The following is a 57,034-nucleotide window of genomic DNA, read 5'->3' as shown; positions in this document are numbered from 1 at the left end:
ATCGAAATGCCGAAGTCGACGATTTCGGTGAAGGTTGCCGACGCCACCTACCGGGTACCGGGCCGTGCGATGCGCATGAAGCTCACCGTCACCAACAACGGCAACAAGCCGGTGCGGTTGGGTGAGTTCTACACCGCGTCGGTGCGTTTCCTGGACAGCGATGTCTACCGCGACACCACCGGTTATCCGGAAGACCTGTTGGCGGACGATGGGCTTGAAGTGAGCGACAACAGCCCGCTGCAGCCGGGTGAGACGCGGACGATTGACGTCACCGCCAGCGATGCGGCGTGGGAAGTCTATCGTTTGTCCGACATCATCTACGATCCGGACAGCCGCTTTGCCGGTCTGTTGTTCTTCTTTGACGATGCGGGCGGCCGTCAGGTCACCCAGATCGACGCTCCGCTGATCCCGTCCTTCATGTAAGACCAAGGGGGCGCCGGGTCCCGGCGCCCTCAAGGCTTTACGACCGACGGTCGGCACTGAAAAGCCCTCCTTCTCTGAAGGAGGGCTTTTTTCTTTGTTTAGATCGGAGATTAATTCGGATCTCGGTGCGCTGTGTGCGGCCTAGAGAGCTTATGACGCGGAAGGTGGCTTATTTGGGCCCAGCTGATTATCCCTCTATATTATTATGAGGGCAGGGTGTTCCCCTTAAGACTATAGGTTCCTATATCTCGGTGGGTCATAGGTTTCGCATCGCTTGTGCCGGTTACCGGCTAAATGCTTCCGAATGATGCCCACGCTAGCGCCGAAAATGTACCAGCCGGTAATTTACCTAAATTTTACTCACTACAGAGCCAGAATGAACTGAAGACAACCTTCAACTCCTTTCCGGCTTCTAGTGATATAATTTATGCCGTTTTATCCATATCCATTGCTGGCGTAGCTCAGTCGGTAGAGCAGCTGATTTGTAATCAGCCGGTCGGGGGTTCGAATCCTCTCGCCAGCTCCATTTCGCTATCCATTGCCTTGAATCCGGGTATCGCTCAGCGGCTCTCGCGACGGATATCTAAGCGGCGTACGAATTCGCCGATGATGATTTGATAGAGTCTGTCACCGAGGACGTGATCCTCGATGCCGGCATCGATGTTCGGGTTATCGTTAATTTCGATCACGTAGACACCGTTCTCGGTTTGTTTGAGATCGACTCCGTAAAGACCGTCCCCGATCAGTTTGGCGATGGCCAGCGCGGTATCGACGACAGCGCTAGGGGTCTCTTCGATTGGTAAAGTCCGAAAGTTTCCCTCTACGGCCTTCCCGGACGATCGGTGCCTGACGACTTGCCAATGCGCACGAGACATGTAGTACTGGCAGGCGAACAAGGGTTGTCCATTGAGTATGCCCACTCTCCAGTCGAACGACGTATAAACGAATTCTTGGGCGAGGATCAGATCGGATTCCTTGAACAGTTTTTGCGAAAGTGTTCTAAATTCACGCTCGTCATCGGCTTTGTATACGCCCCGAGAAAACGAGCCGTCCGGGATCTTAAGGACGACGGGGTAGCCGATGTTGCCATTCATCGATTCGACGTGCCCCTTTTGGAGAATTTTGCTTTTCGGTGTGGGAATGTGGTGCGCGTCCATTAGTTCGGCCAAATAGACCTTGTTGGCGCACTTCAGGATGGAATCGGGATCATCTATGACCACCATGCCTTCAATCTGCGCTTTTCTCGCGAAGCGATAGGTGTAGTGATCAATATTGGTGGTTTCGCGAATAAATAGAGCGTCGTATTCCGCCAAGCGCTCGTAATCTCTCTTCTCGATCAGTTCGACATCGACCCCTTGTTTTTTTCCGGCTTTGACGAGCTTTTGCAAAGCGCCGGCATTGGAAGGCGGCATGTTCTCGGCGGGATTACGCAGCACCGCCAGATCATAGCGCGACGTGCTCCTGGCGCGGGGCCTCCGCCATGGTTTCGCGAGGTAGCTGTTCAGTCCGTCGATGAAAAGTTGCCGGTTCGGTTCGCACATCGAGCTCGTGAGGTGCATCGGCTTTACGGTGTCTATATGCCACTTGCCTTGATAGCGGAACTCGACTTTAAGCAACGGACATTGAAATAGATCGAAGATCTGCCGGGAAAGGTCCTGCATATTCGGATCTTCGCAGCGACCGAAAAAAATCGGAAGCTCGAAGGTCTCATCGATTTTGCTCTCGCGCTTCTTGAAGCGTTTCTGGATTATGCCGTTGAGATCCTCGATGTTAAGGCTGTAAATGGATTTACTGCTGAGGCTGGTGAGGGTTCTCACGGTCGGAATGACCCGATGGCTGCGCGGCTCTGCCAGCAAAGAGCAAAAATACCCCATGCTTAAGTAACGATAACTGCGGCACAAATTGATGACGCGGACATCCTTCGTTTTCAGGTACTCGGCCTTCGATAAATAATCGCAGGCTGCAACCACGGGCACGCGCGGATAGTCCGGCTGCCAGTCCTTTAGACTCTCGACAACGACGATGTGGACGGACATATCAGTGGCGCCGGCGCGACTTTGATTTGCGAAGGATCAGTACAGACTTTTGTCCGGTTTTTCCGTAGCGGGCCATGCGTTGAAAATCGGTCTTGAGAATGGGCATGTTGATGCAGTCGGTGGCTGTCTTTCCGGCTGAATAATCGACATAGGGATCGTGCACGTAAAAATAATGTTCGTCGAAGCCTGTCACCACGATCCAGTGGGGAAACTTTTCCTGATAAAGACGATAGGAACTGATCAGCACAACCGGTATGCCGCCTTGCTCCATTTTTTCCTGCAACTCATTGCAGTTGAGGGCGGCATACACGATCTTGACCGGTAGTCTTTTCAGTTCATCCAAAAAATCCTCCTGTACGACCTGCATCACCACCCGTTTCTCTGGATCACGTACCGAGGTAATGAAAAGTGCGCCTTCATCATTGACATAAACCTCGACATCGAACCCGCGGTGAAACGCCGAAAGCGCGAGTCCATAAGGCCCGCACCCGCCGTGCCCGGAGGTCATGAAAACAGTGGTCGATTCGCGCCATAGCCGCAACTCGAGTTTTCGGTCCAGCTCTACATCGGATTGCAGGGTCTTCATGGCCATCATCAGGGATGCCGGACCGCAGGTGAAATCGAGAGTCTGCTGGTAATACGGCACCCGAGCCAGTTCCGGATTCAAATGAGGTGCCAGCATTTTCTCGAACCGCAAGGCCGAGGCGTGGTCTTCGTAGTAGTCGGGAACGCTTTCCAGATAACGATAGCCGAGATTTTCAAACAGTTTGATCGAAGGTCGATTATCGCGCCGAACTTCGAGCCGCAAGGTCACGCATTCGCGGTCCAGGGCCAATTCTTCGGAGGCTATTACCAGAGTCCGGCCTATGCCCTGGCTGCGATACGGCGGGTCGACCGCGTAGGAATACAGGCGCGCCAGCGAGGTGCCGGTATGGAATAGCACCATCGAATATCCGCGAATCACCCCTTCATGATCATCCACGAGGGTCGCCGCATTCGCCTTGGTAAGGAGATACCGGAAGTTGCGCCGGGAAATACGGTCCGTATCGAAACATCGGTCTTCGATCCGAACGAGGGCGTCCAGATCGTCCAAGTTGGCTGCGCGAATCATCAACGGTAGTGGGGGATAGGTGTCGGAAAAGATACTAGGCAGTTGTATGCCGACATCTTACCCGAAAATAGGTGGGCATTGTGCTCGCGGGGTCAAGCGCGGGAACAAGCCTGCGCTTGTCTGATGCCGATCAGCGGAGCTTGCTCTCGATATCAATGCGTTCCCAAGGCAGTTCGGTGAATGACGCGCCCATGTGGCCGTGTGCCGGTAGCATCCGGTAAAACATCCCTTTGTATTGCGCGGGCAAGTAGCGAAGTCCGAATTTCCGGATGATCGCTCCTAGCCGGAAATCGATGCATTCTTCGAGTCTGTTCTTGATCGTATTTTCGTCGACGCTGCCGGTACCGAATGCCGACACTTGAATGCTGACCGGCCTGGACTGCCCGATCGTGTAGCTCAGCTGGACTTCGCATTCGTCGGCGAGCCCGGCCGCTACAACGTTTTTGGCGGCGTAGCGTGCGGCATAGGCGCCGACGCGGTCGATACGGCAGGGGTCTTTGCCGGACAAGGCCGATCCGGAATGCCGCGCGTAACCGCCGTAGGTATCACTCGCTGTCTTTCGTCCGGTCATGCCCGAGTGTGCGGCGGGGCCGCTTTTCGGGAAAGTGCCGCGCGGATTGATGAAGATGTCTGTCTGATCGTCCGGCCGAATCGATTCGTTCGCAAAAGCGGGATTGATAACGTGGTCGAGAAGATCGGCGCGAAGCTGGGCTGCGTCGATTTGATCGCCCCCATGAGGCCCCGCGATCAGGGTAATGCTGTGAATCCTGTTCGGTCTGCCGCTTTCGAATTCCACGCCGACCTGCGTGGTACAGTCGGGCGATAAGTAGGAAACGGTTTTGTTCTCGCGCGCCACGGTCAGTTGCCGGGCCAAGCGGTTGGCCATGGTAATCGGAAACGGCATCAGCTCGGTCGTTTGATTGCAGGCGAAACCGAACTGAGTGATTTGATTGCGGACGGTGATTCGGTCGAGCTCCTTGTCGGTCAATTCCCGCTCGTCCCATTCATACCGTTGATCGAGAGGTTGCGCCATAAGGCTGGTGACCACGGTGCATTCGGCGGCGTTGAAATCTTCCTTGCGATAACCGACCGCGCCGACAACCTGCCGCGCCAGATCCGGAATGTCCACGGTCGCTTTCGAAGCAAAGCGGGCGGCGACGAACACGATTCCTTTCGACAAGGCGCATTCGGTCACGATATGAGAGTAAGGATCCTGCTGGAGAAACCGGTCAACAATCGCGTCGCTGATGGTGTCGCATAACCGATCGGGGTGCCCTTCGGCCACCGATTCCGAAGTGAACAAAAAGCTCTTTTTCATGATCGCCGCTCCTTTTGTTGCGAGTCGGTTTTTAACCGTTTAATCCCCTCATTGATTAAAAACGGCGTGGTTGCTCCGGCCCCGATCGCGACCCAATCGAGGGCGCCGATGGGCGAAAGTCGGAGCAAATTGCGCAACGGAGGCAAAAAGGCCGCGCCGATTTGAAGAGCGGCTGAACCGAACAAAGCCGCACTCAATAGCCGGTTGGTTGGCCGTTTCTCCCTATCGAACACGCCGGTGCGCTCGGACCGGCAACTGATGGCGTGGAGCAACTGACCGAGCGTGATAGTCATAAAGGCGCCGGTGCCCGCTTTTGGCCCCAAGCCATACCGGGCAACGCTATATCCGTAAACAGCCATGGCGCCGCCGGAGAGAAGCAGTGATTCACGCATCAATCTGGCGGCATCGGAGCGGCGGATGATTGGCTCGGTTGGGCTGCGGGGCGCCTGTTTCAGCACGTCCTGCTCGGGCGGCTCGAGCGCCAATCCGAGGCCGGGCAGGATGTCGGTCAATAGGTTGATCCACAGCAGTTGGATCGGGTTCAGCACTTCGCCGGCACCAAGCGCCGTGCCGATCAGCATGATCTCGACTTCGCTCAAGTTGCTGGAAAGCAGGAAATGCAGGCTCTTTCGGATGTTCAAGTAAATCGTTCGTCCCTGCTCAACGGCAGCGATCATGGTGTGCAGATTGTCGTCTTCCAGAACGATGTCGGCGACGGACCGCGCCACCTCGGCGCCCCCACCGCCAAGCGCCACGCCCACGTCGGCTGCCTTTAAAGCAGGGCCGTCGTTGACGCCGTCGCCGGTCATCGCTACGACGTGTCCGGCCTTTTGAAGCGCCTGGACGATGCGGAGCTTGTGCGCCGGGCTGACCCGCGCGAACACTGTCGTATCATTCACGATGCCCGCGAGCAGGTCGGGGTCGAGTTTGTCCAGGCTGGTGGAGTCGATGATTTCGAGAGCCTTAACGCCGTTCAGCCCCAAGCGTTTGCCGACGGAGAAGGCTGTGGCGCTCTGATCGCCAGTAATCATTACGGTACTGATTCCGGCTCCATGGAATTTGGCCATGAGTTCGGCCATCCCGGGGCGGACCGTGTCTTCCATCCCTATCAATCCTAGCCAGACCAGGTTTTGGCTTACGGATGCGGTGCCAATATCTTCGGAATATCCGAAGGCGACGCCCAGAACCCTCAACGCGCGGCCGGCCAAGCCTTCGTTCTGTGTCATGATCGCCGCACACTGCGTTTCGTCAAGCTCTACGTACTCGCCGTCGCGGAGCCCGTACGTGCACAGCCCGAGCACGTCGGTCGGACTGCCCTTGACCGCGACCAAGTGTTTTCCATCAGTGTTCTTGTGAACGGTGACCATATACGGACGATCCTCCGCCCGATGTACCGTCTTGACGAGCGGATGCCGCGCCCGCAATGCCTTGACGTCCTCGCCCGCGTCCAGTGCGATCTCCACCAAAGCCGACTCGGTCGGCGTTCCGTCGAGCTGGCGCCCGCTGCCGTTTTCGACCAGCTTGACTTCGCTGCACAGGCACACGATCTGAAGCAAGCGTTCGAGATCTCTCTGCTCGGCCAGATCGAACGATTCTCCGTTCATCAGCAACCTGCCGTTCGTGCGAGTGACGGAGATTGCAGGCATTTCGATCGTGACGGCCCGCATCCGGTTCTCGGTCAGCGTGCCGGTTTTATCGAGGCAAAGGGTCCTCACCGAACCGAGGCTTTCCACGGCGGGCAGCTGACGGACCAGCACGTGGTGGCGCTGCATTCGCCGTATGCCGAGGGCCAGGGTGGTGGTCGCCACCGCCGGCAAGCCTTCCGGAACGGCCGCGACGGCCAGAGATATCGAGGACTTCAACATTTGCAGCCAGGCGAACCCGCGCAGCAGGCCGAGGCCGAACATCGCCGCGCAGATACCGCCCGAAAACAGCGCGAGCTGGGTGCCCATACGGTCCAATTGGCGCTGCAACGGCGTCTCCGGCGGTTTGACCGATCCAACCAGGGATTGGATCACGCCGATTTCGGTGTGGCGGCCGGTCGACACCGCTACGGCCGTCCCGCTGCCGCCGGTGACGACGGTGCCGCGATGAACCATATTCTTGCGATCGGCCAGAGGGGCGTCCGCAGGAGCCAGATAGTTGTGGTGTTTGCCGACAGGAAGGCTTTCGCCGGTCAGCGCCGATTCGTCGACAGTCAACCGGTTGCTGGCGATCAGACGTGCGTCTGCCGCTACAAACGATCCCGGCTCGAGCACCAGAATGTCGCCGGGCACGACGTTTTCGACCGCTATTTCCGTCTTCTCCCCATCCCGAATGGCAAGCGCCCGGGTTGGTGTCAGCTTGGCCAGCGAACCGATGATTTTTTCCGCTTCACTTTCGGTGAAATAGCCGATGCCGGCATTGATCAACACGACGCTCAGGATGGCTAGAGCATCCGCGACGCCTCCGGTGGCGATGGAAATCACCGCCGACACGCCGAGCAACGCGACCGGCGGACTCATGAGTTGTCCCGCAAACATCGCTATGGCCGAGCGGGGTTTTTGCTGGCTCAAGGTATTCGGTCCGTGACGAAGAAGACGCGCCGCGGCAAGCTTTCCGGTCAAGCCGTCCGGTCCGGACCCCAGGGCCGTCAGCACCTCTTCGTCCTCGATTGCGTGCCAGACTCGCTTGCGGGAGGGGGCCTCTAAATCCGGATTCTCGACGATTTGGAGTGGCGGTTTTCCAAAAGCAGCCCGCCGGGCTTTCCAAAAGCCGATCTTGAGCGCATTGGAGTGCCTCGTGCCCTGGTGTCCGACTTTCGTCCGGGGTCCGCCGATCGCGGCATTGGTTTTCCAGTGTCTACGGGCACAAAGTTCGAGCTCGTCGATGATGAGGGCAATCGGCAGATCCAGTCTGAACCGGACCAAGGCGCTTCCGGTAAGCGGATTGGCGCTGACCGAGTCGAGCCACCGGCTCTTGGCCGGAAGTTCTTCAAGCGCCTTCTTCATGATTTCCGAGCGATAGAGTCCACGAACCTTGACCCGGATTCGCCCGGGAGCCCCGCGATGGGCAAGCGTGATCAAGATCGGTCCGACAGGGCTCGAATGGGAGGAATGATTTTGGCGGCGGGCGCATTGATCGAACGTATCTTTCATCGGAAAAGCCGTTCCGCGACGGGGAATGACGGGCACCTGTCGCGATGAAAAGTTACTATGCTTCTGCGTATCCGGTCTCGGACGTCAAAAATGAGCTTACCTTAGCGTGGTTACCAAAATGTGACCCTGCGGCTACGATCCGTTACGGGATGCAGCCATATGCCCATGAACGTAGGTCGACGCTATGTGCCGCTCATCCGCCAGTTGCAATAGGGAGAACAGCTGCTCTACGGCGTTTTCGCAGCGACTTAGTCGGGCAGCGAGGTATTGGTCCTCTTCGTAATCGAGCACAAAAAAATCGGCGCTCTTGCCCGGCTCGAAGTTTCCCGCTTCACTCTCAAGCCCGAGTGCCTTTGCCCCGCCCAGAGTCGCGAGATAGAGCAACTGATCGGCATTCAAGCAGAAGTCCTGCAACTGCTGCACTTTATAAGTTTCGGATAGTTCCCGCCACACGGAGAACTGCGTACCGGCACCGATATCCGTGCCTACGGCTACTCGAATGCCGCGCCGTAAATGTCGCCGTAATGGAAACAAGCCGCTCCCGAGATAGGAATTGCTGGTGGGGCAGTGGCACACGGTGCAGTCCGTCTCGGCCATCCGATCCATTTCCGGTTCCGTGGTGTAGATACTGTGCGCCAGCACCGTGCGTTCGGTGATGAGCCCGAAGCTATCGTAAACGTCCAGGTAGTCCCGCCTTTGGGGGAATGCGGTACGCACTGCGGCAATTTCTTCGCGCGTTTCGTTGATGTGGGTCTGGAGGTAGCTTTCCGGGTGGCTTCTCAGCAGCGAACCGCACAGCTCCAGCAACTCGGGTGAGCACGACAGCGCGAACCTGGGCGTAACGGCATAGTGGAGCCGTGGGGCGTGCCGGCACAATCCGATGAGCTTTTCGATCGAATCGACAGACTGTTCCGCCGTTTGCAGCAGCATCGGCGGTGCGTTCCGGTCCATCAAGGTCATGCCGGCAATCAGGCGAATGCCGGATCGTTCGGCCGCCTCGAATAGTGCGAGGTTTGCGTCGTAGAACTGAGAGCCGAACACCATGGCGGTGGTCGTTCCGCAGGTTAACAGGCGCTCGATGAATTGTTCCGCCGCCGCCCTGGCAAAGGATTCGTCGGCAAAGCGAGCCTCGGCCGGATAGACGGTGTTCTCCAGCCAGTCCAGCAAACCGTTTCCGAATCCGGCGGTCGCGTAGAACTGAGGGAAATGCAGATGTGCATCGATCAGGCCGGGGATGAGCCAAGCATCGCCATGGTCGACAAGCTCGCTCTCCGGAAAGGCGTCGAGCACGGCATCGCGTTCTCCGAGCAAGGCAACTCGGCCCGATGGGTTTATCGCCAACGCGCCTCGCTCGATAATTTCGAGAGTGTTTTCTCCGGCAAACGGATTGCCCCTCAAATGGGCGACCGTGCCGGCGTGTATCGTATCGGTCATCGCTGGCGTACCGACTCTTTGCCTCGTGATGTCTATTAGAGACCCAACAGCGCCGGCAATTCGTTGACGGAATCGATGATCTTGTCGGGCCGAATCGATGAGGCGTTCACATAACTTTCCCGATACTTGCCGGTTTTGACCAATATTCCGGTCATCCCGGCTTTTTGGCCACCGCCGATATCGAAATCGATATCGTCGCCTACGATGGCTGTTTCTTCGGCTCTCAGGCCCATATCCTGCAGCGCTATCCGGTAGAAATCCGGAGACGGTTTTCCCATTACCGTGGCTTCGACGCCGCTGCAATACTCGAGCGCCGCGACGAACCCGCCGATATCCATTCTAAGTCCCGTTTCGGTTTGCCAGAATCGATTCTTGTGGACGGCGACGAGCTTGGCACCCTGCATCAGTCGGTTAAATACTCGGTTGAGCAAGTTGTAAGACCAGTTTTCGCCGATATCGCCAAGGACGATATAGTCCGCCTGCTCGATGTCCGCTTCGGCGATATCGGCGAAGTCGCGTTTTACGTCTTCGGCCAGTAACAGAGTGCAAGGCCGGGAGCCACGTTGTTTCAGGTAGCGCAGAACCGCCTGCGGGGCACTCAGAATTTCATTGAATTCGATGTCGAACCCCAGTTTCACCAGTTTGTCGTGCAGCGAAGCCAGCGACCGAGTGCTGGTATTGGTGATGACACGAAGCGGATAACCCGCTGCGCGGATACGTCTTACGGTTTCCGGAGCGCCTTCGATGGTATGTGAGCCAACGTATAGCACGCCGTCGAGATCGAGCAGGATGCCTTTGATGTTGGAGAAAATGGCGGTTGACGAGCTGCGCTGGGAATTCATGGGATATCGGAGGAGTTGTCCACGCTCGCATTTATGGTCCGGTATTGCGCGTCATTCCGCAATTGCAGAACCGGCGATCGAATGCGCTATGACAAGCGAATTCGCGAAACTACGTATCTCCGTTAGGCTGTCAATGTATGACAGCGAAACTCGGCTTGATGATTTCGAAAACCTCGAAGGTCTGGATCCAGGCATCTTGAATGATGTTAGGGACCGTGTCCAAGGACAGTTCGAGCAGTTCCCAGGCGCCCTTGTCGACTCCCGTTTTTTCGGTGCTTAACACATCTTCCAGATTCACGCTGGGTTCGATATGGCTGGCCAGGGCGCTGGCCACGTGGATGAGCGCCGCATTTTTTCGATGATCCGCCGGAGCCTTGCTGGGCTCTAAATAATGTGCCACGGCCCTTTGCAGGCGTTCGGGAAGTCTCCAGTTTCTCAATAGTTCGGCGCCGAGCTCGGCATGAGTAAAGCCGAAAATTCGCTGTTCCGCCTCGTTGATGGCGTCTTCGCCGCGTTCGCTGAGTTCCAGAACGCTCCGGTATTGATCGGGACGGCAGGAGTAGAAGACCAGTCTGCCTACCTTGTGCAGCAGTCCGGCTATGAATAGGGGTTCATTTTCGAAGATCCGGCAGCGGAAGGCCAAGGAGCGCGCAATGACGCCGCAGGCGATGCTATTGAGCCAGAACCGTTCCATGTCCACCCAGTGCGGCGGAATTCCCCTGAACGTACTCGCCACGGACGTCGCCAGCACCAGATCCCGGACGGCATCTCTACCGAGTAATGAAATCGCCTGGGAAACCGTTTCGACCTTGTGCGGCACGCCGGCAAAAGCGCTGTTCGCCAATCTCAACAATCTTGCGGTCAAGGCCGGATCGTTGACGATCACTTCACCGATCGCGCCATTGGTCGAATCGGGAGACTCCATGAGCTGAGTCACTCTCAGAGTCACTTCGGGCAGGGATGCGAGCGTCTTTACTTCTTTGACGAGCGTTTGGGCAGTCATCGGTTTAACCTGATGTTCTTGGCGCTGGTGCGTCACTATTTTTTTACCGGAAATGCGGCGTTCGAGCGGACTCTCCGCTCGAATAGCGCAACCCCTAGGGCTAGAAAGATCTGATTTATCTTGTGGGGCGGCACTGTAGAAGTGTAGTCGTCCTGAGAAAACCGTCTTGCTCGTTGAGATAAGCGGAAGGGAAGGACTTATCGAGGCTGGAATGAACGCCAGCCGTGGAAAATCGACATCAAATCAGTCCCGGACGAATCGACATGTCCGAGGCTCTGGCGTCGGCCGGCAGAGGCGACCCTTAATAATGCCGATAAAGCTTTTTGGTCGAATCGCTTAGCGGTGCAGTCTCGCGCTTCAGATGATAACGGTTCTTGCCGGTCCGTTTGGCGTAATACATGGCCTCGTCGGCGGCTTTGACCAGGCTGTGGTTGTCGGTGCCGTGAATGGGGAAAATCGCGATGCCTATGCTGGAGCAGACGGCGATCTCCGAGCCATTCACCTCGATCGGACGAGCGACCGCGCTCAGAATTTTTTCCGCGACGATGCAGGCTTCCTCGGCTCCGGAAATTCCCGGAAGCAGCACGAGAAATTCATCTCCGCCGATGCGGGCGACCGTGTCGCTCTCACGGAGCGATTGCGAGATCCTAAGCGCGGCTTGCTGCAGTACGAGGTCTCCCACATTGTGTCCGTACGTATCGTTGATTTCCTTGAAACAGTCCAAATCGACGAATAGGACGGCAAACTGCTGCCCATATCGGCTGGCGAAGGACAGGGCATGGCTGATTCGGTCGTTGAACAGAATCCGGTTCGGGAGACTGGTAAGCGCGTCATAGTGCGCCAGGTAGTAAATCTGCTCCTCGGCGGTTTTGCGCGAGGTGATGTCGAGGCCTACACCCAGAAGGCAATCGCTCTGTCCCAGTTTGGCTTTTGTGCTGGTGAAGAAAAACGGGATTCGCTGCCGGTCCTTGGTCAGGAAATACGATTCGGCGAGGGACCGTCCCGAGGTGAACATTTCGATGATATTGTCCCCGACAAAAGCGTGTTTGTCGTCTTCGGGAACGAAATCCAGCGGGTGTGCACGTTTCAGTTCGCCCGCCGAATAACCGGACATCTCTTCAAAATTAGCGTTCCAGCGTAGAAATCGCCCATCCTTGTCCGCCAGATAGAAGATGCCGGGCAAACTTCTTATCAGATCGTCGGCGAATCGGACTTCATTCCGGAGTGTCTCCTCGGTGTTTTTCTGTTCCGTGATATCGGCGAAAGACCACACGAACTTTCCGTCGTCGATCGTCCGGACGCTGACATCGACCGTTAAGATGTTTCCGTTTTTGTGCCTCACTTTCAGCGTGCTTCGCGCGATATCGCCGGACGTCAGCGCGTCCAGGCGTAACAGTTGAGCGGAGCAGTCCTCTACAATCACGGCTTCGACATCGATTTCACTGTGCTCTCCGAACCGGTGGCCGAGTAAGTCGCAAGCGGCGCGATTGGCATAGACGCAACGTAGGCTGGTCTTTTCAGTCACGCAGATGGCGGCAGGTGACAATTCCAGAATCGTTTCGAGATCTTCCCGGGAAGGTGGGGGAATTTGTCTTGTTTTTGTGAAGCGTTTGCCAAGAATGGCAAGCAATGCGATGAGCGACAGCGGCCCGACGAAGCCCAAAAGCTGAAAATTTTCGAAAGCGCCTCCGTCAAGACGCAAAAATCCTTCGTTTCCGAGTATTGGAAGCGAAGGAGCAATAAGCACAAAAAGGCCCGCCATCCAAGGAAGCCAGCTTAGTACGGGAAATGATAGTCCTTTCATCCCTACGATCCAGTATCCGTAAAAGATTACGCGGAGCGAACCGCATTCGTCCCAGCGATATTCCGATTTCCGTAGTATGGGATGACGAGTACGAAACACCATAAGTATTTCTACTCATACAGAGGTATGAATCGCGGTCGAGATGGCGGCGGTTTCCGCCGGTTTGAGATGGCTGTGATTACCTACAGGAGTTCGGTATTTCGAGCAGTGTTGGGTTGGCCGGTGTCGATATCTACGTATTCACAGAACGATGGATGAGCTTTGATTCGAAATTTCGGTTGTTGGGCAGGGGTGGGTAAAAATTCCGTGCCGGGTCCAAGGCAGCGGACAAACCGTGTTGCTTGCGATGCCAGTCTGTTTGGCTGAAAGCACGGGAAATTCTCGTCGGCAGTGGAGTAGCAAAAAAGTAGGGGCTCGGGGCGGGAGCAGGCTCAGCCCGCGATGAACGGACGTGAGCAGACCGTTCCTGAAAAGGCGCAATTCCTTTGGCGCCTCTTTCTTCAGGACAGGGAAACGGTCACTCGGAATCTTCCTTGAACTGTCCCGGCTCCAGATTGTGCCGGCGCAGCAGCGAATAGAATTCGCTGCGGTTGCGCTTCGCGAGCCTCGCGGCATGGGTGATATTGCCGTGGGTCACTCTGAGCAGGCGGATGAGGTAATCCCGCTCGAAGCTCTTCTTGGCGTCATCCAGAGACACCATCTCGCCGGCCTGTCGCTGCAAGGCCCGTTGGACCAGGGAAGCCGGTACGATCTCGACGGTGGCGAGGGCGACGATTTTTTCGATGACGTTCAGGAGTTGCCGGATATTGCCCGGCCAGGGGCAGGTCAGCAGCAGGTCCATGGCCTCCGGGGCGTAGCCGTTGATGGTCTTGCCGTATTTCCGAGCGAGTTGCGCCGTGAAATGCCGGGTGAGCAGCGGAATGTCGTCGACCCGCTCCTGTAGCGAAGGAAGACAGAGATTCACCACGTTCAGTCGGTAGTACAGATCCTCCCGGAACCGCCCTTCGGCGATTTCCCTTTCCAGATTGCGATGGGTTGCGGAAACGATCCGCACGTCCACCGGCACGCTTTGCAAGGCGCCGACCGGCCGTACCGTGCGCTCTTGAAGAACGCGGAGGAGCTTCACTTGCAGCGGCAGCGGCATGTCTCCGATCTCATCCAGGAAGACCGTCCCGCCCTGAGCCGCTAGGAACAGCCCCTTGTGATCGCGGACGGCGCCGGTGAAGGCACCTTTGACGTGACCGAACAGTTCCGATTCCAGGAGATTTTCCGGGATCGCGCCGCAATTGACGGCGATGAACGGTTTCTGCGCTCTGGGACTGGCGCGGTGTATGGCCTCTGCCATCAGTTCCTTGCCGGTGCCGGAGGCCCCGGTGATCAGTACGCTGGCATCCTGAGCGGCGACCATGCGCGCTTCGGTGAGCACGGCTTCCATCCCGGCATTGCGGGTGATGATGGTGTCCGACCAGTCGAATTCGGGGGGCGCCCCGCTCTGCTCCAAGGCTCGCTCCACTTCGGCCAGCAAGGCCTCGGCCTCGAACGGTTTGGACAAATAGCCGAACACGCCCCGCCGTACGGCGTCCACCGCATGGGAAACGGAACCGTGGGCGGTGAGAATGATGACCGGCAGGGCCGGATGGATGTGCTTCAGGGAGTCGAACAGGGTCAGGCCATCCATGCCGCCCATCTGGACATCGGTAATCACCAGCTTCGGCCGATGGGTGGCCGTTTTCGCCAGGGCCTCCTCGCCGCTGCCGGCCTCGATGACGGCAAAGCCTTCGAGGTCAAGGCGCATGGCCAGGAGCTTGAGCAGCGCAGGGTCGTCATCCACGATCAGGATTTCCGGCCTTTGTCTCATGGCTGCGACCCCGCGGGGCCGACCAGGAGACTGCGGATCGTCTGCAGCAGTTCGGCGTGTTGAAATGGCTTGATGATGAAGCCGGAGGCGCCCTCGCTCAAACAGGCTTCCCGTTCGCTGGGCGCGGCGCTGGCCGTTAGGAAAACCAGGGGAATGTTGGCCGTTTCGGGACTCCGCATCAACTGGCGCAGGACCTCCCAACCGTTCAATTCGGGCATCAGAAGATCGCACAGCACCAGGTCCGGCGGTTCGGCCGCGATGGCCTCCAGTGCGAGCCGGCCGTTTTCCGCCTGGATTACCTTATAGCCTTCCAGTTCCAGCAACTGCGACGTCAGCATCCTCAGTGCCGGATCGTTTTCAACCACAAGGATTGTTTTCATCATGCTCCCCCCTTAACGGTATCCGTACCAGAAACCGGGTTCCTTTTCCCAATTCGCTGGTGTAGGTAATGTCGCCGCCGTGCAGCTCTATGCATTTCTTGACGATGGCGAGTCCCAACCCCGTACCCTGGATATTGTTGACATTGCGGGCGCGGTGAAAGGTATTGAAGAGATTCGCCCGGTCTTCCGGCGGGATGCCGACCCCCCGGTCGGCTACTTCGAAAACGAGCCCCGCGGCGTCGCGGGTGCAGACCAGACTGACGGTGGACCCCTTGGGTGAAAATTTGATGCCGTTGCTGATCAGATTCAGGATGATTTGGCGCAAGAGGTGGGTGTCAACCAAGGCCGGCGCGGGATGCCCGGTCGCGGTGAACTCGATGTCGTGTTCCCGGCCGACCCCGGTTCTTACCTCCTTGAGCAATTGCTCGCAGAAGTCGTCCACGTCGGTCGGCTGCGGATTGAATTGCAGATGGCCGGTATCGGACTTGCCTATGAACAACACCTCTTCCAGCATTCGGGTCATATTTTTGACGGCCGTTTTGATCATACCGAGCAATTCGGCCTTCTTATCCGAGGCGAGGCGCTCGCCATAGGCTTCCAGCAGTTCGGTGGAGGACAGAATGGCGGTCAGGGGCGTGCGGAATTCGTGGGAGGTCATGGACACGAAGCGGGATTTGAGTTCGTTGAGTTCCTGCTCCCGCGCCAACGCTTTCCGCACTTCGGCCTCGGCTTGGCGAAGGTCCGCTTCCGCCTGGGTCCGGTTTGCGGCTTCGAGGGTGAGCGCCACCAAATTGCCGATGGACAGGGCAAAACCGACTTCCTCGGCGGTCCATGTACGCGCAGTTCCCATGTGCTCGTGGCAAACCACCGCCACGACCCGCCCGTCCAGCCATACCGGGACGTCGAGCATGGAGGTGATCCCCAGGGGTGCGAGGTAATGGTCGCGGAATTCGACGGTTGCCGGATCGGTCCAGGCGTCATTGGCCACCACCGGCCGGTTGGAAATGATGGCGGCATAGTACTGCGGATATCCGCTCATCCCGAAACCGCCGAGTTCCGATTCCGGTACGGTATCGTCGGACTCGGCGCGGTAGATGATTTCCGGCCGCAGAGCCACGTCGTCCTCGCGCTCTTCGAAGCGGCCGAATACCATTCGCCCCAGACCCAAGGTGTAGGCCGCGGTTCTGAGGATGCGCAGGAGCGACCCCTTGTAATCGGTCTTATCCATGCGCGCCAGTTCGAACAGCACCGTGCGGAAGCGGAGCGCCCGCTCCGCCGTTTCCGCAGCGTCCTGCATGGCCCGCTTGCGCTCGGTGATGTCGCGCAGGAAGGCGCTGAAGCGATACCCTTCCGCGCAGCGTACCGGCCACACCGAGAGTTCGATGGGGAATTCCTCGCCGGCGCTATTGAGCGCCGAGAGCTCGATGGTCCGGTTGAGTACGGTGCCTTGTCCCGTGGCGAGGAAGCGCTTCAAACCGGCCTCGTGAGCCTCCCGGTAGCGATGCGGAATAATGAATTCGGACAGTCGGCCGCCGATCATTTGATCGCGTGGCCAACCGAAAATGCGTTCGGCCGCTCCGTTCCATTCCTTGATGATGCCATGCCGGTCAATGGTGACTACCGCTTCCGCGGAGGACTCGATCATCAACCGCATCAGCTCGGTGCGCTCGGCGATGCGCTCTTCCAGCTCCCGATTGAGCCGGTACAGTTCGTCCTGGGCGGCGCGGCTGTCGTAACCGCCGGCCGCCTCGGCCAAGATCCAGTCCACCCGGCCGGTATCGTCCCGCACCGGCCGCAGTGACAGATCGACCTGTAGCCAATGGTTTCCAGCACTGCGTACCGTGGTAATGAGCCGTATGGTTTCACCTGCGGCGGTTCGGGCGATGGCTTCCCGGATTTCCTGCTGTTTTGCGGGATCGTCGTACCACCAGGGGCCCTGCCAGAACGGCTTGCCTACAGCCGCTCCCCGACCGACCGGAACGGATTCGAAGGCTGCGCGGTTCACTTCCGCGACCACGCCGTTTGGCCGCAACACGGCGGTCAGCACGAAACCGGCCTCGAAAAAGCCGCCCGGTGCGGGTTGATTTTCAAGTTCAATACGTTTGTGCAAGTTCGGTATGGATTTGGATCAGGATTTAGTGCGCCGCCGCTTTTTATGCTGCCGGCGTCCATTGATAAAGCCAGGTTTCGGTCAGCGCGCCCAGTTCGTCCCGAAGATAGCAACGTAGGTCGACCGGCTCGCTGCCGTCGCTTATCAAGTCGAAATTGCAGCGCCAGGCGTTGGTACCCCTTAGCGGACGCGCCGCCGGCTCCTTGATTTGTCCACGGGAGGTCGTGATGATCGGCTCGACCTTGGCGGTTTCCGGCAGGTCGCTCAGCCGGCCGCCTTCGAAGTCGATGACGAACTTGCGAGATGGAATGCGGTTCTTTTGTCCGGGAATGCCGCCTGCTCCGATACGGGTGGCAACCACCTTGGCCGCACGGGAACTGACCGGGGGCTCGCCCCAGTGCAATCGATATTTGAATACTCGCTCCTGGCCCGGCTGGAATAGTTCCTCCGGACTCCAAAAAACGACGATGTTGTCGAAGGTCTCGTCAGCCGTCGGGATCTCCACCAACTGCACGGCACCTCGACCCCACCCGTCGAGCGGTTCCACCCAAGCGGAAGGACGTAGATGGTAGCTGGCGCCATCGTCCAGATAATGGTCGAAGTTGCGATCCCGCTGCAACAGACCAAATCCTTTTGGGTTGTTGTCCACGAACGAATTGACGCGCACCACAGGGCTGTTGACCAGGGGGCGCCAAATCCATTCGTCGGTGCCGGCCCATAAGGCCAACCCGTCGCTATCGTGGATTTCCGGGCGGAAGTCGTCGGACACCCGGCGGTCGTTCTCGCCGTGCTGATACATGGATGTCAGCGGGGCTATGCCGATCCGCTCTATCGATTTACGCGGGAACAGATGGGCTTCGATTTCCATGACTGTCGTATCCCCCGGATTGACTTCGAAGGTATACGCGCCGGTGACGCTGGGGCTGTCGAGCAGCGCGTGGATGGTTACGAACTCGGCCTTGGGCGACGGTCGCTCCAGCCAGAAACGGCGGAATTCGGGAAATTCTTCGGGGCGCGGCAGCCCAGTGTCGACGGCCAATCCGCGCGCCGACAGGCCGTACTGCTTGGTGCTGCCGACGGCGCGGAAATAGCTCGCCCCGAGGAAGGCGAACATATCGCGTTCGAAGTCCGGCTCGGCATTGACGCGGAATCCGGCAAAACCGATGTCGCCGACTTTTCGGGGCCTTTCGAGTTTCGACCCGAACTCGAACAGGTCGGTCGAATACTCGATGGGTTCAGCCACGCCGTGGACGACCTCGTAGATCTCGACGGGGTGTTTGAAGAACAAGCCAAGGTGGAAAAGTCTTGCTTGGAACGGCAGATCTTGCTTGGCCCAGATCGAATGCTTGGTTTTGAAGCGGATCGATTGGTAGTCATCCCAATCCAGATTGGCGATCCAGGCCGGCAATTTTTCTTTGGGCGGATCGAAAGGTTTCCGGGAAAGCCGCTTCGCTTCCTCGATAAGCCATGCCTTGCTGAATGGCTTGGGTCCTGCTTTGCCTTTAGCTTCCGCGAGAGGCGTATAAAGCGCCGCCGGGCTGAGCACCCCCCATGCCGCCAGAGTCAGCAAACGCGCCAATAAGTCTCTTCGAGTCATCATGCTGTTACATCAATGAGAAATGAAGGTACGCAATCTAACGATCTTCCGACCTTACGTCCAGAGCCCAGAAAGCCCGTATGCGCCTGATGAAGAATGCGGTAGCTTCCCTCGGGCTGAGCTAATAGCGCTATCATGGGGAGCACGGCCGCCGCTGACGGCAGCGGTTTGCAGAATCGAGAACGCAGGAGGGCCAGTCAAAGATGGGGGCGTGCCAATGGTGATGCGAGATGATTTGGAAGCATTCTTGAAAGAACTCTTAAAACCGCAGGATTTCGCGGACTACGGCCCCAATGGCCTGCAAATCGAAGGGAGCGAGCGGATCGAGCGTATCGCGTTTGCCGTTTCGGCTACGGCGCACTCGGCATTCGCTGCGGCGGAACGAGGCGCTCAAGCGCTGATCGTGCACCACGGACTCTTCTGGAAGTTCCATGGCCCGAAAACCCTGACCGGCCCTTTCGCCCGGCGCGTTTTCCCGCTGGTGCGCAACCATGTCAGCCTGTTCGCTTATCATCTCCCGCTCGATGCCCATCCGGAAGTGGGCAATGCCGCCAGCCTGGGGCGGGCCATCGGTCTGGGCGAGCAGCAATCTTTCGGTGATTACCAACGTTGCCCGACCGGCATCAAGGGAGTGTTTGCCGAGCCGCTAAGCGCCGCCGCATTGCGGGACAGATTGGGCGCGGTGCTCGACCATCCGGTGCTGTTCGCAACCCCCGATGAAAGAGCGATTGTTCGGTCGTGCGGGATCATTACGGGCGGTGCGAACCGGGATTGGCCCTTGGCCTTGCAAGACGGGCTCGATGCCTACGTCACCGGCGAGATGAGCGAACACGACTGGCACGAGGCGCAAGAGGCCGGAATGCACATGTACGCGGGCGGCCACAACGCTACCGAACGCTTCGGCGTTCAAGCCTTGATGGAAAGGGTGCAGGATACTTTCGATGTCGAGTGTTTCTTCATTCCCAGCGACAATCCGGCATGATCGATCATGGCGTTTTCGACCTACCAGTTACTGATTCACGTCTCCGAAAACCTCCGAATCCGGATAGGGCAACTCGGCACCTTCGATTTTCCCACAGGCCGTTACATTTATACCGGGAGCGCGAAACGTAACTTCGAAGCGAGAATCACGCGGCATTTGGCCAAGAGCAAACGGCTGCGCTGGCATATCGACTATTTATTGGCCGCTTCCGGCGTCGATGTCGTGGACGTGCTAAGGTTTGACGCGTCCGAATGCGAGGTCAATCGTCGCACCGCAGGTCGCGTTATCGTCAACCGCTTCGGAGCCGGCGATTGCCGATCGGGTTGCGGCAGTCACCTCAAGTATCGAGCGGCCGGAGAGACTGTTGGGGAGCCATGCTGAGCATCGTTTCTGCCCAACCCGAAGATGCCGAAGCCATCGCCGAAATGGCTCTCGATATATGGCGACGCCATTATTATCCGGACGTGCTGACCCAGGATGAGATCGAGCATTTTTGGAATCGCATGTATCGGCCTGAAGCGATACGAAGCGAGATGGAGCGCGGAGTCGTTTACGAACGGATCATGCTGGACGGTGAAATGGTCGGTTTTCTCGCTTATCACCACCATCTGGAGCAGATGCGTATGCGGCTCAACAAGCTTTATCTTTTGCCGCAATTTCACGGGCGGGGATACGGCGCGTCCGCGCTGGCGCACGTCAAGGCCGTCGCGGCACGCTTAGGGGCCCGCGAGATTTATCTTTACGTGTTCAGGAAGAACGATAGGGCAGTCCGTGCCTATCTTCGGGCCGGTTTCGTCATCGTCCGCGCAGAAATAGCCGAAGGCGGCGATGGTTTCTATTACGATGACTACGTGATGTGCTGTACGCTTGATTGAAGCGGGCGGTCCGCGGCTAAGCAACTGGGCATCCAGAGCACCGAGATGTGAGCTGGGCCGACGCCATCCTTGGCTTTTGGATTCCGAATCACAAACGGTTGCTTTAGCTGCAACCCTATTGTCTTCAGCCGCTCGTTATTGCGCGGGCGTTCCATGCTGCATCTGTTGGCCGCCCTGCATCGGTCCGCCGTGCTGCATTTGACCGCCGCCATGCTGTCTCATCTGCTGCATGTGCTGCTGCATCATTTGCTGATGCTGCGCGTGGTGTTCTCGCATGAGTTTCCGTTGTTCTTCTTTCAGTCGCTCCCGTTCTTTGTCGTCTTTGGCGGCGATGATCTGGTTCATGAGTTCGTGCATTTTCAGCATGTGATCCTGGGCTTGCCGAATGTGCTGTTCTCGTTGTTCCTCGGTCATGTTTCCCATCATGCCGCCCATGCCCCCCATCATTCCACCCATACCCCCCATGCCACCCATTTGGTGCTGACCGGTAGACTGTTGAGACGCGTGTTGTTCGGCGAAGCCGGTTGAACAAATCGGAGAAATCAACAATGCGGCAGCGATGCATTTCAAAGTTGTTTTCATAATGATCTCCTCCTAACGATGAGCTGATTAAACTGTCGACTCTGGTCCGCCGTCTTACGTGACATACGTTCCATCTTTTCAAAGTAGCAGCTAATGGACGGATGCACCATAGGCGGGAGCGGTTCGGAAACCGTCGTCCCCAAATAACATGAGGACATCATCTGAGCCGGCCGAGTTCAAGTCTGGAACCTATTTGGAACCCTAATGCGTTTTATCGGCGTTATTTCGGATACTCATGGTTTGATGCGACCTGAAGCGATAACCGCGCTTGGAGGCTGCGATCTGATTCTTCATGCCGGCGACATCGGTCGTCCCGAAGTGCTCGATACATTGCGATCCATTGCGCCGGTCGTCGCCGTTCGTGGAAACGTCGATAAGGGGGCATGGGCGGAGCCGCTTCCGGAACGGGAAGTTGTTCGTATCGATGGCCGTTGCATCTATCTCTTGCACAACCTGAAAGAGTTGAATCTGAACCCGGCGGCAGCCGGATTCGCCGCCGTGGTTTCAGGGCATTCCCATCAGCCGAAGATCCGTAAAGAAGGCGGGGTTTGTTATCTGAACCCCGGGAGTGCGGGACCGCGGCGGTTCAAATTGCCGGTTTCGATCGGGCGTTTGGTGCTCTCGGACGGAGAACTGTGCGGTGAGATCGTTGAACTCGATGTTTATTAATCAGGCCCGTAAATACCAGGAGGGTATTTACGGGCCGCTGCCAAGGCCGGTGTACAGGCCCGGCCTTGGCTCACTCGGCTTGCCGCCGCGCCGGGGTATCCGTGTCCCGGATTAACCCGGCCTATGTTTATAGGCCGGGTTAATAAGACGGTTTTTATCCGTCCATGACAGCTTTTGCTATCTTCTACCTGCCGGAGTAACTATTATGTCGCCGTTGCCCGACAACAACAAGAAACAACCCGATGGCAGAGCTTACTTATATTTCCCCCCTCCGGCTCATAGATCTTTATATTTTCTATGGCTTTTCTTTCCTGACTCTGTCGATTGTCGTCTTTTTGCAGCCCAGAAGCGATCGTGTTCTTCCTTTTGCCTCGGAGTTTTGGCTGTTGGGGATATTCGGTTTTCTCCACGGCATCAAGGAATGGCTAGATGCCTGGATGTTGCTCAATCGAGCGGACGGCGCGGGGCTGCGTTGGTTGAATGCTTCCATATTGGTGTTTTCCTATCTGGCGTTGTTCGAGTTCGGGCGCCGATTGGTGCTGCTCTGCGCGGCTTCCCGGAATGAACGGCAACCGGTTTGGCAACCATGGCTCGGCGCCTGGATTTATCTTCCCTTCTTGACCGGCGTGTTCGCACTGACTTGGATCGCCGATGATGCCATTCGTGGGGTAAGTGCCGGCGGAAGGATTTTTTTCGGTTTCAGCGGCAGTTTGATAAGCGGTGCGTTGTTGGTGGTGAAGCGGGGCCGCGTATGCGGGTGGCCAACCTTTCCCGAGACCAGACCTTATTTCTATGTCGCCGCGGGGGCGCTGTTCGCCTATGGAGTTGTCGCCGGATTGCTGACCGAGGGCGATGCTGCATTTCCCGACTGGATACCTACCGCGAACTCGTTCCTCGCCTCCACGGGCGTTCCCATATATGTCCTCAGAGGGTCTTGCGCGTTCGTGCTGGCTCTGGCTTTGGCAGTCATTACGCGAGCGGCAAACATTGCCGCGCGAAAACACGAGGAGGCAGCGCGCGCCGAGGCGGCGGCGCTCAATATCGGTCTTGCGCGACGGGTGCGGGAAAGTACGGTTTCGCTCGAAGAGGCTAACTGCAAACTTCAGGAGGAAGTCGACGAAAGAAAACTCATCGAGCAGGGACTGCGGGAGCGTGAGGCCGATTTGCGGCGTGCGCAGTCGGTCGCCCACGTCGGCAGTTGGCATTTGGACGTTCGGAATAATGCGCTCCGCTGGTCTGCCGAAACTCACCGAATCTTCGGTGTTCCCGAGGCTGAGCCCCTCGCGCTCGAAAATTTTTTGAGATTGATTCACCCGGAAGACCGTGACTTTGTCGAAAATTCCTGGCAGGCCGCCTTGCGCGGCGAGCCCTATGACATCGAGCATCGAATCGTGGTCTCGGGGCAGGTGAAATGGGTACGGGAAAGGGCCAAACTCGAATTCGATCCCAGCGGCCGCCCGGTTTCCGGTACCGGCATCGTTCAGGACATTACTCAGCGAAAGCAGGCCGAAGAGGAACTGAGGCATGCCAAGGAGCTGATCCAACTGGTGGTGGATTCGATACCGGCGTATGTATCGTTGGTGGATCGAGAGCACCGCTATGTCTTGGTCAATCGAGGTTATGAAGAGTGGTTTCAAAAATCGCGCGGCGAGATCATCGGCAAGCATATGTCCGACCTCATGGAACCGGACATTTATGAACAGGCGAAGCCCCATGCCGATAAGGCTTTATCCGGCGAGGTCGCGCGCTTCGAATTGCCGGCCAGGAATCAAAAAGGCGTGCAGCGCTGGCTGGATATTCAGTATCTGCCACGAATCGGTGGGAACGGTTTGGTATCGGGATTCTTTGCGCTTTGCTTCGACGTTACACACCGCAAGCATACGGAGCAGCGGTTAAGACGGGTACTGGAGCGATTGCGGCTTTCCGAGAATCGGCAGCGCGAGCTGGCGAGACTCGCGCAGCAAGAGCATGGGCGGATGGGTGCGTTGTTGTCGGCCATGAGCATCGGCATTTTGTTCGAAGATCGAGGGGGGCTGATCGAGTATGTCAATCCGGCTTTCCACCGCATGTGGGCGATAGACGAAGATTTTCAACTGGTGGGGCGCACTACCCGTGATGTCCTGGAGCATTCGACACACCGGTTCGCCCGGCCGGATCACGCGTCCAAATACGTGTTGCATGTGCTCGACACTCACGAAATCAGCGAGCGATTCGAGCTCGATCTATACGACGGCAGGGTTCTGACGCAAATATCCTATCCGGTGACCGATGACGACGGGCGGACCATCGGGCGCTTGTGGATTTATGAGGACATCACCTACGAACGTCAAACTGCCCAGCAACTCCTTTATCTGGCCGAGCGCGATCCCTTGACCGGCCTGTTCAATCGTCACCGCTTCCAAGATCAGCTGGAACGCCTGATCGCCACTTCGGTGCGTACCGGCAGCCGATTTTGCCTGATCTATTTCGACCTGGACGAATTCAAGTACATCAACGACACCTTCGGCCACAAAGCCGGCGACACGGTGCTCGTGCGCATCGCCGGTGAAATATCGACTTTGGTGCGCCATGAGGAAACCTTCGCCCGGCTTGGCGGCGACGAGTTCGCCATTTTGAGCACGATAACCCCGAGCAGCGACCTCGAGGCTCTCCCTGGGCGTATCGCAAACGCGATTTCGGCGATCCCGTTCCGGTTCCGCGGCACCAATATGCGCGTTACCGGGAGCGTGGGCGTGGCGGTCTTTCCCGACCATGGGGAAAACGCGGAGGATTTGGTGGCGCATGCCGACGCCGCGATGTATCAGGCTAAAGGGCAGGGCAAGAACACTTGGGCGATTTACGACCCGACACGCGACAGCTCGGAAGCCATGATGCAGCGCCTGTCGTGGAACAGGCGCATCGCGGAGGCGCTTCAGAAAGATTTATTCGAACTTCATTTCCAGGGGGTTTACTCCGTCGACAGCGGCGCATTGAGTCATTTGGAGGTTTTGGTGCGCATGCGAAATCCTGTCGATCCCGCATGTCTCATCATGCCGGGGCAATTCATTTCCATCGCGGAGAAGAGCGGCCAAATCACCGAGATCGACCGCTGGGTGTTACGGCACGGAATCGAACTGTTGGCGCGGAATCCGTCGATTCCGCCGCTCGCCATCAATATTTCCGGCCGTACATTCGACGATCCGTCCCTGCCGCATTTCATTCGCAGTCAACTGAAGCAGAACGGCGTCGATCCTGCACGGCTCATCATCGAGCTGACGGAAACGGCGGCGGTTTCGGATATTCAGGATGCGCAACGGTTCATCGAGGCCATCCAACAGGCTGGTTGCCTGGTTTGTTTGGACGATTTCGGGAGCGGATTTTCGACTTTCGGCTATCTCAAATACTTGGGTGTCGAAGTGCTCAAAATCGACGGGTTGTTTATCCGGGACCTGCCGAACAATCGCGATAATCAAGTTTTTGTCAAAGCGATGGTCGACGTGGCGCGCGGACTGCAAAAAATCACTGTCGCCGAATATGTCGAGGACGCCGCGACGCTGGAGATGATCCGTGGTCTCGGCGTCACCCTGGCTCAAGGATACTATCTCGACCGGCCAGTAGCCGACCATCCGGCCCTACTGGAGAAATGAGGCATTAAACTACGTAATCGACTTGCTGAACCGTGCCGGCGCTTGCTGGGTTATCCGGCTTGCCTCGGGCGGCGTGTAACCGATTTCCGTCGATAGTTTCCTCGTTCCCTCGAGCTTCCTGTACAACTCTTCCGGAGACCGGATTACCACATCGTGACCGGTAACGGCCTTTACCATGCGGCGGACGATATCGGCGATCAGGCGGTCTTTGGGACTGAGTCGGATATCAACGGGCCGATCGGCTTTTTCGGTGTCTCGGACCGACGCGGCGTCGGATGTGAGCGATACCCGATCCATTTTGGTTAGCGGTTCGGTGGATCGACGGGACTCGCCTGTCCGCTTTCCAGTCCGAAGATCGAGCGACTCACGGCGGGCTAATACCTGTGAGGACTCGCGGTAGGCATTCATGCCGGCGGAAAATGACGCTATTCGCATGCTAAACGCTCCTCTTGCGGGAAAGAACCGTCGGCATTGCTCGGATGGCCGGGCGGGAATTCCACGGCTATAAGAGTTGTATCGGCTCGGCATGCAAAAACTGGAGCCCTCGGGTGTTTCTCTAGGGAAACGGGCGCAGGTAATCGGCTGTCGTGTCGTTTGGGAGGATAAGAACAGGTTCAGGCGTCACGCATATCGAACCGCAGGCTCGGCAAAGAACGTTTTCAGGACGGCCGCCAAGTATGGTTGATCGAGAACGCCCGCGCTTTCCCGAATGCTGTGCATCGCCCATAAGGGGCAACCCACGTCGACTGTAGGGATGCCCAGCCGAGCGGCGGTCATCGGGCCTATCGTGGAGCCACACGCGAGATCGGTCCGGTGGGAATATTTCTGGTAGGGTACATCCGCCTGCCGGCACAGCTCGATGAACTTTGCTTCCGTCATGCTGTCGGTAGCGTAACGCTGGTTCGCGTTGACCTTGATCGCGGGTCCCAGGTTGACCGCGATGCGGTGCAGCGGCTCGTAAGCGTTGGGGAAATTGGGATGATAGGCGTGAGCCGCGTCGGCGCTGATCATAAAACTGCGGGACAGGGCTTGCTTGTAGCCGGATACGTCCGCATCGGCGGCGTAGGCGATGCGTTCCAGAACATCCGAAATGAAGCTTCCCATCGCACCCCTGTTGCTTTCGCTGCCGATTTCCTCATGGTCGAAAAAAGCGCCTACGCAGGTGCTTTCCGATGCTTCGGTTTCCAAAAGCGCTACCAAGCCGGCATAGCAAGAGCTGAGATTATCGAGTTGGCTGTCGGCGACGAACTCGAGCTGAGGTCCCCAGAAAGAGCCTTTTTGGGTATCGTAGACGTTCAAGTCCCAACTGAGAATGTCGCTGGGCTTACACTCAGCCTTATCCGCCACAAGGTTGAGAAATTTATGCTCCGGCGTTTCGGCGTCGCAAAGGCCGCTGAACAACAACGGCAACTCGTTTTGTTTATTGAGCTTCAATCCGTCTTCGTTCACGGAGCGGTTCATGTGAATGGCCAGATTGGCCAACCGCACCAAAGGCTGTTCGAAATGAATCAGCCGGCTCTGCAGCATCGAGTCGCTTCTGACGCAGATTCGTCCAGCGAGGCTCAGGTCCCGGTCGCTGAAGGTGGCTAGGATTGGCCCGCCGTACACTTCGACGGCGAGACGCATCATGGTTTCCGTCTGGTGCGGGGCCTTGGGTTTAAGGCGCAAACCGGGCGAGTCCGTATGAGCGCCGACAATGCGAAAGCCGCTTTCGATCATGGGCCTGGAGCCGACAATAAAAGCAATCAGCGAAGACCCGCCGCGGATGACGTAGTGTCGCCCTTCCGGACGCAAACTCCAGGTTTGACTTTCCTCCAGGCGTGTGAAGCCCTTCTCGCGCAAGCGTTTTTCCATCGTGGCAACGGCATGCCACGGGCTGGGACTGGCATCGATGAAGTCGAGCAGCCCTTGAGCGTGTCTAGCAATTTCGGGAGGAATCATGCTGAAGAATCTCAATAAAACGTTTGACGAGACTTGGTTCTGAATCGATACTATGTGGTGGGTGTCCGTTACAGACGGGGCCCTAACGGAGGAGTGACGATGCTAACAAAGATTCTAAAAAGCGTGATTTTCTTGCTTGTCGTGCAAGCGTTTACGGCAGTCGCCTACGCGAAGCAGGAAGACACCAGCTTTCAACAACTAAAAGACAAATACTATCAAGATCACCCCGGAAAGGGAAAATTCGGGGACCTTTGGGAGCCGATTCCCATCCAGAAATATTGGAATCCGAAGGACTTTTATAAGCCGCCTACAACCGTGACCGGCGAAGTTACACGCGAGCAATGCGTTGTCTGCCATCAGTCCGTAACGCCCGGTGCGTTCCATGCCTGGCAAAATAGCAGCCATGCGAACTTGGACAAGATTCGCAACATGCCCAATGCTCAGGACCCGCGCTTCTATAAGAAAGCGAAGCTAGCCGAAGTCGAGCAGCAACTGGTCAAGCAAGGGCTGCTCAAAGACGGCGAACAGCTCAAAGATGTTGGCTGTATCGACTGTCACGGCAGTGTCGGCGCCAGCTCCATTCAGCACGACAAAGATTTGGTGATGCCGGATCGGGCCAAGTGCGGAACCTGCCACACGACCGAATTTGCCGAGGCCGAGTCCGAAAAGGATCAGGAGTGGCCGCAAGGCCAGTGGCCTAAAGGCCATCCGTCCCACGCGATGGACTGGAAGGCTAACGTGGAGACCGCGATTTGGGCGGGAATGGCGGAGCGCGAGATCGCCCAAGGCTGCGATATGTGCCATTACCAGCAGAACAAATGCGACGGCTGCCACACGCGGCATACGTTTTCTGCGGCCGAGGCGCGCCAGCCGGAAGCCTGTTCGACCTGCCACAACGGCGTGGACCACAACGAATGGGAAAATTATCTGCTCTCAAAGCACGGCACGGTTTATCTGACCCAGGGCAAGCAGAAATGGAATTTCGAGGTTCCGTTGAAAGACGCCATCACCAAGGGCGGTTATACGGCGCCGACTTGCCAGACTTGTCACTTCGAGTTCGAGGGTGAATATTCGCACAACCTGGTACGCAAAGTGCGTTGGGCATTCAACCCGACCCCGGCGATCGCGGATAATCTGAATCACCCCTGGTTCGAGCAGCGGAAGGATGCTTGGCAGCAAACCTGTGCGAACTGCCATTCGCCGAGCTTTGCCGAGAGTTATCTCACCGCGGCGGACAAGGGCACGATCGCTGGCCTGAAAGTCGAGCAGGAGGCCAAGAAAGTCGTCGAAGCTTTGCATAAAGACGGTCTGTTGCCCGGACAAAAGACCAATCGGCCGGAGCCGCCGAAACCGGAGAAGGATGCTGCCGGCGGGTTCTTCCAGCTGTTCTGGGCCAAGGGAAACAACCCGTCTCACGTGGAGCGCGTATACGCCGACATGTGGGAGCACGACGTGATCAAGCTCTACAAAGGGCTGTTCCACGCCAATCCGGGCGGTTTCACCTACACCGAAGGCTGGTCGGAACTGATGCGTGATTACGCCATCATCATGGATGAGAACACCAAGCTTCGGGAAGCAGCCGGGAAAACCGCGCAAAACGGCGAGTCGTCGACCCGGGTGGCATTGCGGGAGTTCAAGGATGCCGCCACCAGCCGATACGTGCTAGGTTCGCTCCTAGTCGCCGCCGGCATCGTGGTGATCCGTTCCCGCAAACGCTAGGAGCGGCATGACGCAGCTTAACGAAGACGCCCGGCGGAGCAGCAAACCGAGACTGTTTCTAGGTCTTGGATTGCTGCTTGCCGGGATAGCCATCTTCTTTTTGGGATTGCCGCACTTCTTTTCCAAGGAATTGCGGTTCGAAAAGATCAAGGAGATGAAACCCGGCGATCCGGGTTTCCCCACGCTGGACGGGCAGTTTCAGCCCGAGAGCCTGGGGGAATACGAGATCGGCCGGGCGGATCAGGTGATGGTCTCTTTGCACGCCGTAAGCTACAGCGACAAAAGCGGCGCATTGCGGCGTGCCATTGTTTTTCCGCCTTCCGATCAAGGTTCATCGGCACCGCAGGGTATCAGGGACGGAAATCAGGTACGGCATGATCTTTGGGCGAACGCCGCGAAAGCGATTCGCCAACACACGGATGAGAATGCCTTGTTCGTGTCGTGGTGGGATAACGCTCAACGGATCCACTTCTTGTCCGGGCGCGACGCCTGGGCGGCGCAGCCGGTGGGCGATGCATTTCCTGAGCCGCGATCAAGAGGCTTTTGGGGTGAAATTGCCGGTGGTTTTGCCGAAGACGAGCAGCCTCTACGCCAATTGGCACGCTGGCTGACCATGGACGCCGACCAAGCACTTGCCGAGCTTTCAGAGCGTCTACCGAAAGACAGGCCGGTTTTCTGGGCCGTTTGTTTGGACGATCTGGCAAGGCTTTCGGAGATCGAAGCCTTGAGCGGCGTTAGCCTTCCCTTAGAGGCAAGGTTCTTTCCGGCCGAAGCGAATATCCACGCCCAGATTTCAGCGGTAAAACGCTGGGCTGAAGAAAAAGGCCGCGCCAGTTATCTGGTTCATCCGCTTCCTGGCGGCGGCATTCGTGCCTGGCGCATTACTTCGGAAGAGGGTGAAAAAACTCTTTTAGCCCGACTATTGCCTTTCGTCGGCTCCGTGGGGCGTACTCCCGAGCAACTGCAGCTGGTCTATCAATCCGGGCAAGGCGCTTACCTAAGTATTTTTAAGTGGATTGCGCCATAACCGAGCAAACATCGCAACGCGGAAAGCGGACGTTTTTTGAGCGTTGGGATTGACTGTCATTCGTTGAAATTATCGCTTCGATGTCGCATGCCTCTATTATTCTGCAATAATTTGACCTCGACTTTGTGGCAGAATGGGGGAGGGATGAACGATCAACGAAAATACTTGCGGACGCCACTCAACGCTAAAATATCGATCATGCATGAGTCGCTCGGTACAATCGAACTGACCACAGCCGATATCTCGGACGGTGGGTTATTTGTCCAAACGGCGGGTTGTCCGCGATTTGTTGCCGGAGACGAGGTAACAGTTCAGGTTTGCGGGATGGAGGACGCACCCATTATTCGAGCGGTTGTAGTAAGACTGACGACTAACGGAGCGGGGCTCCGGTTTCTCGACGATCCCGAAGCTTTCTAGTGCTTTCAACTTAATGTCCCGCTGGTCAGCGAGATCATCATACGGCGCCGTTGCCGCTTCGTCCGATCTCCCTTTAACGCATTGAGCATTCAAAACGCATTCCCGACCGATAAATGAACGATCCAGAGCCTACGCTTCAAGCGCGGGGATTGGAGTGCGTGCGCTCCGATAGCCTTTTGTTCAGTGACCTGAACCTCAGCGTCAGAGCCGGGCAAGTTCTTCAAATCGAAGGCCCTAATGGTAGCGGCAAGACCAGTCTGCTGCGGATACTCGCTGGCCTTACTCCGCCCAGCGATGGTGAAGTGCTCTGGCGCGGCGAAAATATCGCACGGCGGCGCTCCGCGTTTCTTTCCGAAGTCGCTTATTTGGGGCATCAATTGGGACTGAAAGCGGAACTGTCCGTAGAGGAGAATCTGCGTCTTTCTCTCGCCCTTAATGGCCTGTCTTTTTCACACGAAAGTTTGGCTGAGGCTTTGCGAACAGTAGGGCTGACGGGCCGAGAGGATACTCCCGCCCGCGCGCTCTCGGCGGGGCAGCGGCAACGCATTGCTTTAGCTCGATTGATCATGTCGTCCGCGAAGCTTTGGATTCTCGATGAACCTTTTACGGCCCTTGATGTCGGCGGCGTTTCCTTGGTGGAGACATTGCTGGAGGCTCATTTGAGCTGTGGCGGGTTGGCTGTTCTCACGTCTCATCAAACCGTGCGGATCGACCGTAGGCTCGTTAAGCTGCCTTTGGCGTGAGACAGATGATCGGTCCTTTCTTGGCACTACTTAAGCGCGATCTATTATTGGCCTTTCGGCATCGGGGCGAACTTGCGAATCCGTTGTTGTTTTTCTTGATCGTGGTGACGCTTTATCCGCTCGGGGTTAGCCCGGAAGAGGCTCTCCTCCGGAAGATTGCGCCGGGAGTGATCTGGATCGCGGCTTTGTTGGCTGCGTTGTATTCCCTGGAAAATATGTTCCGCTCCGACTTTGACGATGGTTCGCTGGAACAGATGGCCTTAAGCCCTTATCCTCTTTCGCTGCTGGTGCTCGCGAAAGTGCTGGCGCACTGGCTGGTGAGCGGATTGCCGATGCTGTTGCTGGCGCCATTGCTGGCTTTGTTTCTGGCTATGCCTACGCCGGCCCTGACCGTACTCGAATTAACTCTGCTGATCGGCACGCCGCTCTTGAGCTTGATCGGGTCCATTGGGGTGGCGTTGACCGTCGGGCTTAGGCGCGGGGGTATCCTGCTGACGTTATTGGTTCTGCCTTTGTATATCCCCGTCTTGATTTTTGCCACTAATGCCGTTTCGGCCGCTGCCGCAGGAATGGCTGTTACCGGCCAGTTATATTTTTTAGCCGCTATGCTGGTGCTGGCGCTAACCCTGGTCCCGCTGGCAACGGCTGCCGCTTTGCGAATTAGCTTGAGTTGACCCTTATGTGGACGTTCTTCCATAAACTGGCTTCGCCGAAACATTTTTACCGCATTTCCGGATATTTGATTTCATGGCTAGGAGTGATAACGGCGCTGTTGTTATTGGCCGGTCTATACCTGGGCTTATTCGTTGCTCCCCCTGATTATCAACAGGGAGAAAGCTATCGAATTATGTTCGTGCACGTGCCTAGTGCGTGGATGTCTCTTTTTATTTACGTTTTTATGGCCGTGCTTAGTGCCATTTACTTGATTTGGAATATCAAGCTGGCCGATGTGATGGCGAGCAGTTCGGCGGCCCTCGGCGCGTCCTTTACATTTCTTGCGCTGGCCACGGGGTCTCTCTGGGGCAAGCCAATGTGGGGTGCTTGGTGGGTATGGGATGCGAGGCTCACATCCGAGCTGATTTTGCTCTTCCTCTATCTGGGCTATATCGCTCTGGTTTCTGCGATCGAAGATCAGCGCTCGGCGGCTCGGGCGGGCGGTGTTTTGATTTTGGTCGGGGTGGTCAATATTCCGATCATCCATTACTCGGTCGAATGGTGGAGTACCCTTCATCAGGGGCCTACGGTAACCAAATTCGACAAGCCCTCCATTCATATCAGCATGCTGCTGCCTTTGCTGCTCATGGCCGCAGCGTTTCAGCTCTATTACTTCACGGTGCTTCTAATCCGCGCCCGCGCCGAAGTTCTCGATCGTGAAAGGCGCAGTGCCTGGGTGCAGGAAGCATTCTCGGGCACTGAACCCCGTTAGGTGCCGGCTTCTTAGCTCGTCATTCCGTATACCGCCTGCTGGTAAGGTTCCCGTTTGTCTCGGCGCTCTAACCGCTCCTCAAACCAGCTTATGTCGTTCTTTCGCCCATAAAAAACCCCGGACGACTTGCGTCGACCGGGGTCTCGTAAACTGTTCGCGACTTTGAGAGACGCGAGATTACTTCATCATCGATTTTCTGAACATGCGATCCAATTTGCTGTTCACTTCCTCAGAAGAGGCAGCGGCTCTGCGAGCAGCAGATTCAGCGCTGGCAGCTTTCGATTCAGCAGCCTGAGCAGCAGACAACGCTTCGTCGGCGGTGCTCTTAACAGAGGAAACCTCCGCTTTCAAACCGTCAACCTGAGTCTGCAGGTTGTTGAGGTCGGATTTGCTGGCGCAGCCTACGGTCAAACCAGCAGACAACAGTAATACGCCCAATTTGGTTGCTTTCATCATCGTTTCTTTCCTTTTTTATTGACTGAAATGCTTGGCGAGATCATCCGTCCCGAAGAACAAATGGGTGACATTTTAAGTGTGCCCCGGAATGGATAATCTTTCCAGTATTATTTTGGCACAAATTACCGAATTACCACTAGGGTGCCTTTTTTCACCCAGGTGCTGAGTCTATCGATTTGCTCGTTAGTCATGGCTATGCATCCTTGAGTCCAGTCAAAAAACTCGTGAACGGCGAGACTGGCTCGCCCCAAACCGTGAATTCCGATTTGTCCGCCGAGCACTGTGTTTTGAGGGGGAATGGCCGCGCCGATGCTGGTGCGCAAAATCGTGCGATAGGTATCCGGCCCGATTAAGCCCGTCGTAAAGGCACGCTCAGCGTTCTCCCGATTGGGATATGTAAAGCCGAAAAACCTATGGTATCGGCTGTTTTCGTTGATCCAGCCGATATGATATTCACCCAGCGGGGTTTTGTAGTCTCCCCGTTCTTTGAATAGGCCGACGCCTCTGCGCCCGAGTGCAATTCTTTCGAAAACTTCCAAATCGTGGTCGCCTTCCATTACCTTCAATACATGCGGTGCGGTTTCGACCAGCAGCCATATGCTGTCGTCTTTCATACTTGCTTCCGTGTTCAGTGAGAGCAGCGCCGGAAGTAGGCCGAGAACAGATCGCAGTTTCACGTGTTGTCTCCTAGGTTTTTGTATCGTAAAGCTTACGCCAAAAAAATTTGCTCGACTGTTAAGTGGACTGAGTAGAATAAATAGACGATTTCAGCCATCTTGAAAATATTAGCCATGCCAATTGAAACCCGAAAGACAACTCCGTATTCCGATCAAAAGCCAGGAACCTCTGGATTGCGCAAGAAGGTGAAGGTTTTCTTGCAAAAGAACTATTTGGAGAATTTTGTCCAGTCGGTTTTCGATACCTTGGGCGATACGGCCGGGAAAACGCTGGTCCTGGGCGGCGACGGACGCTATCTCAACCGCCAGGCGATCCAGACTATCGTCAAAATGTCTGCGGCCAACGGCGTGGGGCGGTTGTTGATCGGGCAGGGCGGCTTGCTGTCGACGCCGGCCGCATCCTGCGTGATCCGCAAGCACAAGGCGCTGGGCGGTTTCGTTCTTTCCGCCAGCCACAATCCCGGCGGGCCGGAGGAAGACTTCGGGATTAAATACAATGTAACCAACGGCGGGCCCGCGCCCGAGAGCTTTACCGATGCGGTCTTTGCGCGCAGTCGAGTCATCGATCAGTACAGGATCGTCCGTGCTGACGACATCGATATCGACAAGATCGGCGAAACACGGCTGGGCGACATGACGGTTCAGATCATCGATCCCGTGAGCGACTATGCTCAGTTGATGGAGCATCTGTTCGATTTCAGTTTGATCGAATCGGGGCTGAAATCCGGAGCGATCACCCTGAGCTACGATGCGATGCATGCCGTCACCGGACCGTACGCTAAGCGTATTTTGGAGGAAAGGCTGGGTGCCGCGATCGGCTCCGTGATGAACGGGGTCCCCTTGGAAGACTTCGGCGGCGGCCATCCCGACCCCAATTTGACCCATGCACGGGAGCTGGCGGACCTCATGTTCGGGGCGCGGTCTCCTACGCTAGGCGCAGCGTCCGACGGCGACGGCGATCGCAACATGATCATGGGCAGCCAGTTTTTCGTTACACCGAGCGATAGCCTTGCCGTCTTGGCGGCGAATGCACATCTTCTTCCGGGTTATAAGGACGGCTTGCGAGGTGTGGCGCGTTCGATGCCGACCAGTCAAGCGGTCGATCGGGTGGCACATGCGATGGGTATCGAGTGTTACGAGACGCCCACCGGCTGGAAGTTTTTCGGCAATTTACTCGATGCTCGCAAGATCACGTTGTGCGGAGAGGAAAGTTTCGGGACCAGCTCCGATCACGTCCGCGAGAAGGATGGTTTATGGGCGGTGCTGTTCTGGCTCAACCTGATCGCCGTTCGCAAACAGTCGGTAGCCGAAATCGTCCGCGAGCACTGGCGCCGGTTCGGTCGCGACTATTATTCGCGCCATGACTACGAAAGCATGCCGGCGGAGATCGGCGACTCGATCATATCTCGCCTCCGCGCACAGTTGCCCGGTTTGGTTGGGAAGACTTTCGGTCCTTACCAAATCAGCGTCGCGGACGATTTCAGCTACCATGATCCGGTGGATGGAAGTGTCAGCGAAAAACAAGGGATTCGGATCATCTTCGAAAACGGGGCGCGGATCGTATTCAGGCTGTCGGGCACGGGAACGGACGGTGCAACCTTAAGAATCTATATCGAGCGTTATGAGCGCGATCCCGCGGAGCATAACCAAGATCCGCAGGAGGCGCTCAAAGACCTGATCGAGTTGGCCGAGAGTCTTTCTGAAGTGAAAACGCGAACCGGCATGTCCGGGCCGACGGTGATCACCTGAGCGGCAAGCGATTTCCGCGGCCGCCGAGTTGCCGGCGGCCGTTTTCGATCGGTCGCCTTATCCTGCTTTTCCTGTAAGCGCGCGGGCCAAGCGAGCATAAGCCTCCAAGCCCAGCGTTTCCGCCCGAGCCTGTGGGTCTATCCTGAGATCCTGGATTTCTCCCTCTTCAAACAGGTGCTTGAGAGCGTTTCGGAGCGTCTTGCGGCGTTGCGAGAAGGCCGCGGCAACGACCTGCCCCAAAGGCCCCGGATCGACATCCACGGGCCTGGTTTCGTGTGGTACCAGACGGACGACGGCGGACATGACTTGCGGTCGAGGAAAGAAGCTCTCGGGAGGAACCTCGAAAAGACCGTCCGCGCGACAATAGTATCGAGCCATGATGCCGAGCCGCCCATAACTCTTGTCGCCGGGAACGGCGCACAGCCTGTCGACGACTTCCTTCTGCAGCATGAAGTGCATATCCTCAATGCATTCCGTCTGCGCGAAAAGATGAAAAAGCAGGGGCGTAGAAATGTTGTAAGGCAAATTGCCCACGACACGAAGCTTTTTTCCGTAGCTTAACTCGCAGAACCGGAATTTGAGGGCATCCGCACGATGCAGGCGGAACTTGGTGTTACCCGAAAATTTTGTTTCCAGCGAGGCGGCCAAATCTCGGTCGATTTCAATAGCGTCCAAGCGTCCGCAGAGCGGCAACAACGCTTCGGTCAGGACGCCTTGGCCGGGACCGATCTCCACGAGGTGATCTTCGGGATCTGGGGCTATTCCGAGGACGATACTCCGCACGACGGTACTATCGCGCAGAAAATTCTGGCCAAACCGCTTGCGGGGCTGGTGATTCATGACATCTCACTGAGTCTGCAACGCATTCTGGACGCCATGCCGATAGCCTCATCGATTGCGGCCGCCAAGCTTCCCGCATCGGCTTTTCCTGTTCCGGCCAAATCCAAGGCCGTGCCATGGTCAACCGATGTGCGGATGACGGGTAGCCCCAATGTGATGTTCACCGCGCACCCGAAGCCCGCGTATTTCAGTACCGGCAGTCCCTGATCATGGTACATGGCGAGTACGGCGTCGGCACGCTCGAGATATTTCGGAAGAAAAAGAGTGTCCGCCGGCAGCGGGCCGACCAAGTTCATTCCTCGTTGTCTGAGCGACTCCAGCACGGGCTCGATAATCTCGATTTCCTCGCGCCCCAGATGACCGCTCTCGCCGGCATGAGGGTTGAGGCCGCAGACGAGGATGCGCGGTGCGGCAACGCCGAAGCGGGCGATCAAGTCCCGATCGAGGGTGGTGAGTACTGCGGACAACCGTTCGCGCGTGATGCTGCGGCTGACTTCGGCCAGCGGCAAATGTGTCGTTGCCAATGCGACGCGAAGACCCGGTGCGGCGAGCATCATGACCGGGTGGCCTCCGCTGATGTTCGCGATGAACTCGGTATGGCCGGTGAAGGCGACGCCGGCCTCATTGATGATTCCCTTGTGTACGGGGGCGGTGACCAAGGCATCGAAGCGCCTTTCCAGGCACGCGGTAACGCCGCTGGATATGGTTTCGAGAACATAGGGAGCATTGGCGGCATTCAATCGTCCGCAAGCCGGGTCGACGGCATTGGCCGTAGGCCACACTTTGAGTGATCCGGCTCGATGCGGCTGGATGTCGTCGGTGCCCGGCGTTCGAATTTCGAGATTAAGTCCTAGCCGCTGCGCTCGTTCCGCCAACAGCCGGGGATCGCCGATTACCGTGAGATCGCAGGCAAGTTCCCGCTGGGCGATCTGCACGCACAAATCCGGGCCGATGCCGGCGGGTTCTCCTGTAGTCAACAGTATTCTGGTGATCATTGGAATGATGGCATGAAGGACGTCGTTTCCGGTTCGTTCAAGCGAATTTCGACATAGGCCTCGTCGCGAATCCGGCGCAGCCAAAGCTCGGTTTCCTCTTCCGCTTTACGTTTGAAGATTTCTTCGCGGGCTTTGTTCTTCAACAATTCGTCGGTGTCGCTGGACTCTTGCCGTTCCAGAACTTGAAGGAGATGCCAGCCGAATTGGGTTTGCACCGGATCGCTGAGCTGGTTGACCGCTAACCGGTTCATGGCTTCCTCGAAGGGTGGAACCAAGGCGCCCGGCTGGACGAAGCCGAGATCGCCGCCCTTGATCGCCGAACCTTTATCGTCGGAGTGGCCCCGCGCCAGTGTGGCAAAGTCTTCGCCGCCTTCAATGCGCGTTTTCAAATTCAATAGCTTTTGCTTGGCGTCCTCGTCGGACAGTACTTCGTTGGGCTTGATCAGGATGTGACGCACGTGAGTTTTGGTCATGCGCTCGTCCTCGCCGCCTTTGACTCCGAGCAGTTTGATGATATGAAATCCGCTCGGGCTTCGAATAGGACCCTCGATGCCGCCTTCCTTCATCGCGGGCACCAGATCGGCAAACAGTGACGGCACCTGGCTTAACTTGCGCCAGCCGAGATCGCCCCCGCTCAGGGCTTGCGGCGAATCGGAAGAGCTGAGGGCAGCTTGCTTGAAATCCAAGCCTTGTCTGAGCTCGTCGACCAATCTCTCAGCTTTTTCTTTGGCCTTTTGCACCTCGGACGGCGACGCCGCTTGAGGGGTCGCGATCAGAATATGGCCCAGCAGATATTCGCTATCGCGATTGACATCCGATTTTCCATGGGTTTCCAGATAGTGTTGCACTTCGTGATCGCTGACCTTGATCTGGCTGTTGACCTGACTGCTTCTCAGGCGTCCTACGGTGATTTCGTTGCGGATCTGTTCGATGAAGGCGGCGTAATCGATCCCTTCTTGCCGCAATGAGCGGCGAAACTCTTCCAAACTCATGTTGTTGCGCTGGGCGATTTGCTGGACTGCCTGCCTGAGGGTTTCGTCATCGACGCGGATGCCTGCTTTTTCGGCCAAATGCACTTGAATTTTGTCGACGATCAGGCGCTCGAGGACTTGGCGGGTCAAAATTTCGTCAGGCGGAAGCTGTGTGTTGTTTTGCAGTAGGCTGGCTTTGATGGATTCGACTTTTTGCCGCAATTCGCTTTCCAGAATCACGCCGTCCTCTACGACGGCCACGATGCGATCGATCGGTCCATCGGCGAGTACCGCCGACGGCAATAGGAAAAGCGACAGAAAAAAGACCCTGCCGAACCGGGTGCTTCTGGAAAGAAAAAATGAGATCTTGAACATAGTCGGTCGTATTCGATCAATCGTTCTCAAGCCGGTAACCGCTGATGCTGCGTTGCAAGAACCGGTCTACCTGGTCGCCGAAACGGGTCAAGCCTTTCAACTCAAGCTGAACGAAGACCCCGTTGTTGGCGACATTGCCGCCGTTTACGCCAGTCCGTACGTCGTTGATGTAATGCCGTCCAATGAGACTGAAACGCCAGCAACAGGTTTCGCGCTCGATTCCCAAAAAGCTTTCCAGCGTTACCTGATCCAGCAGCGAGTATTGCCAGCGGCCGATAGCATTCCACCCTTTTGCGAAGGGCAATCGGAAAGACACATCGGTCAGGTCCAGGCGGACGAAGTCGAAGTTTTGATCGCGGCGAAACCGATAGGCGATGTTGAGCAGATGATTGTCTCGGTCGTCGTACTGCAGGGCCACTTGGCCGCGGTCGATCGTGCCGCCCTCCGGATTCCACTGTCCGCCGGTACGAAGTGACCAGGTATTGGTCAATCTGGAATAGACTTCGGCCACGAAGTTGGATTTGTCCCCGGTTTTTGCGGGGATATTGGGCAACGTCACATCGTGATCGTCGAAATAGAAAATTTCGCCGATGCTGGCCCGGAGGCGCTCCATCCCAGACACCTGGTCGATCAGTCGGGAGGTAAGCGCCAACGTGACCTGATTGGCGTCGCCTAGCCGATCGGCACCGGTAAACCGGTTCTCGCGAAACAATTGATAAAAAGTGAAGTCATATTCGCCGGTATCGAATACGGGAAGGTTTTCTTGGTTCTTGTCCGGAATGTAAAGGTAGAAGAGTCGAGGCTCCAAAGTCTGAAGCAGCGGCGTTTCGGCCAGCTCGAATTCGCGCTCGAAGAACAGTCCGCTGTCCAGGGAGAAGATCGGCGCGGTTCGGCTCAGGCTGTCATTGAGGCCGGGGGTTTGATCCTGCAGCCAGTATTGGGTGTGCTGCAAGCTCAGGCTCGGAACGACGAAACCGGCGGCGGTTCGCCAGGGGTACGAGATCCGCGGTATTACATTCAGCCGTTGGCCGGTGACTCGGCCGCCGGTGTGATTGAAATTGGCGATCTCACTAAAGCCGTTGAAGACTAAGCCGGTATTGCCCAGCCCTTGCCCGTAGTTGAAACTCACCTGCGGAAGCCGGTAATACGGTCTCCCTTCCGGGGGAATCGTGGGGTCGATCGTTTGATAGTAATCGGCCAGCGTCGAAATGCTGTAGTTCGAACCGACGTAATTCAGCTGGCCATAGCTGCGGATATGCCGCCGGTCGACGATATTCAGCGTGTTGCCCAACTCGTTCAGATAGCGATCGTCGGACACATAGTGCGCATCCACGCGGGAATACAAGTTTTCGGTGAACCGTGTATCGTTCAAGAAACCGACCTGGCCTCGGCTATCGCCTCGCACATCATCTTGGGGCATGTACTCGGCCAGCACGCGGCCCCGAGTCATTTCGGTCAGATACCGGAAATCGCCGCGCAGCAGCAGGCCGCGCTTGGTGAGGAGTCGTGGCGTGAAGGTGGCGTCATAATTGGGCGCTAGATTGAAGTAATACGGCGCCGTAAAGTCGAAGCCCCCCACCTTGGTGTTGCCGAAAGAGGGCGTAAGGAAACCGGTCATCCGGCGGTCGTCGACCGGGAAGCTCATGTACGGCGTGTAAAGTAAGGGTACGCCTTTGAATTCCAGCCAAGCGTGTTTCGCCGATCCACGGCCGGTTTCCTTATTGATCTTTACATTGCGGGCGTGAAGCATCCAATCCTGGTCGCCGGGCGGGCAAGTGGTGTAGGTGAATTTCTCGTAGCGCGATAAAGTATCGCTGTCGAAATGAGTTAAACGCGAGGTGCCTCGCGCCGGGATTGTCTCCAAAATGAACTGGGCGTTACGAAGAACGCCACGGTTCGTATCGAGCTCCAGGAAGCCGGTATCGCTGGAGAAGGTGAGTCCCTTCTCTTGATAGATGACATTGCCCTGTGCGTTCAAGGTTTCTGAAACGGTATTGTGGGTGACGAAATCCCCCCACAGCTTTTGATCCGCACGTGTCAGTTCGGCCGAACCGGTAAAGGTTGCGATTTCGTCGTCCACCATTTCGGCATAGTCGGACCGAATTTCCAACGGTTGCTGTTCACGCGCCAGCCTGTCTTGAGGAGTCAGCAGAAATTCGGTCATAGGCGCCGATTCGGACTTGCCGGCGCACGCTTGAGCCCAGGGATTGGCCGGCAGTAAGGCGGTCAAGTTGCGGAAGCGCTGTTCGTCTTCCTCGGTAATCGTGGTCGTTTCCGCCCAATTTTCGACCTTTTGGCTCTCTTCCGAGACCACGTGGGGAAGACCTTTGGGGTCGGGGCCGACTAAGGAGCAGTCCCACTCCTTGCCGGTTTCGCCAGGGCGGCAGTTCCAGCCGGGAGGTTTGGCCGCCGCGACCGATTTCGGTGGTAATGGCTGCACGGGTTGGTCCACAGGTTTCTGCTCCGCGTCTCTTTGAGACCGCGCGGGCTTGGCGGCCAGCGCCGGTTCTCGGGTCTTCGGTGGACGGACCGGTTCCGGCTCGGCAGTGGCGGGTGCCGATTCCCTCTCCTGTGTCGGCCCGGCCTTTTCAATCTCTGGCTCGTCAGGAGTCGTGGCGGCGGTATCGGGTTTGGATTTCTTGGTGATACAGACCCACTCCTTATCGTCCTTGCTGCGCTGGCAATCCCAGTCGGACGTGGCTCCCAGCAGATAGGAAGGGCTCAGTCCAAGGCACAGGATAAACACCCATCGACCACGATTGAGATGAATCAGAAACACCATGCTGCGGCTGAGGTACTTTATAACTGAGAGGCGAGTCGCAAAGTGGCTGCCACACAATTTAAGCTTGTGAACGGAGCGGCAAGAGTGGCGACAGGGGCGGAATCGCGGAAGGCATTATCTTCAGGCTGTTCTTTATGGTGAAATATCCGGTCCAATCGCCGCATTCTACCGTAAGATCCACGTTATTCGAGTACTTTTCGACACAGGGACCGTCAATATGACAATACAGAAAGATGAACGGCTCGAGGCGCTTTCCGACTGGTTGTCGAAAACCCTCAAACTTGGGGTCAGGGCTATAGAGCCCGCCTCGAGCGATGCCAGTTTTCGTCGTTATTTTCGCGCCTATTTCGATGGGGCTTCGCGCATTGTGATGGATGCGCCGCCGCCCAAGGAGAACGTGCGCCCTTTCGTCAGGGTGGCCGCGCTCCTGCGAAGTGCCGGCGTTCAAGCGCCCGAGGTGATCGCGGCCGATGTAGACCAGGGTTTCTTGTTGCTCACCGATTTAGGAACCCGATCGTATCTGGACTGCTTGAACCCTGCATCCGTTGATCGTCTCTATGAAGACGCTCTGGACGCTCTGCTGCGCTTGCAGTATGGCGTGGAACCCGAAACTTCCGGATTGCCTCCGTATGACGAACGCCTGCTCGGGGTCGAGCTGGATTTGTTCCGCGATTGGTTCCTCGGCCAACTTTTGGGGGTGGCGCTGGATCCCGAGGAATCCGTCGTCTTCGATGAGCTGAAGCGGCTTCTGATCGCATCCGCGCTGGAACAACCCCGGGTCTGCGTGCATCGGGATTATCATTCCCGCAATCTCATGGTCACCGAACGCCTCAATCCGGGCATTCTGGATTTTCAGGATGCGGTCGTCGGTCCCATCACCTATGACCTGGTCTCGCTGCTGCGGGATTGTTATGTTTCATGGCCGATTTCCATGGTGGAGGTTTGGGTGATCGATCATTACACGCGCCTTGCCGAAGCCGGATTCCTCTCTTCGGTCGGTCCGGACCTATTCCGGCGGTGGTTTGATCTCATGGGAATGCAGCGTCACCTCAAGGCGATCGGCATTTTTTCCCGGCTCAAGTTGCGCGATGGCAAGTCCGGCTATCTCAAGGATATCCCGCGTACCATGAGCTATGTGATCGAGGTCTGTAAGCAATATCCGGAACTTACCGGCTTCCTGCACTTTTTGGAAAATCGGGTCTTGCCCCGGATGACTTTGGATAAGGTGACATGAAAGCCATGATTTTGGCGGCCGGGCGCGGCGAGCGGATGCGGCCCCTCACCGACCGGACACCGAAGCCGCTGTTGACGGCAGGCGGTCGGCCACTGATCGAGCATACGATCGAATCTTTGGTCCGGAGCGGGTTCGTCGATATCGTCGTCAACACCGCCTATCTCGGAGATCAGATCGAAGCCCACTTGGGACACGGGGCCTCATTAGGGGCGAGGATAGCCTATTCTGCCGAAGGCGAGGCGCTCGAGACCGGTGGCGGTATTTACCGGGCATTGCCGCTATTGGGCGAGGATCCGTTTTTGGTGGTCAATGGCGACGTCGCTACCGATTATCCTTTCGGGCGGTTGCGGAGCCAGCCGTCCGGGTTGGCTCATCTGGTGCTGGTCCCCAATCCGTCTCACCATCCGCGGGGCGACTTCGCTTTGCATGACGGGATGGTTTTGGATTCCGTGGATTGCCGCTTTACCTTCAGCGGCGTCGGTGTTTATCGTCCCGAGTTGTTCGCGGGCTGCTCGCCCGGCAAGTTTCCCCTGGCGCCCTTGCTGAGACGAGCAATGGCGGACGGGCTGGTAAGCGGAGAAGTGTATGCGGGCTTTTGGATGGATATCGGCACCATCGATCGGCTCCAAGCATTCGATGAGTACTTGAGGTCTAACCGAAAAATGAATGCCTCGATTGGTCTGAACCTGGAGGTTTGAGATGCAGGGCAAAATGTTCCCGGAATCAGATGCAAGAGATCTCAGCAAAGAGAAACGGCTTACCCAAGTTATTTATGCCTTGCAGGCCGCGTCTTTTTTGGTTGGGATCACCTACATCGTCGCAGCGGTGATTAATTATGTGAAATGGCCGGACGTGGCGGGGACTTGGCTGGAGACCCATTTCCGTTGGCAAATCAGGACCTTTTGGTACGGCATCCTGTGGGGAATCGTGGGTGGGCTGACTTTGTTCGCTTTCGTAGGCTACGTTATTCTTACGGCCAATACGATCTGGATTGTTTACCGTATCGCCGTGGGGTGGATGGCGCTAAGCGAAGATCGGCCGGTGAGCTGACGAAATTGTGAAAAAACCTACTGCGCGGCCCGCCTCTACCTCTGCGATGCTCAACGTACTCCTTTGTACGCTGCGCTTTTCATAGCGAATATGGGCCGCTCGCGACGGGTTTTTCACAACCTCAAAGGTTAAAGTGCGTGCAGCGAACCGCTGTGAAAAACCAGTTGCCCCAGAAACTCTTCTCCCTGCTCCAGGCACTCGATCCGTGTGATTCCTGCGGTGGCGACCTTGATTCGAAATAGGTTCGACAAAGGGATGTCCAAAATATGGGCGAGCACCATGCGAATGGTGCCGGCGTGGCAAATAATGAGAATATGCTTTCCGGCGTGGCGGTTCAGAATGTCGTTCCAAGCCGAAACGATGCGGCTTCTGAATTCTGCGAGCCCCTCGGCATCGTCCGGGCGATTGGTCATCGGATCGCGATAAAAACGCTGGATCAGGCCGGGATCGTACTGAGTAATTTCCTCCCGCGTCTTCCCTTGCCATACACCGAAACCGATTTCCTTCAATCGCGGTTCGATTTCCAGTGGAATGCGGCTTCGCTCGCTCATTTCTTCGGCAAAGGCTTGGCAGCGGGCGAGAGGGGAGGTGACGATGACCTCCCATGGGTGATGCTGACCGACGGCTGCGCGCATCTGCGACCAGCCCTTGTCGCTTAGGGGATCGTCCATCTGTCCGCGGTAACGGCTTCCGCCCACGGGCTCGCCGTGGCGCATCAAGTCGATGAGAGTTGAGACGCGCTCGTCGGTAATCAAGTCTTAGCCACCTCCTCGAGACGCTGCCGAGCTCGCTTTACGGCCGCCCTGACCTGTTCAGGAGCGGTTCCGCCGAAGTGGTTGCGTGCGCTGACGGAACCTTCCAGCGTCAGTATTTCGAAAACATCGGGTCCGATCGTAACAGACAATTGTTGCAATTCGGTCAATGACAACTGGGAAAGATCGCGCCCGGTTTCGATGCCCAAGCGCACGGCTTTGCCGACGATCTCGTGGGCATCTCGGAACGGAACCCCTTTGCGGACCAGGTAATCCGCCAAATCCGTGGCCGTTGCGTAGCCCTTCTGCGCTGATTTGTACATGCCGTCACGATTCGGTCGAACGTGGGGCATCATGTCGGCAAAAGCCCGCAGGCAATTTCGTAAGGTGTCCACCGTATCGAACAGAGGTTCCTTGTCCTCCTGATTGTCCTTATTGTATGCCAAGGGCTGACTTTTCATCAGTATCAGCAGGCTCATGAGGTGTCCGAAGACGCGCCCCGATTTGCCCCGTACGAGTTCCGGTACGTCCGGGTTTTTCTTCTGCGGCATGATGGATGAGCCGGTGCAAAAGGCATCCGGCAAATCGATGAAACCGAACTGGGCCGATGTCCATAGAATCAGTTCTTCGGAGAATCGCGACAAGTGCATCATGATGAGGCTGGCACAGGCCGTGAATTCGATGGCGAAATCGCGATCGCTGACCGCGTCCAAAGAATTCGCAGCCGGTCGGTCGAAGCCGAGCAGTTCGGCGGTATAGAATCGATCAAGCGGAAAGGTTGTGCCGGCCAGGGCTGCCGCGCCCAAAGGCATGACGTTGACGCGCTTTCGACAGTCGAGCAGGCGCTCGTAATCTCTCGCCAACATTTCGCACCAAGCCAATAAATGATGGCCGAAGGTTACCGGCTGGGCCACCTGGAGATGGGTGAATCCCGGCATGATGGTATCCGCTTCGCGTTCCGCCAAATCGAGCAAGGCCTGCTGAAACCGAAGGATTTCGCCGGTGATCCGGTCGATTTCGTGGCGCAGATACAGTCGGACGTCCGTGGCTACCTGGTCGTTGCGGGATCGGCCGGTGTGCAGCTTCTTCCCCGCTTCGCCGATACGCTCGGTAAGGCGGGCCTCGATATTCATGTGGACGTCTTCGAGCTTAACAGACCAGGAAAATTCGCCGCGTTCGATTTCCGCAAGGATTTGTTCCAATCCGTCCGTAATGGTTTCGCATTCCTCTTCGTTTAAGACGCCGATCCGTTTCAGCATCGAGGCGTGGGCAATGGAGCCTCGAATATCGTACGGGGCCAGACGTTTGTCGAAGTCAACGGATGCGGTAAAAGCTTCTACGAAGGCGTCGGTGGCTTCGGTAAAGCGGCCTGCCCAAGGTTTTGGTTCGCTGCTCATCGGGATCTTGTTAAAAGAGAACGGCTTTTGTTCCAGTCATTATAACCGGAGTGGTTATTCTTCGAAGATTTTCAGTTGACTGATACGGAAAGTAAATCGCCAAGACTTGACTTAAGTCAAAAGTACGTCTACGCGGCCGTTATACAGTTCTTCGGCCTATTCGGCATACAGATCACTGAACAAATTCAATATTCAGGAGACAAATCCGATGGCCCTAATAGAGTGGACTAAAGAAGCATTTGGAACAAACGTCAGTGAAGCCGACCATCAACATCAGGAAATTTTCGCCATGTTGAACGGCTTGCACGATACCGTCGCATCGGGTGATCGGCAGGCAGTCGGGCGTCAACTCGATGCACTGATCGATTATGTAGCCATGCATTTCAAGACCGAAGAAGATTTGATGCAGGCTCACGGATACCCGGATTACGCTGCGCATAAAGCCAAGCATGACGAGCTGGTGCAGACTTGTCTCGACGTTCAGAAGAAATTCCACGCCGGAGCGCTCGACATTACCCCGGAAACGACCACGTTCGTCAAAGACTGGCTCGTCAACCACATTCCGAACATCGATAAGCATTACGGTCCGTTTTTTAACGGCAAGGGCGTTGCCTGACGCCGGCAGACAGACTTAAGGGCTGCGTTTTTCCTCATTTCGCAGCTTAAGGCTCGTCATCCTAAAGATTGCCGGCCTCGATGCCGGCAATCTTCGTTATTCATGATTTATTCACTTCGTTGCCTGTAGTAGCATTTTGGGGAGAAAATAACGAACTCGGATCTTGTAGATGACCCAATCTTCCTGCCTTCCGGCTTGGCAGTCGCTCAATCGACATTACCGTGAAATCAGCGATCTCCATCTGCGGGATCTGTTCGCTGAAGACCCTCACCGTTTCGAGCGTTTTTCGCTGCGCCTTGACGACCTGCTGTTTGACTATTCTAAGAATCGAATCGCGGAACAAACCGTGATGCTATTGCTCGATCTGGCCAGGCAAGCCGGATTGAAAGAAAAAATTGCCGCCATGTTCCGTGGCGACAAGATCAATGTCACCGAAAACCGTGCCGTATTGCACGTGGCCTTGCGCAACCGCTCCAACCGACCGATTTTCGTCGACGGCAAGGATGTCATGCCCGATGTCAATCGGGTTTTGACGCAGATGCGTCGGTTCAGCGACTTGGTGCGTTCCGGTGAATGGCGGGGATGTACGGGCAAAGCCATCACCGATGTGGTCAACATCGGCATCGGCGGGTCCGATTTGGGGCCGAAAATGGTGGTGAAGGCGCTGTTGCCCTATATGCAGCCCCGGCTGCGCGTTCGCTTCGTATCCAATGTGGACGAAGCGGATCTTGTCGAGAACCTGAAGGACCTCAACCCCGAAACCACACTGTTCTGCGTTTCATCCAAAACCTTTACCACGCAGGAAACCATGACGAATGCCCGATCGGCGCGGGAATGGTTTCTGGCCAAAATCAACGATGAAGCCGCTATTGCGAAGCATTTCGTGGCGGTCTCCACCAATGCCGAAAAAGTGGCCGAATTCGGCATCGATACCGCCAATATGTTCGAATTCTGGGACTGGGTGGGCGGCCGGTATTCGCTGTGGTCGGCCATCGGCCTGCCGATCGCCTTGGCCGTCGGCATGGATGCTTTCGAAGCACTGTTGGCCGGCGCCCACAAGGTGGACGAGCATTTCCGAACGGAGCCCTTCGAGCGGAATATTCCGGTGATCATGGGGTTGCTCGGCATCTGGTACGCCAATTTTTTCGGCGCCGAATCATATGCCATTCTGCCCTACGATCAATATCTGGAAGATTTGCCGGCCCATCTTCAGCAGGTCGATATGGAAAGCAACGGCAAGATGGTGGATATCGAAGGCCATCTGATCGCCTACAGCACCGGCCCGATTATCTTCGGCCAACCGGGCACCAATGGACAGCATGCCTTTTATCAGTTGATCCATCAAAGCCGAAAGCTGGTTCCTTGCGATTTTATTGCTGCGGCGCAAAGCCATCACGGTCTCGGCCGGCACCATGAGACACTGATTTCGAATTTCCTCGCTCAACCGGAGGCGTTGATGCGTGGCAAGACCACCGAGGAAGCGACGGCCGAGCTCGAAGCAGGGGGCGTTACCGGTGAGCAACTGACGGAACTCGCTGCTGCGAAAACTTTCCCCGGCAACAAACCATCCAATTCAATTCTTTATCGAAAACTGACCCCGGAAACTCTGGGATCGCTGATCGCCTTGTACGAGCACAAGATATTCACTCAGGGCGCGATCTGGAACATCAACTCCTTCGATCAGATGGGGGTCGAGTTGGGCAAACGGCTGGCGAGAACCATTCTTTCGGAACTGACCGACGACAGTGCGGTTTCGTCTCATGACGCTTCCACCAACGGTCTGATCAATTACTACAAGCAATTACGCTAGGGTGACGGTCATGAACCCATCCACGCGATGTATTCCCGTCAAGAGAAAACGACCCATTCGTCCTTTCTCTTGACGGAGAGCGGACCGTGCCGGTTCCGAAAATAAGGGTCTACTCTCAGGAACTACGCGTAAGTCTGATCTGATCGAATAAACAATGGACTGCACCAGGGGGCGGCGACTCTCTTCAGCGTGTTTAAAGGAGTTACGGCATGACCGACCTCAATGATCCTACGGCAAGCAATCCAAGCGTGCTAACGCCGGTACATCCGGACATCGAACGTTACTTGACCACTCTCGCCGGTTCGGCCGACACCCCGGTTCTCGTGGAGATGGAAGAGTTGGCTCGTCAGCAGAACTTTCCCATCGTCGGGCGTCTGGTCGGATTGTTTCTGAAGGTCCTCGCCAAAAGTATCGGAGCGAAGCGCATTTTCGAATTCGGCAGCGGTTACGGTTATTCCGCCTACTGGTTCGCAGAGGCCGTCGGGCCGGACGGGCGGGTGATCTGTAGCGATGGCGATCCGAACAATCTCTCCAAGGCGGAACATTTTCTCAGCCAAGCCGGGCTGTGGGACCGCGTCGATTTCCGAACCGGCTTTGCCCAGACCGTCTTCCAGGCTACCGAGGGCGAGTTCGATATCTGCTACAACGACGTGGACAAGGGCGACTATCCCGAAGTGTGGCGCCTTGCCCGCGAGCGTATCCGGCCAGGCGGGCTTTATATTGCGGACAATGTCTTGTGGCACGGCCGTGTTGCTGCCGAAAACCCCGTCGACATCGTTCCCGGCTGGACCGACGCTATCCGCGAACATAACCGACTTATCTTCAACGATCCGGAATTCGATGCGTCCATCAACCCGACCCGAGATGGCGTGGTCGTTGCCCGAAGAAAATAGAAGGCAAAACTCTTGGGATCGGTCAGATCGCGTGTGGAACTATCCATACCGACTGAGACCGATTTGGCCAACGTTTATTGCTGGTTGCATTGGTCCCTGATAAGCGTTCTGGCGCGCGTCACTTTCTGGTGGCGATATCGTAAAGTACATTGACACTAGGTTTCCTCGCTGCGAGATGTCCATCCGAGTCTTAAGCCTTGATAGTGAATACAGAGCCGTTTGTTGGACTTGAGGCATTCCTTCTGTCGCGCTTTGTGTCGGTAGATCACTATATCTGTCAGTAATTTTTACACTTCTAGCGGAAAATGTTACGTGGGCGTTGCTCGTTGCGTGTAGGTGATTGATTATAAATAATCTTTATGCTTTGGCACAAAAATCGCAGATACGTCGGTGCGATTAGGCCGACGTTGTTAAGTCAGACTTCGGCATAACATTAACTTAATACTCTGATGCTATCTGGGAGCGACATATCATGAAGATTTATTTGAAGCATATCGTAGGCGCGGCCGCGCCCCTGCTGTTTGCGCTGAGTACGTCGGCTTACGGCGGCACGGTTGATCTTTTTAGTGAGGGAAATCAGTCCGCCATCGATACTACTAGCGGGGCAGCATGGAACGGCGATTCCACGACTCTTCCCGGTACCGGGGTGGCTAGCAGCACGGGCACTGGTTTGTCGACTGTGCTGGGCGGTCAGCGTGACATTTGGGCAAACTGTATCACTGGTTGCGATGATACTGTTTCCCGGTCGTTAGCCGTCGTCAGCGGTGGTCAATTCAGATTCAGCAACGATTCGGGTGTAACGGGCGAAGCTATTGTCCAGTGGGACGGCAACGATCAGGATATCGCGCTTAATACCACAGGTTTAGGCGGGTTCGATTTAACTTCGGGCGGCACCATTCATGCCTTTCAATTAACCACGATCGAATCGGATCTCGGATGGTTCTTCCGCATCGAAGCTTTCACGGATGATGATGAGTGGACCAAAATTACGCTGGCCGCTACCTGTGTGGACGCTAGCGGTCCGCTCGATCCCGGTTGCGTACCTTCTCCGCATACGTCTACCATTCCCTTTGCGGCCTTTATGGATGGTTCTCTATGCGGATTTACCGGAACGTCGCCCTATGTAGATGGCGTAGTCGCCATCGAATGCGGCTCCGGCGGTACGGCAAATCTTGCTAAGCTTGGTGCACTACAGGTGGCACTGAATACCGGTGATGACGTTGCTGGCGGCTCGGCTCCTAGAACCGCAAACCTGGATCTACGCTTGGATAGCGTCGAAACGATTCCTGAGCCCATGACGCTGGGACTGCTTGGTATCGGCCTGGTTGCGGCAGGACTCTCTCGCCGGAACGGCAAGGTTGTCGCAGTATAACACCAACCGGTAAATGCCCGGCGTTATCGGCTGGGCTCTGGTGATAAGTTAAGCGGTTCTGTCATTGCGGCAGAACCGCTTTTTTTGTGCTTGCGGTCTGTGGACATGCTGGCTTTTTTCGGCTTTCGGCCTGGCTAAGCATTCGATGAAGGGATTGCATTCTCAATGGATTCTTTTCTTATTTACCGCCTACTAAAACACCACCATGCGGATTGTGCTTGAACGGGACGAAGCATCTTCCGACTTCGGAAGAGTTCTGTGCTGAGTCAGCGAACGCTCCGTGCGAGATTTGGCGCCAATCTCTTTTCTCAATATTGCTGTTTGAGCCCTAATTGCTCCGATTGCCCAAAAGATGCCTTACAATCATGTGACGAATCGGATTGGGGTTAATCCGGGGCAGGGATGCCCCGGCGCGGCGACAAGCCGCGTGAGCCCAGGCCGGGCTTGTACCGGCCTGGGCGGCGGCCCGAAATACCAGGAGGGTATTTACGGGCCTGATTAATAATTTCAGTCATTTTCCCAATAGGTCTTTAGCCTCTAGGTCATTTGTAAACCGAACATTGGAGATGCTTCATGACTCTTATTTCTCTCGGACGAAGATTGAAAATCCCGGTCTTTTCGATTTTGCTGCTGTTGTCTGCCTGCGGCGATATTTCTCCGGCACAGCGTCTGAAGCAGGCTGACGAGGCGCTCGCAAAAGGCGATGTGCGGTTGGCGGTTATCGAGCTGAAGACCGTCCTTCAATCCGAACCGAACAACATGCAAGCTCGGCTGTTACTAGGGCGTGCCTACGTACAGGCGGGAGATTGGGCAGGCGCCGAAAAGGAATTGCTGCGTGCCCGAGAAATGGGAGCCGGTGAAGTTGACTTGGAGCCTTGGCTGGCGACGAGCTTACTCGAGCAGGGGCGGCTTGGTGATGTCCAAGTGCTTGAAATTCCTGAAAGCGCGTCGAATGAGCTCCGAGGCAATCTGCTCGCGATCAAAGCCGAGGCATGGCTGCGCAGCGGAGAAAACTCCGAATCTGAAAAGCTCGCGCGTGAAGCCTTGGACGCAGTACCTAATTTCGCCCCTGCGCTGCTGACGATGGCTCGTCTGCACGGGAGGCAGGGGCAAATTCCCGAGACACGGGAATGGATTTCCAAAGCGCTCGCCGCCGACCTGAAATACGGGCCGGCCTGGGAGCTTCTCGGTTACATCGAAACCCAGGAGAGTCATTTTGAAGCCGCAGAGGAGGCGTATTCCAAAGCGGCGGAGGACCGCATTCTGCGTGCCCCGGCTCTCGTCGCCCGAGCCGTAGCGCGTATTCATTTAAAAAAATACGATGAGGCCGCGGCGGATCTCGACGAAGTCGGCAAACGGCTTAAGGATTCTGCGGCACTTCATTTCGCCAGGGGGCTGCTGAATTTCGAACAAAAGCGTGTCGCCGAGGCGCAGGAAGCTTTCGATGCGGCTTTGGCCGTGGATTCTTCCCATTTCCCGTCTTTGCTTTACGGCGGCGCGGCTCACGGCCTACTGGGGCATAGAGCCCAGGCAGAAGATTATCTAAGAAAATATTTGAGCCATGATCCGAGCAATGTAAAGGCTCAGTCTCTATTGGTGCACTTGGAAGTACAGAATAGCGATCCTGCCAGCGCGGAAAAGCTGGCCAGAGAGGCGCTGAAACAAGCGCCAAACGATGTCCAGGTGATGAATTTGCTGTCGGACGCTTTGAAGGCGCAAGGCAAGCAAGGTGAAAGTATTGAGTACCTGAAACAGATTGTCTCCGCGCAGCCGGAATCGGCCGAGGCACGTACACGCCTGGCCGGGGGGCTTGTTCAGGAGGACGACCTTCAGGGCGCCATGACCGAGTTGAAAAAGGCGCTGGAGCTTGATCCGGAGTTCGAGGGTGCCGTACGTGGCGTCGTGACCTTGCACCTTCACAAGGGGGAACTCGATCAGGCGCTGGATGTCGCGACCGAATATCTCAGTCGCCATTCTGATTCAACAGGGGCAAATACGCTGGTGGGTTTGGTGCATCTGGTCAGACGAGAGACCGACAAGGCGTCTGCCGCTCTGCGGCGCGCGATCGAATTGGACCCGGCTAATGTGCCGGCTACCAATGCGCTGGCGGCAATCGCCGTTCAAGAGAAAGATTTCGAAAAGGCGAGGCGATATTTCCGGCAAGCGTTGAAACATCATCCGGATGATGTGGGCGTGTTAACGAATCTGGCTAAACTGGAAGCAACCCAAGGAAACATCGAGGCCATGGCCGCGGCTCTGGAGGAGGCGGTCAAACGCGATCCAAAGGCGCTGCTGCCGCGACTGTACCTTGGACGCCACTATCTCAAAGCTAAGAATCCCAAGAAAACACTTGAACTCTTATCGGAAGTTCGGTCGACGTATCCGAAAAGCAAGGAGCTTCTGGGCATGCTGGCCGAGGCCGAACTAGCAACCGGCCGCTGGTCCGATGCCGTGTCGAGCCTGAAGAGCCTTGAGAGTCTCGGGCATAAGAAACCCGAAGTGCATTTCCTTATGGCGCAGGCCTATGACCGTCTCGGCGATCGAAAAATGGCACGCGATGCTTTGGAAAAGACTGAAGCTCAGGATCCTTCCTTTGTCCCTGCGCGCATTGCCTTGGCCCGTATGGCTATTCAGGAAAAACGCATCAAAGATGCCGAGACACGGGTAAAGGAACTGAAAAAACGTTTTGGTGGAGATGTTCCGGAGATCGTTCTGGTGGAAGCAGAACTGGCCGAGTTGGCAGGGCGCTATTCCGAAGCAGCTTCTGCATATCAGCGGTTGTTTGAGCTTGCACCGGCTAACAAAACCAGTATTAATCTTTTGCGGCTGTCGCGCGCGCGCTGGCAGGCGGGGGAAAAGGAGGCGGCCCTTCAAGAAGTGGTACAGTGGGTTGAAGAGCATCCCGATGATACAGTATCCCTAGCTGAGTTAGGACAGCTTTACATGAAGTTGCAACGCTCTCAGGATGCTGTCGCCAAATTCAAAATGTTGGCGGAAAAATACCCCAATAATTCATTATTGTTGAACAATATTGCTTATCTCATGCGTGAGACTGACCCCGCAGAAGCGTTGAAGCATGCAGAAAAAGCGCATTCTTTAGCACCCGAGGATCCGGAGGTGCTGGACACGCTTGCAATGACCCTGTTGAGCAACAAGGACACCAAACGGGCTATGGCCAATATTGATCGGGCCTTGGCTAAGCAGCCGGAAAATGTTTCTTTTCTCTTCCATCGGGCTCAAATATTAAGTGCTGATGGACAGCGTCAAGAGGCAGCGAAAATCCTGGACAAGATTCTGCAAAAGGAAGACAAATTTGCGGAGCGTTCGGATGCCGAGGCTATGCGCAGGCGCTTGGCCTCGAACCCGTAGCCGAGTAGATGTTTATTGATCGGAGTGTCTGTCACTTTGTTGTAGCGTCGGCGAGGATAGAGGGCTCAAACAAGTTGAGTATCCATATGAGCCTCGTCACGGTTACGGCTCTTCGGATTACTTCATAGCAGAGATGCAGGAGAGGATTATCGGGCATCAACGAATCTGTAGCGGCGTTATAGTACGGCAATGAGGGAATTGGAGTTATAGTGAAGGATCGATGTTTTTGATCTTTTTGGCAGGAATGCCTCCCCAAAGCTCGTATTTCGGAATTTTTGTATTCAGTGTCACAACTGAACCGGCTGCGATCGTTGAACCTTCGCCTATTTCGGTCCCGGACATTATTACCGCGTTGACCCCTACGGTAGCTCCGTTTTCAATCCTGACCTCGCCCAGGATTAGCTTGCCGCTGGTTATCGTGTGTGCCGTGATCACGGAATCTTGCCCGATAATAACCTCGTCGCCGATCGAGATGAGCTGGGGATCGACTAATCGGCCCCCCAGCGCGATATCCTTGCCGATTTTTGCTCCGAACCAGGCGGCAATCAGCGGCTTAGCGAATACCACCGAAAACGGCAAGCAGGCGCCCCGGCCGAATTCGCACACTACGGTGAACAGCTTCCAGTAAGTGAAGATCGGGTCATCCATTGAATAGCAGCCGGGCTGGAACGGCTTGATTCGCAGCATCAATCGAGCCGTCAAACCGGACAAAAAGCCGTAGGCCAGAAGAAACAGAAAAAAATCCGTGAGGACGTTATAGGGGGCCAATTCCCGGGTCAGAGGCGCGAACAGCTTGGCAACGGAGAAAAGGCTTACGGAGAAGAGCAAGGTAAGGATAAGGCCGGATAAGACGAAATCGATCGGTCGTGTTTTCATGCGAATTACCCCCGTTGGCATGAAGCGCTACGCGGCAAATTTACAAGGTCGCGATAGCAAGGTTGGAAAATTATCTCAGCAGCTCGTCCGTAAAGGCGGCGAATCTAGCAGAGGCATCGTATTCTCGGTATGCCCGTCCGAGTTTCTCTGCTGCTGTTTTGTACGATAGATTTGTCAGTATTTCTCTGACCACTTTGACGATCCCGGTGCCGGAGATCGTTCCCGCACGCAATAGGCGTCCTGCTCCATTTTGTTGCACCGCCTGCATGTTAAGGTATTGATCTAGGTTCGCGCATATGCCGAGTATCGGGACGCCTGCGCTCAATGCCTGATTGGTTGTCGGGCTTCCGCCGTTACAGATCACCAAATCGGCAATCGCTGCTGCGTCGTCGCCGGGTAAGTAATCGCTGCACAATACATTAGGTGGTAGATTCTTCAGCTGAAACCGGCCTGCCGTCGCGACAAGCAGCGTTACCGGTAGGCTCGAGAGCTCCGCAACGAGCTCCGGCAATCGGCGAGTTTCGCCGGAGCTTCCGAGCGTCAGGTAAATTATGGGTTGGTGTCTTTCTAGCCGTGACCACCAATCGGGTTTAAAGGTCTCGGGCGACCATAGGATAGGTCCGAGATAGTAGTGGTTGGGCGGTAGTTCGGTCGTGTTGACTAGCCCAGGTATATCCGCGTAAAGAACATAATCCCCATCCGTGTACGTCACTCGGAGATCCGATCCGAGCGATGTTAGCCCGAACTCCTTTCGAATCCGATTGAGAGGTAAGGTGTGGGAGGCGAATACGAGCGGCCGCATAAAATCGAAAAGGGGTTGAGCGAGCGCTGGACCGAGCAGGCGCACCATAACATGCTCGGGCACAGGGTATGTCTGGACTGCGTAGGGGCTCCAATAAATATTGGTTATGTTGGCGTAAGGGACTTTTGCGAGGCGGGCGCTTACAGTCAGTGAAAGACGAAAATCGCCGACGATAAGATCGGGGTTGACGTGCTCGATGAGCCTTAGATCGTCTTTAACATATTGCCGTAGCGTAGGTGTATCGTAAACCGGTTTACCTTTGGCAAGTGCATCGAGAAAGTCGGGGGGAGAAATTGACCGTATAGACACCTTGGCAAGCTTAGAATCTGAGAAAAGAGCATCAAAGCGGCCGTCGCAGGCGAAGTGAACATCATAGTCCCCAGAATCCAAGCTGCTGGCGAGAACATAGGGACGGGCGACGTGGGCGAGCGTCACAGCCTCGGCAATAAAGAGAATGCGTTTTTTTGGCTTGAGGTGCTGTTGAGCGCTTCTAAAAGAATCGGATTTGTCAAAAATCTTTACAGTCTTTTTCATCGATTCGGTCAGGTCACTGGACTTAGGGCGAACTGACGGTGGCTCGGGTTGGAAGCGCGGTCGGGATAGCGACAGTTCAAACCGGCTATCTCGATTCAACCTTCAGTCGAAAACAGTATTGCAGATTATCCATGGATCGCTGTGTTGTTTATTCGCCCTCAATCACTTCTCATGGATTAACATTAACCGAGAAGCGAAACTAAATTTTTGGCCAATTGGCTATTGATGCGTCGATTGTCCTGTTGTAAGGCGGCGAATTAAGGAAGGACAGCGCAATGTTAACGCCGTTGAGCGTACACCCAGGTTTGTGGTGTCGTCCAATTGGCTCGTGAGTAATGGTCAAATGTTGTGTACGGGGGTGGGCTCAGGCGGCGACTTTCTCGACGTCTTCCTGAACTCCATCCTTGAACACGACTCCCTCGAT

At 56.3% G+C, this 57,034-nt stretch carries 45 protein-coding genes and 1 tRNA gene; 21 read left to right on the top strand and 25 right to left on the bottom strand.

Annotated elements, in window-relative coordinates; translation table 11 throughout:
• Both JOD69_RS21075 and JOD69_RS21070 read left to right on the top strand, forming a co-directional pair.
• The coding region (locus JOD69_RS21075; RefSeq protein WP_245245713.1) for a methane monooxygenase/ammonia monooxygenase subunit B at positions 1–423 on the top strand (423 nt) is incomplete at its 5' end.
• Positions 424–873: 450 nt separating this feature from the next.
• Positions 874–949, top strand: a tRNA-Thr gene (locus JOD69_RS21070).
• A 34-nt stretch (positions 950–983) separates the two neighbouring features.
• Here JOD69_RS21070 and JOD69_RS21065 read toward each other — a convergent pair.
• The 12 genes from JOD69_RS21065 to JOD69_RS21010 all read right to left on the bottom strand — a co-directional run bounded on the left by JOD69_RS21065 (position 984) and on the right by JOD69_RS21010 (position 19,056).
• On the bottom strand, positions 984–2,459 hold the full coding sequence (locus JOD69_RS21065) for a RimK family protein (RefSeq protein ID WP_077730720.1): 1,476 nt from the start codon (positions 2,457–2,459) through the stop codon (positions 984–986).
• Position 2,460: 1 nt separating this feature from the next.
• Positions 2,461–3,570: a GNAT family N-acetyltransferase/peptidase C39 family protein gene (locus tag JOD69_RS21060; RefSeq protein ID WP_086134663.1), complete on the bottom strand. Its 1,110-nt coding sequence runs from the start codon at positions 3,568–3,570 to the stop codon at positions 2,461–2,463.
• A 130-nt stretch (positions 3,571–3,700) separates the two neighbouring features.
• Positions 3,701–4,888 (bottom strand): methionine adenosyltransferase, encoded by a 1,188-nt coding sequence (metK, locus tag JOD69_RS21055; RefSeq protein WP_077730722.1) that lies wholly within the window; start codon positions 4,886–4,888, stop codon positions 3,701–3,703.
• The gene (locus JOD69_RS21050) at positions 4,885–8,025 is read right to left on the bottom strand and encodes a cation-transporting P-type ATPase (RefSeq protein WP_086134732.1); all 3,141 of its coding nucleotides are present in this window, start codon (positions 8,023–8,025) and stop codon (positions 4,885–4,887) included. Before JOD69_RS21050 ends, metK begins: the two co-directional genes overlap by 4 nt.
• A 132-nt stretch (positions 8,026–8,157) precedes the next feature.
• Positions 8,158–9,459: a guanine deaminase gene (gene guaD, locus JOD69_RS21045; protein ID WP_077730724.1), complete on the bottom strand. Its 1,302-nt coding sequence runs from the start codon at positions 9,457–9,459 to the stop codon at positions 8,158–8,160.
• A 35-nt stretch (positions 9,460–9,494) separates the two neighbouring features.
• Positions 9,495–10,301, bottom strand: coding sequence for a TIGR01458 family HAD-type hydrolase (locus tag JOD69_RS21040; protein WP_086134664.1), 807 nt, complete (start codon positions 10,299–10,301; stop codon positions 9,495–9,497).
• Positions 10,302–10,431: 130 nt separating this feature from the next.
• Positions 10,432–11,304, bottom strand: a complete 873-nt coding sequence (locus JOD69_RS21035) for an HDOD domain-containing protein (protein WP_086134665.1) — start codon at positions 11,302–11,304, stop codon at positions 10,432–10,434.
• Positions 11,305–11,605: 301 nt separating this feature from the next.
• A complete protein-coding gene (locus tag JOD69_RS21030) occupies positions 11,606–13,006 on the bottom strand; it encodes a diguanylate cyclase (RefSeq protein WP_168183850.1) in 1,401 nt (466 codons plus the stop codon).
• Between the two features lie 619 nt (positions 13,007–13,625).
• The gene (locus tag JOD69_RS21025; protein ID WP_086134667.1) at positions 13,626–14,966 is read right to left on the bottom strand and encodes a sigma 54-interacting transcriptional regulator; all 1,341 of its coding nucleotides are present in this window, start codon (positions 14,964–14,966) and stop codon (positions 13,626–13,628) included.
• On the bottom strand, positions 14,963–15,346 hold the full coding sequence (locus JOD69_RS21020; RefSeq protein WP_210024220.1) for a response regulator: 384 nt from the start codon (positions 15,344–15,346) through the stop codon (positions 14,963–14,965). The genes JOD69_RS21025 and JOD69_RS21020 overlap by 4 nt, the downstream gene beginning before the upstream one ends.
• A complete protein-coding gene (locus tag JOD69_RS21015) occupies positions 15,324–17,456 on the bottom strand; it encodes an ATP-binding protein (protein WP_086134669.1) in 2,133 nt (710 codons plus the stop codon). The genes JOD69_RS21020 and JOD69_RS21015 overlap by 23 nt, the downstream gene beginning before the upstream one ends.
• A gap of 43 nt (positions 17,457–17,499) precedes the next feature.
• A complete protein-coding gene (locus JOD69_RS21010) occupies positions 17,500–19,056 on the bottom strand; it encodes a glucan biosynthesis protein (protein WP_086134670.1) in 1,557 nt (518 codons plus the stop codon).
• A gap of 214 nt (positions 19,057–19,270) precedes the next feature.
• On the opposite strand from JOD69_RS21010, the gene JOD69_RS21005 reads away from it, so the two are divergent.
• The 3 genes from JOD69_RS21005 to JOD69_RS20995 are packed head-to-tail and all read left to right on the top strand — an operon-like array spanning position 19,271 to position 20,910.
• Positions 19,271–20,035, top strand: a complete 765-nt coding sequence (locus JOD69_RS21005; protein ID WP_086134671.1) for a Nif3-like dinuclear metal center hexameric protein — start codon at positions 19,271–19,273, stop codon at positions 20,033–20,035.
• A gap of 6 nt (positions 20,036–20,041) precedes the next feature.
• Positions 20,042–20,416: a GIY-YIG nuclease family protein gene (locus JOD69_RS21000; protein WP_077730733.1), complete on the top strand. Its 375-nt coding sequence runs from the start codon at positions 20,042–20,044 to the stop codon at positions 20,414–20,416.
• Positions 20,410–20,910, top strand: a complete 501-nt coding sequence (locus JOD69_RS20995) for a GNAT family N-acetyltransferase (RefSeq protein WP_168183851.1) — start codon at positions 20,410–20,412, stop codon at positions 20,908–20,910. The genes JOD69_RS21000 and JOD69_RS20995 overlap by 7 nt, the downstream gene beginning before the upstream one ends.
• A gap of 135 nt (positions 20,911–21,045) precedes the next feature.
• On the opposite strand, the gene JOD69_RS20990 is transcribed toward JOD69_RS20995, so the two are convergent.
• Entirely contained in the window at positions 21,046–21,492 is a 447-nt protein-coding gene (locus JOD69_RS20990; RefSeq protein ID WP_133717540.1) for a hypothetical protein, read from the bottom strand.
• Positions 21,493–21,696: 204 nt separating this feature from the next.
• On the opposite strand from JOD69_RS20990, the gene JOD69_RS20985 reads away from it, so the two are divergent.
• The gene (locus tag JOD69_RS20985) at positions 21,697–22,161 is read left to right on the top strand and encodes a metallophosphoesterase family protein (RefSeq protein ID WP_077730735.1); all 465 of its coding nucleotides are present in this window, start codon (positions 21,697–21,699) and stop codon (positions 22,159–22,161) included.
• 242 nt (positions 22,162–22,403) lie between these two features.
• Complete coding sequence (locus tag JOD69_RS20980) at positions 22,404–25,787, top strand: EAL domain-containing protein (protein WP_139841108.1); 3,384 nt, start codon at positions 22,404–22,406, stop codon at positions 25,785–25,787.
• Positions 25,788–25,796: 9 nt separating this feature from the next.
• On the opposite strand, the gene JOD69_RS20975 is transcribed toward JOD69_RS20980, so the two are convergent.
• On the bottom strand, positions 25,797–26,222 hold the full coding sequence (locus tag JOD69_RS20975) for a hypothetical protein (protein ID WP_139841109.1): 426 nt from the start codon (positions 26,220–26,222) through the stop codon (positions 25,797–25,799).
• A 186-nt stretch (positions 26,223–26,408) separates the two neighbouring features.
• Positions 26,409–27,728, bottom strand: a complete 1,320-nt coding sequence (locus JOD69_RS20970; RefSeq protein WP_086134675.1) for a M18 family aminopeptidase — start codon at positions 27,726–27,728, stop codon at positions 26,409–26,411.
• A gap of 99 nt (positions 27,729–27,827) precedes the next feature.
• Between JOD69_RS20970 and JOD69_RS20965 the strand changes: the two genes are divergently transcribed.
• The 5 genes from JOD69_RS20965 (at position 27,828) to JOD69_RS20940 (ending at position 33,060) form a co-directional block, all read left to right on the top strand.
• On the top strand, positions 27,828–29,447 hold the full coding sequence (locus JOD69_RS20965; RefSeq protein ID WP_086134676.1) for a multiheme c-type cytochrome: 1,620 nt from the start codon (positions 27,828–27,830) through the stop codon (positions 29,445–29,447).
• A gap of 7 nt (positions 29,448–29,454) precedes the next feature.
• Positions 29,455–30,474, top strand: a complete 1,020-nt coding sequence (gene haoB / locus JOD69_RS20960; protein ID WP_086134677.1) for a hydroxylamine oxidation protein HaoB — start codon at positions 29,455–29,457, stop codon at positions 30,472–30,474.
• Positions 30,475–31,004: 530 nt separating this feature from the next.
• Complete coding sequence (gene ccmA / locus JOD69_RS20950) at positions 31,005–31,634, top strand: cytochrome c biogenesis heme-transporting ATPase CcmA (protein WP_086134678.1); 630 nt, start codon at positions 31,005–31,007, stop codon at positions 31,632–31,634.
• A gap of 5 nt (positions 31,635–31,639) precedes the next feature.
• Complete coding sequence (ccmB, locus tag JOD69_RS20945) at positions 31,640–32,308, top strand: heme exporter protein CcmB (RefSeq protein WP_077730740.1); 669 nt, start codon at positions 31,640–31,642, stop codon at positions 32,306–32,308.
• 5 nt (positions 32,309–32,313) lie between these two features.
• Positions 32,314–33,060 (top strand): heme ABC transporter permease, encoded by a 747-nt coding sequence (locus JOD69_RS20940; RefSeq protein WP_086134679.1) that lies wholly within the window; start codon positions 32,314–32,316, stop codon positions 33,058–33,060.
• Between the two features lie 177 nt (positions 33,061–33,237).
• Here the strand turns inward: JOD69_RS20940 and JOD69_RS20935 are convergent, their stop codons facing one another.
• Together JOD69_RS20935 and JOD69_RS20930 are read right to left on the bottom strand one after the other, a co-directional pair.
• Positions 33,238–33,516, bottom strand: a complete 279-nt coding sequence (locus JOD69_RS20935) for an Lpp/OprI family alanine-zipper lipoprotein (RefSeq protein WP_077730742.1) — start codon at positions 33,514–33,516, stop codon at positions 33,238–33,240.
• Positions 33,517–33,638: 122 nt separating this feature from the next.
• Positions 33,639–34,130 (bottom strand): L,D-transpeptidase, encoded by a 492-nt coding sequence (locus JOD69_RS20930; RefSeq protein WP_086134680.1) that lies wholly within the window; start codon positions 34,128–34,130, stop codon positions 33,639–33,641.
• A gap of 177 nt (positions 34,131–34,307) precedes the next feature.
• Here JOD69_RS20930 and JOD69_RS20925 point away from each other — a divergent pair, with 177 nt between their 5' ends.
• A complete protein-coding gene (locus JOD69_RS20925; RefSeq protein ID WP_086134681.1) occupies positions 34,308–35,942 on the top strand; it encodes an alpha-D-glucose phosphate-specific phosphoglucomutase in 1,635 nt (544 codons plus the stop codon).
• Positions 35,943–35,999: 57 nt separating this feature from the next.
• On the opposite strand, the gene rsmA is transcribed toward JOD69_RS20925, so the two are convergent.
• From rsmA to lptD, 4 genes are read right to left on the bottom strand one after another with little or no spacing between them, the layout of a single operon-like run.
• Positions 36,000–36,782 (bottom strand): 16S rRNA (adenine(1518)-N(6)/adenine(1519)-N(6))-dimethyltransferase RsmA, encoded by a 783-nt coding sequence (gene rsmA / locus JOD69_RS20920; protein WP_086134682.1) that lies wholly within the window; start codon positions 36,780–36,782, stop codon positions 36,000–36,002.
• On the bottom strand, positions 36,779–37,777 hold the full coding sequence (gene pdxA / locus JOD69_RS20915; protein WP_086134683.1) for a 4-hydroxythreonine-4-phosphate dehydrogenase PdxA: 999 nt from the start codon (positions 37,775–37,777) through the stop codon (positions 36,779–36,781). Before pdxA ends, rsmA begins: the two co-directional genes overlap by 4 nt.
• Positions 37,774–39,123, bottom strand: a complete 1,350-nt coding sequence (locus tag JOD69_RS20910) for a peptidylprolyl isomerase (RefSeq protein WP_086134684.1) — start codon at positions 39,121–39,123, stop codon at positions 37,774–37,776. The genes pdxA and JOD69_RS20910 overlap by 4 nt, the downstream gene beginning before the upstream one ends.
• A 16-nt stretch (positions 39,124–39,139) precedes the next feature.
• The gene (gene lptD / locus JOD69_RS20905) at positions 39,140–41,869 is read right to left on the bottom strand and encodes an LPS assembly protein LptD (protein ID WP_210024219.1); all 2,730 of its coding nucleotides are present in this window, start codon (positions 41,867–41,869) and stop codon (positions 39,140–39,142) included.
• 253 nt (positions 41,870–42,122) lie between these two features.
• Between lptD and JOD69_RS20900 the strand changes: the two genes are divergently transcribed.
• Genes JOD69_RS20900 through JOD69_RS20890 form a run of 3 tightly spaced genes read left to right on the top strand, consistent with a single transcriptional unit; the run spans position 42,123 to position 44,189 of the window.
• The gene (locus tag JOD69_RS20900) at positions 42,123–43,139 is read left to right on the top strand and encodes a phosphotransferase (protein ID WP_077730749.1); all 1,017 of its coding nucleotides are present in this window, start codon (positions 42,123–42,125) and stop codon (positions 43,137–43,139) included.
• Entirely contained in the window at positions 43,136–43,837 is a 702-nt protein-coding gene (murU, locus tag JOD69_RS20895; protein WP_077730750.1) for an N-acetylmuramate alpha-1-phosphate uridylyltransferase MurU, read from the top strand. Before JOD69_RS20900 ends, murU begins: the two co-directional genes overlap by 4 nt.
• Position 43,838: 1 nt before the next feature.
• Entirely contained in the window at positions 43,839–44,189 is a 351-nt protein-coding gene (locus JOD69_RS20890; protein ID WP_205780787.1) for a hypothetical protein, read from the top strand.
• A gap of 128 nt (positions 44,190–44,317) precedes the next feature.
• Here JOD69_RS20890 and cobC read toward each other — a convergent pair whose 3' ends face one another.
• Both cobC and argH read right to left on the bottom strand, forming a co-directional pair.
• Complete coding sequence (gene cobC / locus JOD69_RS20885) at positions 44,318–44,944, bottom strand: alpha-ribazole phosphatase family protein (protein WP_240502538.1); 627 nt, start codon at positions 44,942–44,944, stop codon at positions 44,318–44,320.
• On the bottom strand, positions 44,941–46,338 hold the full coding sequence (gene argH / locus JOD69_RS20880) for an argininosuccinate lyase (protein WP_086134685.1): 1,398 nt from the start codon (positions 46,336–46,338) through the stop codon (positions 44,941–44,943). The genes cobC and argH overlap by 4 nt, the downstream gene beginning before the upstream one ends.
• Before the next feature lie 208 nt (positions 46,339–46,546).
• On the opposite strand from argH, the gene JOD69_RS20875 reads away from it, so the two are divergent.
• From JOD69_RS20875 to prsT, 5 genes are all read left to right on the top strand, one after another.
• Positions 46,547–46,954 carry a bacteriohemerythrin gene (locus JOD69_RS20875; protein WP_077730752.1) on the top strand — a complete coding sequence of 136 codons (408 nt, stop codon included), beginning with the start codon at positions 46,547–46,549 and terminating at the stop codon, positions 46,952–46,954.
• 169 nt (positions 46,955–47,123) lie between these two features.
• The gene (pgi, locus tag JOD69_RS20870) at positions 47,124–48,764 is read left to right on the top strand and encodes a glucose-6-phosphate isomerase (RefSeq protein WP_086134686.1); all 1,641 of its coding nucleotides are present in this window, start codon (positions 47,124–47,126) and stop codon (positions 48,762–48,764) included.
• A 209-nt stretch (positions 48,765–48,973) separates the two neighbouring features.
• On the top strand, positions 48,974–49,657 hold the full coding sequence (locus JOD69_RS20865) for an O-methyltransferase (RefSeq protein WP_077730754.1): 684 nt from the start codon (positions 48,974–48,976) through the stop codon (positions 49,655–49,657).
• Positions 49,658–50,129: 472 nt separating this feature from the next.
• The gene (locus tag JOD69_RS20860) at positions 50,130–51,029 is read left to right on the top strand and encodes a PEP-CTERM sorting domain-containing protein (RefSeq protein WP_086134687.1); all 900 of its coding nucleotides are present in this window, start codon (positions 50,130–50,132) and stop codon (positions 51,027–51,029) included.
• Between the two features lie 573 nt (positions 51,030–51,602).
• Positions 51,603–54,398 (top strand): XrtA/PEP-CTERM system TPR-repeat protein PrsT, encoded by a 2,796-nt coding sequence (prsT, locus tag JOD69_RS20855; RefSeq protein ID WP_086134688.1) that lies wholly within the window; start codon positions 51,603–51,605, stop codon positions 54,396–54,398.
• Positions 54,399–54,602: 204 nt separating this feature from the next.
• Here prsT and JOD69_RS20850 read toward each other — a convergent pair whose 3' ends face one another.
• Complete coding sequence (locus JOD69_RS20850; RefSeq protein ID WP_168175439.1) at positions 54,603–55,274, bottom strand: DapH/DapD/GlmU-related protein; 672 nt, start codon at positions 55,272–55,274, stop codon at positions 54,603–54,605.
• Between the two features lie 70 nt (positions 55,275–55,344).
• On the bottom strand, positions 55,345–56,610 hold the full coding sequence (locus JOD69_RS20845) for a glycosyltransferase (protein WP_086134689.1): 1,266 nt from the start codon (positions 56,608–56,610) through the stop codon (positions 55,345–55,347).
• Positions 56,611–57,034 lie beyond the last annotated feature (424 nt).

This window comes from Methylocaldum sp. RMAD-M, assembly GCF_017832375.1.
Lineage (GTDB): Bacteria > Pseudomonadota > Gammaproteobacteria > Methylococcales > Methylococcaceae > Methylocaldum.
This window is presented reverse-complemented; position numbering and strand designations above follow the sequence as displayed.

Bases quoted from the DNA above. Each gene is read 5' to 3' on its own strand.
- JOD69_RS21065 (WP_077730720.1), bottom strand. From the start codon at position 2,459: ATGTCCGTCCACATCGTCGTTGTCGAGAGTCTAAAGGACTGGCAGCCG.
- JOD69_RS21060 (WP_086134663.1), bottom strand. From the start codon at position 3,570: ATGATTCGCGCAGCCAACTTGGACGATCTGGACGCCCTCGTTCGGATC.
- metK (WP_077730722.1), bottom strand. From the start codon at position 4,888: ATGAAAAAGAGCTTTTTGTTCACTTCGGAATCGGTGGCCGAAGGGCAC.
- JOD69_RS21050 (WP_086134732.1), bottom strand. From the start codon at position 8,025: ATGAAAGATACGTTCGATCAATGCGCCCGCCGCCAAAATCATTCCTCC.
- guaD (WP_077730724.1), bottom strand. From the start codon at position 9,459: ATGACCGATACGATACACGCCGGCACGGTCGCCCATTTGAGGGGCAAT.
- JOD69_RS21040 (WP_086134664.1), bottom strand. From the start codon at position 10,301: ATGAATTCCCAGCGCAGCTCGTCAACCGCCATTTTCTCCAACATCAAA.
- JOD69_RS21035 (WP_086134665.1), bottom strand. From the start codon at position 11,304: ATGACTGCCCAAACGCTCGTCAAAGAAGTAAAGACGCTCGCATCCCTG.
- JOD69_RS21025 (WP_086134667.1), bottom strand. From the start codon at position 14,966: ATGAGACAAAGGCCGGAAATCCTGATCGTGGATGACGACCCTGCGCTG.
- JOD69_RS21020 (WP_210024220.1), bottom strand. From the start codon at position 15,346: ATGAAAACAATCCTTGTGGTTGAAAACGATCCGGCACTGAGGATGCTG.
- JOD69_RS21010 (WP_086134670.1), bottom strand. From the start codon at position 19,056: ATGATGACTCGAAGAGACTTATTGGCGCGTTTGCTGACTCTGGCGGCA.
- JOD69_RS21005 (WP_086134671.1), top strand. From the start codon at position 19,271: ATGGTGATGCGAGATGATTTGGAAGCATTCTTGAAAGAACTCTTAAAA.
- JOD69_RS21000 (WP_077730733.1), top strand. From the start codon at position 20,042: ATGGCGTTTTCGACCTACCAGTTACTGATTCACGTCTCCGAAAACCTC.
- JOD69_RS20995 (WP_168183851.1), top strand. From the start codon at position 20,410: ATGCTGAGCATCGTTTCTGCCCAACCCGAAGATGCCGAAGCCATCGCC.
- JOD69_RS20990 (WP_133717540.1), bottom strand. From the start codon at position 21,492: ATGAAAACAACTTTGAAATGCATCGCTGCCGCATTGTTGATTTCTCCG.
- JOD69_RS20985 (WP_077730735.1), top strand. From the start codon at position 21,697: ATGCGTTTTATCGGCGTTATTTCGGATACTCATGGTTTGATGCGACCT.
- JOD69_RS20980 (WP_139841108.1), top strand. From the start codon at position 22,404: ATGGCAGAGCTTACTTATATTTCCCCCCTCCGGCTCATAGATCTTTAT.
- JOD69_RS20975 (WP_139841109.1), bottom strand. From the start codon at position 26,222: ATGCGAATAGCGTCATTTTCCGCCGGCATGAATGCCTACCGCGAGTCC.
- JOD69_RS20970 (WP_086134675.1), bottom strand. From the start codon at position 27,728: ATGATTCCTCCCGAAATTGCTAGACACGCTCAAGGGCTGCTCGACTTC.
- JOD69_RS20965 (WP_086134676.1), top strand. From the start codon at position 27,828: ATGCTAACAAAGATTCTAAAAAGCGTGATTTTCTTGCTTGTCGTGCAA.
- haoB (WP_086134677.1), top strand. From the start codon at position 29,455: ATGACGCAGCTTAACGAAGACGCCCGGCGGAGCAGCAAACCGAGACTG.
- ccmA (WP_086134678.1), top strand. From the start codon at position 31,005: ATGAACGATCCAGAGCCTACGCTTCAAGCGCGGGGATTGGAGTGCGTG.
- ccmB (WP_077730740.1), top strand. From the start codon at position 31,640: ATGATCGGTCCTTTCTTGGCACTACTTAAGCGCGATCTATTATTGGCC.
- JOD69_RS20940 (WP_086134679.1), top strand. From the start codon at position 32,314: ATGTGGACGTTCTTCCATAAACTGGCTTCGCCGAAACATTTTTACCGC.
- JOD69_RS20935 (WP_077730742.1), bottom strand. From the start codon at position 33,516: ATGATGAAAGCAACCAAATTGGGCGTATTACTGTTGTCTGCTGGTTTG.
- JOD69_RS20930 (WP_086134680.1), bottom strand. From the start codon at position 34,130: ATGAAAGACGACAGCATATGGCTGCTGGTCGAAACCGCACCGCATGTA.
- JOD69_RS20925 (WP_086134681.1), top strand. From the start codon at position 34,308: ATGCCAATTGAAACCCGAAAGACAACTCCGTATTCCGATCAAAAGCCA.
- rsmA (WP_086134682.1), bottom strand. From the start codon at position 36,782: ATGAATCACCAGCCCCGCAAGCGGTTTGGCCAGAATTTTCTGCGCGAT.
- pdxA (WP_086134683.1), bottom strand. From the start codon at position 37,777: ATGATCACCAGAATACTGTTGACTACAGGAGAACCCGCCGGCATCGGC.
- JOD69_RS20910 (WP_086134684.1), bottom strand. From the start codon at position 39,123: ATGTTCAAGATCTCATTTTTTCTTTCCAGAAGCACCCGGTTCGGCAGG.
- JOD69_RS20900 (WP_077730749.1), top strand. From the start codon at position 42,123: ATGACAATACAGAAAGATGAACGGCTCGAGGCGCTTTCCGACTGGTTG.
- murU (WP_077730750.1), top strand. From the start codon at position 43,136: ATGAAAGCCATGATTTTGGCGGCCGGGCGCGGCGAGCGGATGCGGCCC.
- JOD69_RS20890 (WP_205780787.1), top strand. From the start codon at position 43,839: ATGCAGGGCAAAATGTTCCCGGAATCAGATGCAAGAGATCTCAGCAAA.
- argH (WP_086134685.1), bottom strand. From the start codon at position 46,338: ATGAGCAGCGAACCAAAACCTTGGGCAGGCCGCTTTACCGAAGCCACC.
- JOD69_RS20875 (WP_077730752.1), top strand. From the start codon at position 46,547: ATGGCCCTAATAGAGTGGACTAAAGAAGCATTTGGAACAAACGTCAGT.
- pgi (WP_086134686.1), top strand. From the start codon at position 47,124: ATGACCCAATCTTCCTGCCTTCCGGCTTGGCAGTCGCTCAATCGACAT.
- JOD69_RS20865 (WP_077730754.1), top strand. From the start codon at position 48,974: ATGACCGACCTCAATGATCCTACGGCAAGCAATCCAAGCGTGCTAACG.
- JOD69_RS20860 (WP_086134687.1), top strand. From the start codon at position 50,130: ATGAAGATTTATTTGAAGCATATCGTAGGCGCGGCCGCGCCCCTGCTG.
- prsT (WP_086134688.1), top strand. From the start codon at position 51,603: ATGACTCTTATTTCTCTCGGACGAAGATTGAAAATCCCGGTCTTTTCG.
- JOD69_RS20850 (WP_168175439.1), bottom strand. From the start codon at position 55,274: ATGAAAACACGACCGATCGATTTCGTCTTATCCGGCCTTATCCTTACC.
- JOD69_RS20845 (WP_086134689.1), bottom strand. From the start codon at position 56,610: ATGAAAAAGACTGTAAAGATTTTTGACAAATCCGATTCTTTTAGAAGC.